A 57,671-nucleotide genomic window follows, 5' to 3' on the forward strand; every position below is an offset into this window, starting at 1 on the left:
CGCACCTTCGCCTCGTTCGTCGAAGCAAACACCTCGCGAATGTCATCAAACACACCGGTGTATGTCGCCGGGTTGGATCGCGGCGTGCGGCCGATCGGCGACTGGTCGATGTCAATCACTTTATCGAGGTGCTCGAGCCCACGAATGTCGCGGTGTTCCCCCGGTTTTGCTTTCGCTCGGTGCAGTTTTTGCGCTAGCGCCTTATAGAGCACCTCGTTTACGAGCGTGCTTTTTCCTGAACCCGATACCCCGGTGACGGCAATAAACGTGCCGAGTGGGATTTTTACAGTGACGTTTTTCAAGTTATGCTCGCGTGCGCCGACCACCTCCAGCCAGCGGCCGTCCGGCTGGCGCCGCTGGGCTGGAATCGGGATGAATTTTTTCCCGGATAAATATTGGCCAGTGAGCGAGTTCGGATCGTTCATCACTTCCTCTGGCGTGCCGGCAGCGACGACTTCACCGCCATGAATGCCCGCTCCGGGGCCGATGTCAATCAAATAATCAGCCGCGAGCATCGTATCTTCATCATGTTCCACGACAATGAGGGTGTTGCCAAGATCGCGCATGCTTTTTAACGTCGCGATTAGCCGATCGTTGTCGCGTTGGTGAAGCCCGATGGACGGCTCATCAAGCACATACAAAACGCCCGTCAACCGCGAGCCGATTTGTGTCGCCAATCGAATGCGCTGCGCTTCACCGCCCGAGAGCGTTCCGGCTGAGCGGCTGAGCGTTAAATAGTCGAGACCGACGTTTTTCAAGAAGCCGAGCCGTTCGCGAATTTCACGCAAAATGAGACGGGCGATTTGCGCTTCTTTTTCCGTCAGCTCAAGCCCTTCAAAAAAGGCAAGCGCCTCCGTCACCGACATGGCGGTCACTTCACCGATATGTTTACCACCGACCAGAACGGCCAAGCTCTCTTTTTTCAGCCGGTAGCCTTTACATGTCGGGCACGGCTGTTCGGTCATGTATTTTTCCATTTGTTCGCGAACATAATCGGAGCTCGTCTCCCGATAGCGACGTTCAATATTCGAAATGACGCCTTCAAACTGGATGTACTGTTCTCGCACCTTGCCAAAATCAGTTGTATAGCGGAAATAAATCGGCTCCTCGCCGCTGCCGTATAAAATTTTGTCAAGCTGCTCTTTCGGCAAATCTTTCACTGGCACATCCATCGGAATGCCGTAATGGCGGCACACCGCCTCGAGCAGCTGCGGGTAATATTGCGAGCTTTGCGGCTCCCATGGCGCAATAGCATGCTCTTTTAGCGTCAATTTGTCGTTCGGAATGACGAGATCGAGATCGACTTCGAGCTTTGCCCCGAGCCCGTCGCAGTCCGGACAAGCGCCGTACGGGCTGTTGAACGAAAAGAGGCGCGGCTCAAGCTCCCCAATGGAAAAGCCGCAATACGGGCAGGCGTGCTTTTCGCTAAACAACAGCTCCTCCTCGCCGATCACATCAACGACTACTTTGCCATCCGCCAGTTTTAATGCCGTCTCAAGCGAATCGGCGAGCCTTGCGGCAACACCGTCTTTGATCACGATCCGGTCGACGATGACATCAATCGAATGTTTTTTATTTTTTTCAAGCTCAATGTCTTCCGTCAACTCGCGCATCTCACCGTCAATGCGGACGCGTACATACCCTTGCTTGCGGATGTCATCAAGCACTTTCGCATGCGTCCCTTTTCTTCCCGAGACGATCGGGGCAAAAATTTGCATTTTCGTCCGTTCCGGGTAAGAGAGCAGGCGGTCGACCATTTGCTCGATCGTCTGTGAGGCAATTTCAATGCCGTGCGTCGGGCAGACCGGACGGCCGATGCGGGCAAACAGTAGCCGCAAATAATCGTAAATTTCCGTCACCGTACCGACCGTTGAGCGCGGGTTGCGGCTCGTCGTCTTTTGGTCGATCGAAATGGCCGGCGACAACCCTTCAATCGCATCGACATCCGGCTTGTCCATCTGCCCTAAAAATTGGCGGGCATACGCCGATAGCGACTCGACGTAGCGCCGCTGCCCTTCAGCATAAATCGTATCAAACGCCAACGACGACTTTCCCGACCCGGACAGCCCGGTCAACACAACAAGCTGTCCGCGCGGAATTTCAACGTCAATGTTTTTTAAATTATGGGCGCGAGCCCCTTTCACGATAATTTTATCGGTTCCGTTCACCGAGTCATCATCCTTCCGCTTTCAACTCGAAAATGACATCACGCAGCTGGGCGGCTCGCTCGAAGTCGAGCGCTTTTGCCGCTTCTTTCATCTCCGCTTCCAGCTGGCGGATGAGCTCTTCCCGTTCTTGTTTTGTCATGTTGGCAGCCGTCGGCTTGGCCTCGTACGTTTCCGTCTCCTCCGCCGCATAGGTCGCGCGGATGACGTCGCGAATATCCTTTTGGATCGTGCGCGGCACGATGCCGTGTTTCTTGTTGTATTCTTCCTGAATCGTCCGACGCCGCTTCGTCTCTTGAATGGCGATTTCCATTGATTTGGTGATCGTATCGGCGTACATGATCACGTGGCCGTTCGCGTTGCGCGCCGCCCGGCCGATCGTCTGAATGAGCGAGCGCTCCGAGCGCAAAAATCCTTCTTTGTCGGCGTCCAAAATGGCAACGAGCGACACTTCCGGAATATCGAGCCCTTCCCGAAGCAAGTTGATGCCGACTAGCACATCATATTTGCCAAGCCGCAAATCGCGAATAATTTCTATGCGCTCAAGCGTTTTAATTTCCGAATGCAAATAGGCGACTTTAAAGCCCGCTTCTTTCAAGTAATCCGTTAAATCTTCCGCCATTTTTTTCGTCAGCGTCGTCACCAATGTCCGTTCGTTCCGTTCAACGCGCTCGTGAATTTCGCTGATCAAATCATCAATTTGCCCGGCGATCGGGCGAACGTCAATCGTCGGATCAAGAAGACCCGTCGGGCGGATGATTTGTTCGACGACACCCGGGCTATGTTCGAGCTCATACGGTCCTGGCGTCGCCGAGACGTAAATAATTTGGTTAATTTTTTGTTCGAACTCGTCAAACGTGAGCGGACGGTTGTCTAGCGCCGACGGCAAGCGAAAGCCGTGATCAACCAGCACTTGCTTGCGCGCTCGGTCGCCGTTGTACATGCCGCGCAGCTGCGGCAACGTGACGTGTGACTCATCGATGATAATCAAAAAATCATCCGGAAAATAATCGAGCAGCGTGTACGGCGTTGAGCCCGGCGGCCGAAGCGCCAAATGGCGCGAGTAGTTTTCGATTCCAGAACAAAATCCCATTTCGCGCATCATCTCAAGGTCATAGCGCGTCCGCTGCTCCAGCCGCTGCGCTTCTAACAGCTTCCCTTGTTCGCGCAGCTCAGCAAGCCGCTCCTCGAGTTCTTTTTCAATGTTGGCAATCGCGAGCTTCATTTTCTCCTCACGCGTGACAAAGTGCGACGCCGGGAAAATAGCCACATGCTCGCGCTCACCGAGCACTTCGCCAGTCAAGGCGTCGACTTCACGAATGCGGTCGATTTCGTCGCCAAAAAACTCGACACGGATGCAATGTTCATCGCGCGATGCCGGGAAAATCTCAACGACATCCCCGCGGACGCGAAACGTGCCGCGCTGAAAGTCAATATCATTGCGGTCATACTGGATATCAACCAACCGCCGCAACAACGTGTTGCGTTCAATCTCCATGCCGACGCGCAGCGAAACCACAAGCTCGCGGTATTCTTCCGGCGACCCTAAGCCATAAATGCACGACACGCTGGCGACGATGATGACATCCCGCCGCTCAAACAAAGCCGATGTCGCCGAGTGCCGCAATTTATCGATTTCATCATTAATTTTCGCGTCTTTTTCAATATACGTATCCGTCTGCGGCACGTACGCTTCTGGTTGGTAATAGTCGTAATAGCTGACAAAATATTCGACAGCGTTGTTCGGGAAAAACTCTTTCAACTCGCTGTACAACTGCCCGGCGAGCGTTTTGTTATGGGCGATGACAAGCGTTGGCTTGTTCACTTTGGCAATGACGTTGGAAATCGTGAACGTTTTGCCTGTTCCCGTCGCCCCGAGCAGCGTTTGATGCTTCACTCCACGCTTTAAACCGTCAACCAACTTTTCAATCGCCTGCGGCTGATCGCCTTGTGGTTGATATGATGACACTAATTGAAAACGGTTGTCCACCGTTTCTCCTCCTTCTCCGATCCGTCTCTCCTCATTGTATCACATCCTCTTAAAGGATGCACAAAAAATGCGAACTGATATTCGTACCAAACGACGTAACGATTTCCATTGCCCGCTCCTCATTTGTCTGCTTATAGAATAGGAAAAAGCGGGCCTCTTTAAAGCCCGCCTGTCTGTCACTTTTTCAAATTGTTCAACATACGGCCGGCCAATAAGAAACCGGCGATCGTCGACGCAATATCGGCGACGATTTCATGCAGTTCATCCGTATACCCTTTGGCATACGAAGCGACAAGCAACGCGATCGTCAACAACACCGCGATGTATCGATTGTAAGTCACCCGTGTAAACAACAAGACAAGAAAGCACGGAATGATGAGTGCGGCGAGAAACCACATATGCTCAGTCTCCTTTACGAAACAGCTTCGGACGCCGACGCGCCCCGATTGTGGACAAATAACAAGCCAAGCTCATGATGTTCATCTTCATACAACGCCCCTTGGACAAAGCGGACTTCACCGTTATGCCCGATGACGTCAAGCTTACAAAACGCCCGATTACGCTGCAGCTCTTCATAAAACTCCGCCTCCGTCCGCACGTGGACACCGTTCGCTTTCATAATGATTTCCCCGATTTGTAGCCCCATTTTCTCCGCTTTCGAGCCAGGGAGCACGCCGACAATCACTACCCCTTGCGAATGACGGGCGAAGCGGGGCGGTCGGGCTCGGTCAGCGCGGTGCCCAGAAAAAGCGATCCACTCGCGGCCGATAATCGCCACAGCCCCCGCAACAAACGCCAACGGCAAGTACCATATACCAACAACGGCTAGCAGAGCGACAAGGAGCGCAAGCCGAAGCACACGCCGCCCTTCCTCATGAGCCGCTTCCGGCGGCATGACGTGTTGCCGGCGTTGCGAAAATCCAAGAAGAAACGGCACCAACCAAAACGAATAACCGTCCCCAGCCGGAAGAAGCGGCCACCATGAGACCGGTGACAACGCACCGCCAGATACCGGGAGCACGATCGGCACAAACCAAAAACGTTGCGTCCATTGCATGCCAATCGTCATCCCCCGCTTGCTTTTCACGAGCTGCGGCGACGCCGTCCCTTTTTGGGAACGGAGGATGAGCCACCCTTCAGCCGCCAACAACAACGTAAGAAACAAAGCCAAGGCCGCCCCCGCCGTTGGGCCATCAGGGAATAAGTCGCTCACCATCCCGCTTTGCCCGATCAAACCGAGCAGCACGATCGCACCGCCAACGGTGTACGCTGGCGATAAGAGGCGCGCTTCCATCGTGAAGCCAATGACAACGGTCAGCGCTGTCACCATCCACACCGCCTCGCGCGGCAACGCGACTCCAGCGCTGATCGCCACCACAGACAACACCGCACCGGCTGCCCATCCCCATGTCCAGAGCCCGCGCCATTCTTGCCATGGATGATGGACGCGCACATGAAAGTCACGGCGTTCCCGCTTTACCCGCCGCCAGCCGGCGACAATAGCTAAAAGGACGCCATAATAAAGGAGCGGCTGCCGCCATACGGCCGCGATCCCTTCAAGCAATTCCAGCCCCCATGTTGCCATCCGCTTCCCCCCTTGCTTCGTTCACCAGTCTTTATCTTCTATTCTACCAAATGGCCACGGCAAATCCCATGCCTGCGGCCATCTTTTTTGCCGCTCATGACGAATTTGTGCCGTTTTCCACTTTCTTTGCCGAATAGGCACTAGTTTTGTCGGCTAGGCAGGATTTTCAATAAAGATAGAAAAAGGATATAACAGAAGATGAAAAGGAGGAGTGGAACAATGGAGTTAAAAACGACCGATGTCGCCGCCCGTCTTGGCGTTTCGCCGAAAACCGTTCAACGTTGGGTACGGAAATATGACATTCCGCTGCGGAGAAACGAAGCCGGCCACTTCTTGTTTGACGAAAAAACAGTCGCCTTGCTCGAACGGGTCAAATTTGAACAAGGTGCGGCACTCGAAGCGCCTCCGGCTCCTGACCGTCCCTCGACACCGCCGCGGAACAGCTCCATTCATGCCTTATTCCAAGAGTATGTTGAACCGGAAATCGAACGCGTCACCTCACGCCTTAATCAACTCGAACAACAACTGGAGCAAAAAGCCGATGATGTTGTTTCGGTCCAACTGCTTCATCATCGAAAGGAAATGGAAGAAATCGCTGCCCGCCTCACTGCCCTCGAGCAGCTTGTCGCCCGTCTTGAACAGCAGCTGAACAATCGGCCGCCTTCCTCCCACGAAACACCGAAGGAACCAAAGCGGAAACGGCGCGGCCTCGGGCGGGTGATGGGATTGTTTGCTTAAGGCCCATGCGCTCTGTCCCATGCAGGGCGTTTTTTTTTGCACAAAAACGTTCATGAATGGATTTGACACTTCATCCCGAGACGAAACGCTCATGTTGATAGAAAAGAGCTCCCTTGCTCGGGAGCCCCATCGCTATTTATGGGAACAATACGTGTAACGCCGCTTTCAGCTGTACATCGTGCTTCGGATCGCGGATCGCTTCCATAATTTTTGTTTGCAGTACGTTAGCCGTCGTTTCATCGATACGACCGGTGGCCGGAAGCTTATTCGCTTTTTGGAATGCTTTCACCGCTGTTTCCGTTTCTTTGCTGAAATAGCCGTCCGTACGGCCCGGGTCAAAACCGAGTCCTTTTAACATTTTTTGTGCATTCGCAATTTGTTCATCATTCATATCATACGTGAACGGTTTTTCTACATGAAGCGGAGCGACGTGGAAAAACTCAGGCTGCTCAACGGCCACATCTGGCTTGATTCCTTTTCCATGGATCCAATGCCCATCCGGCGTCAGCCATTTGTAAAGCGTCAGCTTAATGTTGCTGCCATCGCCCATTGGAATCGCCTGCTGCACCGTTCCTTTACCGAACGTCGTCTCACCGACGAGCTTGTAACCGCCGGCTTCCTTCATCGCTCCCGCTAAAATTTCCGATGCCGACGCACTGCCTTTGTCAATGAGCACAACGATCGGGTATGGCTTTTTCTCTGTTATATCAGAATAAAATTTTTGCTTGTCGCCATTGCGCTCTTCAATTTGCACGTACGGTTTATGTTTCGGGACAAGGTCTTTTAAAATTTCCTCGATGCTTTGCAAATAGCCCCCCGGATTGCCGCGCACGTCGATAATGAGCCCGTCGATTTTCTCAGCCTCAAGCTTCGCTAGTTTCTTTTTAAAATCGGCGGCTGTATTTTCCGAAAACGATGTGATTTGCAAATAGCCGGCCTTTTTGCCATCATACGTTTTCACCGCCTCATACACCGTTTCGATCGGGATTTCGTCACGGACGACTTTGACTTTCATCGCATTTTTGGCGCCCGGGCGGAGAATCTCAAGCTCCACCGTCGTCCCTTTTTTGCCGCGGATTTTCAGCACTGCCTCATACAAATCGAGCCCCTCAAGGCTTTCCCCGTTGACGCGCAAAATTTGATCGTTCGGTTTCAGCCCCGCTTTTTCCGCCGGCGAGTTTTTAATCGGTGCAACGATCGTCACTTTCCCGTCAATCATGCTCACTTCAGCACCGATCCCCTCAAATGATGAATCAAGCGATTCGTTAAACTGTTCGGTCGTTTCCGCATCCATATAGACAGAATACGGATCGTCAAGCGTACCAATCATCCCTTGAATGGCGCCTTCCGCCAATTTTTCCTCATCTACTTTTTCCACGTACCGGCTTTTGATCAGCTCATATGCCTGGCGGATTTTTTTTATCTCTTCTTCGTCGTTTGCCCCCTTGGACGATTCATTCGGAATGACTGCTGACATCGGACTGTCCTCTGCTCCGCCGGCCAGCTGCAAGCCGACATACGTCCCACCGGCCCCGATGAGCATCGATAGGGCCATCAATACGGCCGTCGTTGTTTTTTTCACGTTGTTTCCTCCTCACCCTATACATAAAGGAAAAGCACCGCATCATGCCGTGCCATGCCCTTATCTCCATCATATGTCAGGCTTGTACTGAGTATGCTTCCCCATTGTCGCCATAGGGGAAGCGTCGTCTGCTATTAGTTTACACGCTCCCTTTTGATTTCTCAACTCATACGGGCTCAAAAAAAGAGACACCCCGCCTCATTGGCGAAAGATGTCTCTTCCTTTTGGTGTTAGTTTGGTAAGTCAATGAGCATGAACCGCGCCCCTTCGTTCGTCAACAGGCGAAGCGTCGGCGTCTCCGTTATGCGAGCCGCATCGCGCCGTTGCAAGTCCGCCTCACCGTTCAATGACAAGTCTCCCTCGATGACAAAGACAAAGATGTTTCGCTCCTCTGGCTGGGTAAATGTCAGTTCATGTCCGGCTTCCAAGTCAGAAAGGTAAATGGTCAAATCTTGATGAATGTGAGCAATTCCCGGAGAAGAAGGCTGTTTCGCCACGACAGGCAGCAGCGCGTTTCTCATCTTTTCGACTGGAAATTCAACCCGCTCGTACGAAGGCGTTAATCCATACTCTTCCGGCAAAAACCAAAGTTGCAGAAAGTTGACCTCTTCTGTCGCCGACGGATTTACTTCCGAATGAACGATGCCGGTACCCGCGGACATCCGCTGCACGCCGCCAAACGTCGTCACTGCCTTATGCCCGGTGCTGTCTTCATGTTGCAAATACCCTTTTAACACGATCGACACAATTTCCATCTCCCGGTGCGGGTGAGCACCAAAACCAGCCAGCGGTGCGATGACATCATCATTTAACACCCGCAGCGGCCCGAACTGAATGTTGTTCGGATCGTAATATTCACCAAACGAAAAACTATGGTACGTCTTCAACCAACCGTAATCAGCATGATAACGGGACGAAGCCCGGTCAATACGGATCATCCGTTTTCACTCCTTCATTCCTTTGAAGATGATACGAATCGTAAACTGTCAGCGATATTCACTAAACCTCATTAATTCATAAATCTCGAATTCGAGATTATTATATAAGAGCATACTTCTTTTGTCAACCGCCTGTTTGTGTCTGCTTCTCCTTGCTCCTATGCATTTTATTGCCTTTCTTCGAGCAACAAGTCAACCATTGGGCAGGTTAGAGGCGGTCTTCATGCGGGCAGCGGGCACGCCGGTCGTTTCCCGGATGACGATGGCGTCCCCTCTCCAGAAGCGATGGCCACAAAAAAATACGCAACTCGCCTTCCTCAACGAGGCAGGCAAGTTGCGTATACGAGGTGGTGTAAGCGTTAGAACGCGATATAACTACGCGGGTCGACCGCATTCGTTTTCCCAGGGTTCCAACTGCCGCGATGCAACTCAAAGTGAAGGTGTGGGCCGGTTGAATGTCCAGTGTTGCCCATATAGCCGATGATTTGTCCTTTGCTGACACGTTGTCCTTCTCCGACCAAGCGCGCCTCGAGATGGGCGTAAACGGTCGTATACACTTGACCGTTAATGACGTGGCTGACGAAAATGGCGTTGCCGTAGCTGCTAGAATAGTAGGAACGGAACACGACCCCATCAGCAGCCGCAACGACCGGAACGACCGGGGCACGCTTGCCGATGTCAACCGCCGGGTGAAAATCGGAGCCGCCAAACCGGTAGCCAAAACCGGATGTGATCGGTCCGTTGGCCGGGCGAGTAAACGCTCCGCTTGATACAGGCGGTGTGCTGCCGCCGGATGGCGTTTCTCCGCCGCTTTTCGATGTTGACGATGAAGACGAAGATGTCGACGGCGAAGATTTCGGCGCTGTATATGTACGTGCACGCTGTTTCGCTGCCTCTTCCTCGACCCGTTTCTGCCGCTCAAGTTCGGCGAGCTGCTGCTTCACAGCGGCTTCTTGTTTCGCGATCAGTTCTTTTTCCTCTTCAAGTTCCATTTTATGATGATGCTCTTCTTCCTCTTTCTCTTTCAAATCCGACATTAAGCGGTTTTTCTGTTCAAGCTGGGCATCAAGTTTGGCTTGCAGCTGTTTCAGCTCCTGCAAGTCCGCTTGCAGTTTGTTCCGCTTTTGCGTCAGCTCAGTTTCTTTTTTCTCTTTGAGCGCTTTATCCGCTTCCTGCTCGCGGAGGATTTGTTGGTCAGCTTCCATGATGGCTGTCACCGCGCTCATTCGGTCGATGAAGTCACTAAAGCTTTGAGCGCCAAGCAACACTTCCAAGTAGCTGACCGCTCCACCGCTTTCTTGGAGCGAACGGATGCGCGCTTTTAAGATTTCATTCCGTTTTTCAATCCGCTCCTGAATCTCGGCAATTTCTTGTTGCAGCTTGTCAATCGCCCGTTCGGTTTCATCAATGTCCGTGCTGACTTTGCGAATTTTGCCGCTCGTTTCCTCAATGGCGCTATTGAGTTTTTCAATGTCATTAGCGACTTGTTTTTGCTGCGATTGCAGGGCTTTAATGTTTTTTTGCGACTCGCTAATTTTCTCTTCAACGCCCGACCGTTTCGAGCGCAGCGCATTGATTTCGCTTCGTTTTTGCTCGATATCGCGGTTGCTAACAGCGTTCGCCGCCGGCGGGAGAACGCCCAATCCGAGTGTTGCCACGACAGCGAGCACCATCATCTTTTTCTTTTTCATGGCTTTTCCCCTCTCCCTATCAAATTGATTTTTATACTTTCAAAAACTTACGCACTGACATGACGCTTCCCCAGACACCGATCAAAGCGCCAATGCCCAACAACAAGGCGCTCAGTTGCCAAATGAATGGAGAAAACGGCAAAAGCTCGAACAGCTGCAGGGAAAACTGCTGTTTGTATAGACGGTGCACATTGTAATAAACGAGCGCCAGTACGACGATCGGAACGATCGAACCGAGCATCCCAAGCCATAGCCCTTCAAGGAAAAACGGCCAGCGGATGAACCCATTCGTCGCCCCGACGAGCCGCATAATTTCAATCTCACGGCGACGGGCAAAAATCGTAATTTTAATGGTATTAGAAATTAAAAACATCGCTGTAAACAACAGACCAAAAATCAGCACCAATCCGACGTTGCGCATGACCTTAAGCGCATCAAATAGCTTTTCAACCGTCCCTTGTCCATAATTGACTTTATGAACGGACTGGAACGTTTCAATTTGCTTTGCAATTTTAACGGTATCTTGCGGATTAGCAGCTTTCACAACATACACATCGCTTAATGGGTTGTCTTGCTCAAACAGCTGGAACGATGAGCCTTCCTCACCCATGCTTTCAATCAACCGCTTCAGCTCTTCATCTTTTGATGAGTAGTGAACTTCTTTCACACTTGGAAGGGCTTCGATTCGCTGGCGCAGCACATCCTTCTCTTTATTGTCAGCGGCCAAATCGATATGGACGCGAATTTCGACTTCATTTTCCACTTTTTTCGCAAAATAGTTAATGTTGAACATGACGGCAAAAAAGACACCGACCAGCAGTAGCGTCACCGTGACGGCGCTCGCGGATGCAAACGTCATCCAACCGTTGCGGCCAAGACTTTTCACGCTCTCCCGAACGTGGCGTTTGAACGTGTTAAGCGTCATAGCCGTATTCCCCCTTCGCCTCGTCACGGACGATTGTCCCATTTTCGATCGCAATAACGCGTCGACGGGTAGCATTGACGATCTCTTTATTATGAGTCGCCATTACAATCGTCGTGCCCCGTTCATTAATTTTCTCAAACAGTTCCATAATGCCCCACGATGTTTCAGGATCCAAATTTCCTGTCGGTTCATCAGCAATCACGATTTTCGGGGAATTGACGATCGAGCGGGCGATCGAGACACGTTGCTGTTCGCCGCCAGACAGTTCGTTTGGGTAAGAGCGGATTTTATGTTTGAGGCCGACTAGATCGAGTACTTCCATCACTTTTTTGCGAATCACTTTCGGCGATTCTTCAATCACTTCCAAAGCAAAGGCCACATTTTCATACACGGTGAGCGTCGGAAGCAGCTTAAAATCTTGGAACACAACACCGATGTTGCGGCGCAGCAACGGAACTTTACTGTCTTTGATGTTGGCAAGATTGACACCGTTGACCATAATGGTGCCGCTCGTCGGCTTTTCTTCACGGTACATCATTTTAATAAATGTCGATTTGCCTGCTCCGCTAGGCCCAACGACATAGACGAATTCTCCCTGCTTAATGCGAACGCTAACGCCGTTTAGCGCTACGACTCCGTTTGGGTATGTCTTATATACATCTTGCATTTCAATCATCATAATCACCTATTTTTCGACTCGCTTACTGTCATTTCTCGAGTTGTTTCGAACCAATTGTACAAAATTCCACAAGGCTTATTATAGCACGATTTCTTGCTGTCGAATTTTACATTTATATTTCAAATAGGAAACAATAGCAAAACTAGCATAAAAGACCTATATATGCAATATAAAGAGTGAATCTTCTCTTCACTCTGTACACTGTAAGTACTACCATCCTTCTCTCTAAGATCTTGTGAACGCCATCTACAACTGATCTATCGCGTGGAACATTCGTGAGAGGCGAAGAAAAATAAAAGACCGCCCAGTCCCTGAAAGGAAACTGGACGGCGCTTGTTTCGTTTTCGTGACTTATTTTTTCGCGGCGAGCCATTCCGCCACTTTGTCAGCGTCTTCGCCTTGGATGATTCCTCCTGGCATAGAGCCGCGGCCTTTGGCGATGACCTCTTTAATTTCGTCTGCCGAGTATTTGCTTCCTACTTTTTGTAAGTTCGGGCCGACCCCTCCCGAAAGGTCTTGGCCGTGACATGATGCACAGCTTTGTTGATAGACTTGCTCAGCAGCAGCAGTGGTATCCCCTCCACCGTTGTTGCCGCCGTTTTGCTCCCCAGCGTTATCATCGCCGCCGCCACATGCTGCAAGCGCCAATGAAGCGCCGAGGAACACGGTTGCTAATTTCCACTTCATGATGAACTCCCCCTAAAAACAAAAATTCGCTTCCTTCGTTATTATAACCGATTTCTTCAATTTTACGTACGTTGAAATCCTTCCCCAAGCACTTCAGAGGCGTTGGCAACGATGACAAACGCCGTCGGATCAATGGTTCGCACGATTTGTTTCAATTTTGTGAACTCCGATTGAGCGACGACACACATGAGCACTGGCCGTTCATGCTCCGTATACCCGCCATACGCCGGCAACCGCGTCACCCCGCGGTCGATTTCATGCAAAATGGCGCGCCGCACTTTTTCCTCTTCATTTGTAATGATGAGGGCGATTTTTGAATAGCCAAGCCCGACTTGGACGAGGTCGATCGTTTTGCTTGTCACATACAACGCGATCAAAGCATAAAGCGCCCGTTCAATATCGAACACGAACGCCGCCGTCAAGACGATCAAGCCGTCAATCAAAATGACGCACACCCCAAGCGACAGTCCGGTATATTTATGAATGATTTGCGCTGCCAAATCCGTACCGCCCGTCGAGGCACGGCCGCGAAACACAATACCGAGACCAAGCCCGACGCCAATGCCGCCAAACAATGCTCCAAGAAGCGGATTGACCGTCGCCGGCTCCATCCCTTTGGTGATGTAGACGACAAGCGGCAAAAACACCGTCCCGACAAACGTCTTGATGCCAAACTGCCGGCCTAAGAGCACGACGCCAGCGATAAACAGCGGGATGTTGAGCGCCCATTGAACATAGGCGGGCTGGATGCCAAACAGCGCATGCACAATCGTGCTAATGCCGCTCACCCCGCCGGAAGCAATCCGGTTCGGCAACAAAAACACGTTAAACGCGACGGCGACAATCGCCGCGCCAACAAGAACGTACACATACTCCAAGGCCGTCTCCACCGTTGGAGACATCGCTTTATCTCTTTTTCTCCGCATGCTTCCCCACCTTCCTCTGTGAGTATAGCATGCCCGTTTTTTTAAGTAAATGACAGTCAGTTAACGCGATAATGGTCTACTATGATAAAGAAAAAAAGAGCGATCAGATGATCGCTCTTTACTTCAATTTCGCGCGCAAATACGCGTCAATGAACACATCGATTTCCCCATCCATCACCGCTTGCACGTTGCCGACCTCCACATTCGTCCGATGGTCTTTGACAAGCGAATACGGATGGAAGACGTAGGAGCGGATTTGGCTGCCCCAGCCGATTTCTTTTTGCTCGCCGCGCAGCTCGGCGAGTTCAGCTTGCTGTTCCTCCATTTTCTTTTGATACAGCTTCGCTTTTAACATATTCATCGCTTTTTCGCGGTTTTTAATTTGCGACCGCTCCGATTGGCACGTAACGACAATGCCGGTCGGCAAGTGGGTGATGCGCACCGCGGAGTCGGTCGTGTTGACGTGCTGCCCGCCCGCACCGCTTGAGCGGTACGTGTCGATTTTCAGCTCTTCCGGACGGATCTCAATCTCAATGTTATCGTCCATCTCCGGCACGACTTCGCATGACACGAACGACGTATGGCGGCGGCCTGAGGCGTCAAACGGGGAGATGCGCACAAGCCGGTGTACCCCTTTTTCCGCCTTTAAGTAGCCGTATGCATTATGTCCCTTGATAAGCAAGGTGACGCTTTTCACCCCGGCTTCCTCGCCTGGGAGATAATCCAGTGTTTCGACTTTAAATCCTTTTTTCTCCGCCCAGCGCGTGTACATGCGCAACAGCATCGACGCCCAGTCTTGCGATTCCGTGCCGCCCGCACCCGGATGAAGCTCCAAAATCGCGTTATTTTGGTCGTACGGCTCGTTGAGCAACAGCTGCAGCTCAAACTGGCTGAAGTCTTTCGTCAATTTTTTCGCTTCTTCCACAAGTTCAGCCTGCAGCTCGTCATCCGGCTCCTCTTTCAACAACTCATACGTCACTTCCAAGTTGTCGAACCGTTCCGCGAGCGATTCAAACTCGCCGACTAATTCCTTGAGCGCATTCGCTTCGGAAATGATCGCCTGCGCCGCTTTCTGGTCATCCCAAAAGCCGGGCGCGGCCATTTGCTCCTCTAATTCTTGAATGCGCGTCTGCTTTGTTTCGAGGTCAAAGAGACCCCCTGATTTCCGCTAATCGCTTAGCCATTTTTTCTAACTCTTGCTTGATTTCCACTAAATCGATCATGTTGTCCTCACCTCATCATGAATATCGTATGCGCATCATTTGCGTTTGCCATTCAAAAGAGAGGCGATGCCTCTCTTATTATTTATAAACGGTTATACCGCTCTTCCGCAACAATGTTTATATTTTTTGCCGCTTCCGCACGGGCACGGATCGTTGCGCCCGACGCGCACCGCTTTGCGGATCGGTTTTTTCTTCGGTTCTTCACCGTCTTCTTTCGGGTGAACCGCCTCGCCTTTCGCCACTTCTTGGCGTTCGAGGTTATGATGGATTTCCGCCTTCATGATGTACGTCGCGACTTCCTCTTCGATCGCCGCAATCATGTTTTCAAACATCGCATAGCCTTCCATCTGGTATTCACGGAGCGGGTCAACCTGCCCGTAAGCGCGCAAATGGATGCCTTGGCGGAGCTGTTCCATCGCATCGATATGGTTCATCCATTTCATATCGACAGCGCGCAGCACAACGACCCGTTCAAATTCGCGCATTTGTTCTGGCGGAATTTGCGTTTCCTTCTCGTCATAGCGCGCTTTGACTTTCGCCCAGATGAGCTCGATCATCTCTTCCGGCTCTTTGCCGCGCAAGTCGCCTTCCGTCACGTCGCCTTCCGGAAGCAAGTAGGCGTTAAGGTAATCGACCACCCCTTTCAAGTTCCACTCTTCCGGCAAGTCTTCTTTCGGCGTGTAGGTGTTGACGACGCGCTCGATCACCGACCGGATCATTTTCTCGATAATGCCGCGCAAATTGTCGGCATCGAGCACTTCAAAGCGCTGGCGATAAATGACTTCCCGCTGTTCGCGCAACACGTCGTCATACTGAAGCAACTGTTTACGGGCATCAAAGTTGTTGCCTTCGACGCGTTTTTGCGCCGACTCGACCGCCCGTGTCACCATTTTGCTTTGAATCGGCTGCGAATCGTCCATGCCGAGCCGATCCATCATCGCCATGAGGCTCTCGGAGCCAAAGCGGCGCATCAACTCATCTTCAAGCGACAAGTAAAACTGTGACACTCCCGGGTCGCCTTGGCGCCCCGAACGGCCGCGCAGCTGGTTGTCGATCCGCCGGCTTTCATGCCGCTCCGTGCCGATGACGGCCAGCCCGCCAAGCTCCTTGACTCCTTCGCCGAGCTTAATGTCCGTCCCGCGCCCGGCCATGTTCGTCGCGATCGTCACCGCGCCTTTCTGACCCGCTTGGGCAATGATCTCGGCCTCTTTCGCATGGTTTTTCGCGTTTAAGACGTTATGCGGAATACCGCGTTTTTTCAACATCTCTGATAACAGTTCCGACGTCTCGATCGCCACTGTGCCGACAAGCACCGGCTGCCCTTTTGCATGGCGCTGGGCGATATCCTCGACGACAGCGCGGAATTTCCCCTCCATCGTCCGATAAATCAAATCCGGACGGTCTTCGCGAATGACCGGACGGTTCGTCGGAATGACAACGACGCGCATGTTGTAGATGTTGCGGAACTCCTCTTCTTCCGTTTTCGCCGTCCCGGTCATCCCCGCCAATTTTTCATACATGCGGAAATAGTTTTGGAACGTAATCGTCGCGAGTGTCATCGACTCGTTTTGAATCTCGAGGCCCTCTTTCGCCTCGATGGCCTGATGAAGCCCGTCGCTGTAGCGTCGGCCATGCATCAAACGCCCGGTGAACGGGTCGACGATGATGACTTTCCCGTCTTGCACGACGTAATCGACGTCACGCTGCATCGTCACATGCGCCCGCAGCGCCAGCTGAATATGATGGTTGAGCGTGACGTGTTTTAAATCGAACAAGTTGTCGATGCCAAACGCCCGCTCCGCTTTATTCATCCCTTCCTCAGTCAGCTGGACGCTTTTCGATTTTTCATCATACGTATAATCGACATCTTTGCGAAGCGTGCGCACGAACGCGTTCGCCTGCACATACAGCTTCGTCGATTTTTGCGCCGTCCCGGAAATGATGAGCGGTGTCCGCGCCTCATCGATCAAAATCGAGTCGACCTCGTCGACAACGGCAAAATAAAGCGGGCGCTGCACGATATGTTCTTTATACAGCACCATGTTGTCGCGCAAATAGTCAAAGCCGAACTCATTGTTCGTCCCGTACGTAATATCGGCATTGTACGCCGCCTGTTTCTCCTCGCGCGACATGCCGCTTAAGTTCAGGCCGACAGTCAACCCTAAAAACTCGTACAGCTGGCCCATTTCTTTCGCGTCGCGCGATGCCAAATATTCGTTGACGGTCACCACATGCACCCCGCGCCCGGTCAACGCGTTTAAGTAGACCGGCATCGTCGCCGTCAACGTTTTCCCTTCCCCGGTTTTCATCTCAGCGATGTCGCCTTCGTGCAGGACAACACCGCCCATAATTTGCACTTTATATGGGTACAAGCCGAGAACACGCTTCGCCCCTTCACGCACAACAGCGAACGCTTCCACAAGCAGATCATCCAGCGATTCACCTTGCTGGTAGCGGGCTTTAAACTCCTCGGTCTTTTGCCGCAACTGTTCATCCGACAACCGCGCCATCTCCGGCCCGAGCGCATCGACTTGGTCAGCGATTTTCTCAAGCCGTGCCAACTGGCGCTTGTTCGGGTCAAATACCTTTTTTAAGACTCCAAGCATAGGAAACGCTCCTTATTTTTTCAATGGACTTACTTATTAATCATATCACTTGAGAGGGTACAGTGACAACCATCGCGCAGGCGTAAAAGGATGCGGCTTGTCCACGGAGCGGTCATGCCTTGGTCGGCAGTTGTTCGATCGCTGTTGGTATAGTGCCTTTCATGGATTGTATGAAGCCGCATTTGTCCCCCCTCCCCTAGCTGTATCCCACTCGCTGAAACGACTCCTTCACTTCTGTTTATTCAGCTTCCCCACGGTCCAACCGTTCCTTCACTTCTCCCATTCCCCGCTCAAGGCGGGCCACTCCTTTCATCCACGCAGCCTGCGAACACCTCGACGCGAGCAGTCAACGAGGCCATGGCCCGTTCCTTTTTGCCAAACGGTCGTCAACCTGCGCAAAACGCTAACGAACGTCGTCTGGAAACGCGAAATCCATTTTTTCATCTGCCGAACGTTAACCAATATTTCCCTAAACATTCTCCCCGTATCATGAGAAACATCCCCTGCCCAACAAGCAGGGGATGCGTCTTGTCAACAACCGGTGTCAGTTTGCCTCAATCAATCCGTATCGTCCGTCTTTGCGGCGGTAGACGATGTTTGTCCGATTCGTTTCGGCGTTCGTAAAGATAAAGAAGTTGTGCCCTAACAAATTCATCTGCAAAATCGCTTCTTCGCTGTCCATCGGCTTTAAGCTGAAATGTTTCGTGCGCACGATTTCAAATTCCTCGTCGTTCTCCACCGCAGCAGCGCCGTTTGGCACAGGAGCCGCCAACTTCACTCCTTTCTCACGGTCGCGCAGCTTCCGATTGACTTTCGTTTTATGCTTGCGGATTTGCCGCTCCAATTTATCGGTTACTAAGTCAATGGCCGCATACATATCGTCGTGGCGCTCCTCCGCGCGCAACAATAGATGCGGAATCGGAATGGTCACCTCGATTTTTCCTTGTCCATCGTTGTAGACTTTCAAGTTAACGTTTACATGAACGTGATCGGTGTCATCAAAGTACCGCTCCAGTTTCCCGATTTTTTTCTCCACATACTCGCGCAAAGCTGGCGTTACTTCGATGTTTTCCCCACGAATGTTATACATCATTGCTGACCACTCCTTATTTTCAAACTATAGATCCCTACACTTTTTAATTACCCACTAAACCCCGACTTCAATCAAAAATATTTGCGAAGATTTTGTGAAAAGCATAGAAAAATATAGTCATAGAGATACATTTTCCCTTATGACGTTGGACATATGTAGTTTGTAAACAAATGGGAAAGGACCATATTTCCCAAAAGCAGCAACGTGCGGCTCTCGCGCGGCGTACGGCTGACCAACGACGACCTTCGTTCTCTTTGGCAAAGGGGTTCAATACATGTATATCGATGGTAAGCAAATATATGACATCCGTCCGCTGATTAGCCTGATTTTACGCCAGCAGTTGGTGCGTATACGACATGATGACCACCTTCGTCAGGCAAAAATGCTGCTTCGTCTCGTTTCTTCGCTCGGTGGAGAGTAACGAAAATTGGATAAGGAAAAAGGACAGTCTGTGCTGTCCTTTTCCATACTCCCAACCTGAACACCGGTACACCAAAAGAAACAGCCACGGCAAGTTACCCACCGTTGCCAAACAATCCACATCAGCCCTCTGCCAATCATTCGCTCCCTATCGCGTTGCGCCGCAAGTTCCACCGTTCGTTTGTGATTTCGACATCCAACAAACGACTGACATATGACAGGACTCCTCTCCTGTGTTCGAAGAGGCTGATGGTTGACTGCATCTTCACCCCAACTTCCAGCCCCATCCTCACCAATGGGATCGCACGCCTATCCTGCCTCACACTCCGTTTCTCATTGAACAACATACCGACGCAAGCCGCTCTCCACCGCGATCTTCCACGCCTGAAACGCCGGCGACAACCGTCCGCATATAATCCGCTTTTTCACCGCCGCATCGGCAAACTGCCCATCAAGCGCCGCTGCCGCTTCGAGCACATCCGCAAACCGTTCGATATGACCGACGAAATCACTCTCATCAGCGAACAGCTGGCATAAGTAAACGTTCGTCTCGCCGATTTTCCCAAGCGCCAACAAAATATCCGCCAGCACCATATCCGCATGCATCCGCCGCGGGTCGGAAAAACTCGCCTCCACATAATCAAGTCCTTCTTCGACCGTCTCGAGCAGCGCCGCGTATTGGCGTATGATATTCAGCGCCGTGCTTGTCAATTCCACCATCCTGAATCCCACCTATCGTCGCTTATCATAAAACATCCCGTCAAAGGAAAGCGGCTGCTCGTATGGGTGAACGTAGTGAGCATTCGCCTGCCGCTTCGCCCCTGCCATCCGCAAATCATCGCGAATCTCATCGCGCACTTGACGAAGCCGCGCCTCAATCTCCTGATTCCAAGCGACGATCTCGCGGCCAAGCCGCTGCTCTTCCTCACTGTATGGCGGCCGCAGCTTGTGAAGCAGCCTCTCGCGTCGCCGAAGCAGCTCATCGACCTGCGACAGCCACGTCTCGCGCTCCTCAGCTGGCCACGGCAGCGCCGTCGCTTCAAGCAGCTGTTTCGTCACCACCCAAACATCGTGCACTACGCCCATTACGCCTGTCCGCCTTCCGCGTATTGCCGTTGCCGATTCAACTGAATCACTTGCTTCCACGTATCGCGAAACTCCGTGACATACCCTTCCACTTCGTCCAAAATCGCCGCATCATGTTTCACATTCGCCTCGATCAGGCGGCGGTAGATGTAGTCATACATCGTCATCATCGATTTCGCAACCTCATACTCCATCTTCAATGTCTTCATCAGTTCCAAAATGATGTTTTGCGCTTTAATCAAGTTCTCATTGCGCGCCGTCACATCGCCCGTCTCGATCGCCTGGCGCGCGAGTTTGATAAACTTCAAGCAGCCGTTATACAACATGAGCGTCAACTCACCGGGCGATGCCGTCTGCACGGCATTCGTTTGATATTGTTGATACGGGTTGTTCATTGCCATCACCTTCACTCCTTCTCAGTCATCACAAAATAGGAGATTCCCTATAAAATTAAACAAGCAACGATTGTTAACGCGTTCTGTCCCGAAAAAACGGCCTTCACCATATATACTAGACAAGCAATATAGTGTTCTAGAAAAACGATTGTAGGCATTGCAATGGTCTTCATCACCGTAAGTCATGCACGTTATGAAAAAATCAAAAAACGCTGAAGCCAGCCCCTGCTCATCATTCACCACTCAACTGGGCGCGCCTGATCTAATCAAACGGCCGTCCAATGCACTATCACCCTTGCATGCCGCCGAAGAAGGCGTTCATTAAATACATGCTTTGCTGATTGGCGCGCTGAATCGCCTCTTCCATCGCCATAAACTGTCGGTAGTAGCGGTCTTCGATCAGTTTCAGACGGTCTTCAAACCGGTCCATTTGATTATTGATTTGAATCAACTCACGCCCGATCGCAAACTGCTGGTTCGTCCAAAGCGCCTTCCCGGCCTTTTGCTCAATCTTCCCGATCGTTTCTTTAATCGTATCACGCAAACGGCGGGCAATGCCTTTTTCCGCGTCCGTCGTGCCGTTTTGGTTAAACAGCTGATACACCGCTTCCGGGTTTTCTTTAATCTTCTCCCGCAGCTTCGTCTCGTCAATGATCAATTTCCCGCCATCGAGATAGTTCGACGACGTTGTAATGCCGAGCTGGGCCAGCTGCGAAAGCCCGCTCGGGATGTTCGCTCCTTCCACTTTCGTGTACACATCCATCCGCATTTGGCTAAGGGCGCTTGATAAAATCGAATCGCCGCGAAGCATCCCGCTTCGCGCTTTTTCTTCCCACAGCTCAATTTGCTTTTCCGTCATCGCTTCTTTTTGCTCGTCAGTGAGCGGCGGATAGCTCCGGTAGCGCTCCTCTTTCAGCTCGGCGTTGATTTTGGCGACCACTTCATTGTATTTATCGACAAATCCTTTAATCACGTTCACCATCGCATCGACATCGGTCTCCACCGAAACCGTCGCCGTCCCCGTCCCTTTGACCGTATACGTCACACCATTAATCGTGAACGTGTTTGACGAACGGCTAGTCTTTAAGCCGTTAATCGTCACTTGCGCATCCTGTCCTTCGGTTTTTCCAGTGAGCTCCTGCTCTGCCGCTGCTCCTGTAAACCCCAGTTTTTGCGCGAAAAAGTTGGCCGTCTCTTCGTCATCCAGCACCAAACTGGCCTGCGCTCCTGTCTCTTTCTTCATAATCGAAATCCGTCCGGTTTGTTCATCGTAAAACGCGCTGACGCCAAGATTGGCATTGCTGTTCAATTGGGCGATCAATCCGTCCAACGTTGTTCCTTGTTTCACCGTTATTTCCACTGTGTTCGTGCTGCCATCGCCGTTCGTCACTTTGATCGTCAACGTCGTATCAGCATCAACGGAAAAATCGTCCTTGCGCACACTCACATTGGATAACCAAACGGCTGACGTTGCCACCTGATCGACTTGAATCGTCGTCGCCACATTCGCCGCGCTGGCGCTTGCTGTCGCTGTCACGACCGCTTCATTCGAGCTCGAGATGGTTTTTTTGAGCATGCTGCTTTGGAGGGTGATGTTGCTGAACAAGTAGTCATCCAACCCTTGCAACAGCGTGTTCATCGCCCGGTAATCATCACGCTGCCACTCAAGCAGCTGCTTTTTTTGATACAGCTTATCCAGCGGCATCCGCTCCGCTCTCATCAAATCTTTGACGATTTGGTCAATATCCATTCCGCTCGCCAAACCGCTAATGCGCAAATTCCCTGCCACGTTTCTTCACCACCATTAAATTTTTCGATCCACCAGCAATCCGACAAACTCCATCATCGCCGCATACATATCCAACAGCTTTTTCGGTGGAATTTCACGAACCACTTCCTGTGTTTTTACATCCACCACTTGCACGTAATACTCATTCAGCTCCTTATGCAGCTCAAACCGAATCGATGTATGGCTCGGCTGCAACAACTCATTCAAGCCATTGACGACGTTCTCCAACTCATCGTTCGAAAACAGATGCGAAGGAGAAGTAACCTCTCCTTCTTGCGGCCGTGCTGCCGAAGCCTCAACGTTTGCTTTCACCTGTTCGCCTCGCCTCAATGCATACGAAAGGAAAGAAGAAGATACTCGTTCAATCGTCATACAGATCCGCTCCCTTGCTTTGAACGCTTTCTATCGTTTATATCGGATGAAACACAGGGAGTGTGAAGGGGGAACGACAATTTCATCTGAACGAAAGGTGGTTTAGGAAGAGTGAAAGAGTGGTGTATAAATGAAGATATCAAAAGCAAAGGAGATGAGAGTAGTGGGATTGGAACATTTGGAGCTATTTTTAAGGATATCTCTAATTACTTCGCTATCGTCTTCCGACCTAATAAATCTCTGCTACCTGACAGTTGACTTTTTATCATTTCCATATTTATAGATTCCTTATGGCCATTTTTCATGGCTATCCTCCTCACTTAAAGAGTGCTATCTGAAGTACATCATGATCTGAGTACTAGATCTCGTTACATTCCTCTTATCATGTACTAAAATCATCAAGGAATTTCTGTAGAAGGGATGCATTACCTCATCTCATGAATTCTTCCACATTACGATCACGAGAAAAGGTGTCCCACATTTTTGGGGACACCTTTTTCAAAAATTGACTTAGTAAAATTAACGAAGCAATTGCAATACTGCTTGTGGTTGTTGGTTGGCTTGCCATGCCTCAACGTCTTTCGACCGTTGTGTAGACTACCTCTTCACCCTCAGCATAACCTGTTAGGGGCTGGGCGCTTTGGTTCGGCATCGGCCTCCCCTACGGGCTTCATCACCATAGCATACGCCGTAGGTGGTATGCCCTAGTCGTTGAACCTTCTCCACCCTTTCGGGACAGGAGCTCGGCTGCTGATTGCCCAATCCTTTGGCTTTTTCCGCCGTCACGTCTGCCGTTTCCAACTCCGTTGTGGCGCCAAAGGCTCTCAGGGCTTCCCAGCAATTCACCCAGTCATCCTCTTAGCTGTTTCCAGCTAAGACGCCCGCCAAACCAACCTACCGAAGCAGCTGCAACACCGCTTGCGGCAGTTGGTTTGATTGAGCCAACATCGCTTGTGATGCTTGCATCAGAATGTTGTTTTTCGTGAATTCCATCATTTCTTTGGCCATATCAACGTCACGGATGCGGGATTCTGCTGCTGTTAAGTTTTCTGCCGAAGTGCCTAAGTTGTTAATCGTATGTTCGAGACGGTTTTGATAAGCACCAAGTTTTGAACGTTCTGCAGAAACTTGTTTAATAGCATTATCAATAGAGGTAATGGCTTCTTCTGCTCCAGACGTAGAAGTGATATCTACATCACTCACCCCAAGAGCTTGCGAAGACATATTATTAATGCCTACATTCATCGTCTGGCCCTCATTAGCTCCTATATGCATCAACAATGAATTATCTACAATTGTAATTGTGGTATTACCGTTAGCAATGTTGTAGTTGAAAGAAAGTTTTAACCCTGCAATTTCGACTTCAGATCTGTTAAAATCTGTTACTGTGACAGTAGCAATAGTATCCGAATCTTTCATTAAGGTAAAAGTATGGTCGCCTTCGACGTCAAAAGATACCGTACCGTTTCCCGTAACTTTTGTTGTGTCAAAAGTTATTCCCGCTAATGTAATCGAAGAAGTACCTGAACCTACACCAACATTATTCTGTTTAGCCACTACCTCACCAGTAGCTGCATCAACCAAAGTAAATACCTTCTTACCACTATTTTGAGCATCATCAGCTATTTTAAGTTGATAGCTACCATATTTAACTTTTGCTTCCTCACCTGCTTGGATACTTATATCACTGTCCCCCATTCCAGTACCGGCATCAACAATGTTAGTGACCTCCTGGTTGTCTGTGTCAGTAACTTGTAAGGTATACGCTCCACTAGCTAATCTCGCATTTACGACTTCCACATTACCAATATTGGCTTCATTAGTTTCTCCTACAGTCGCTGTGATCGCTACATTTCCATTTAAAAGTTTCTTCGTATTAAACTCAGTAGTTTCAGAAATTCTATCAATTTCGTCTTTCAACTGATTGATCTCTTTTTGAATTTCAGCACGGTCATCTGCAGTATTAGTATCGTTCGCAGCTTGCACTGCCAGCTCCCGCATCCGTTGCAAAATCGAGTGGGTCTCATTCAATGCTCCCTCTGCCGTTTGGATCAGTGAGATTGCGTCTTGCGCATTTTTAGAAGCCATTTCCAGACCACGAATTTGCCCTCTCATTTTTTCGGAGATTGCCAAGCCTGCCGCGTCATCGCCCGCGCGGTTAATGCGCAGACCAGAAGACAGTTTTTCCATGTTTTTCGTTGCAGCGCCTTGACCGATCGTCAGTTGGCGATACGTGTTCAACGCCGCGATGTTGTGGTTGATTCGCATCGTTTCTTCCTCCTTGAACTGTTTTTTTCCACGTCCTTGTGGAACGCGCTGGCACAGGGCGAAAGTCGGCCGCCTTTCGCCATATGCCACGCTCATTATTTATATCGGCTCATTTTTTGAAAGTTTAATAGAGAAAGAGAAAAAATTTTTTGGCGGGACGAAAAAAGCGCCGTTTGGGCGCTTGGGGGTTATGGTCGTTTCCATTGCTTCAGCTTGGCGGTCAGTGCGGCGAGCGACGCTTCGGACGCTTCGGAGGCGGCGCTGTTTTCCGCTTGAATGGCGAGGTATACTTCTTTGCGATGGATGTCGATGTGCTTGGGCGCGTTGATGCCGAGCTTCACTTGGTCGCCTTGGATGGCGAGGACGGTAATTTCGATGTCATCACCAATTTGAATCGCTTCTTTCAGTTTGCGTGTTAGGACAAGCATCGGGCCGCCTCCTTATTTCGCCACTTTTTCTGGGAAGAGGCGATGTTTCGTTCGGTACGTGGTGTTCGTTAAAATGATTTGCTTGCCGAGTCGTTTGCAGACGTGGATGACCACAGGCGCCTGCAAGTTGGCGGTCGTATGGTCAAACGGATCGGCAACGGTGAGGATGACATACACCGCGACGTCGCGTTCGCTTTCGATCTCAAGCTGTTCGACCGTTGTCTCGTCGAGTTCAAACTCGTACGACGGAAAGCATGAAAACGGCTCGATCAACACAAATCCAAGCGCAGGCGTATCGACCGACTGCAAGATGACAAACGGTGTGTCGGCAAGTGGGAGAAGGACGAACCGCTTCTCATCCGCAAATCCTGGCAAGCCATGTGGGAAATGGATAATGTCTTCTTCCTTCACCACCACGGTTCCGTGGTATTTGGTGTCGATATTCATGAATGGTTCCTCCTGCTTTGTCAAATGACGACGTCAATGCGAAGCGACGGGTGTTGGGCAAGATCGATTTGGACAGCTCCTCGTTGGTAGTGGATGATCGGCTCATGTCGTTTCACGTCGATACGCGGCGGTTGGATGCGCCAATCGATGTCAAGTCGCCCAGGTTCGTAGCCAATCTTGACGCTGAACGGCGGCGGAACGAAGGCGATATTGAACTCAAGTGGCGGGTCTTCACTGTTTACGACGGCTTGGTCGACGATCGGGTTACCGCCATTTTCAATGCGCATCAGCTCATCACCTTGGCTGGCGGTGCGGGCGATATAGTTGAGCACGGCTTGCCGACCATCTTCGGCGCCATCCCGAATGAACTCAAACACATGCTTATTGTTCATCGCCGCCCATGCCCGTGACTGGTCGATCGTCAAGCGCGCAGGAACAGAAGCGATGTTCATCTCTGCAGGCGGCTGTGCAATCGTCAGCTCGGCGGGCGGTTGGGTGATGTCAAGCCGCGCGGGTGTCGTCGAAATCGCCAACCTCGCATACGTCGCTTCCATCCTCAGTTGTGGGACACGCATGTCTTTCCTCCTTTCGAAGGTTGGATGGACACCACCGCGCGAAAAGAAACAGTGACCGCTAGGCTTTGGCGTGAAAAACTAGACGACCCATCAACGAAACGCTAGCTTAGCGCAAAAAGTCAACCAGCGTCGGCTGAATGATGCGCGCGCCGACCGCCAACGCGGCGCGGTGGACGCTTTCTTGTGTTTTCAAGTCAATGATGACTTTCTCAAGATCAACGTCTTCGTTGTCCGACAATATTTTTTCCGCGATTACTTGTTGTCCATCGACGCGGTCTTCCATCAGCTCGATCCGGTTCATGCGCGCGCCAAGTTCAGCGCGGACGCCAAGCAAATGGGTCAAATGGTTGTCGAGCTTGTCCAAATAGCCCGTCAATTCATCCCCTGTCGTACTCGGATTTTCTAAAGAAGCAGCCAGCTTCTGCAAGTCGGAAAACAATCCGTTGCCCGCCCCAAACGCCGTGCTGGGCGGAATGTTGACGGGAATGTAAACGCCTTTGGCCAACTCGATGTTCAACTGTTGGTCATTCGTTGACACGGTGATCGTCCCGTCCGCGTTCACCTTGACGGGCGGTTCGGTCGTGTGAGCGCCGTTGAAGATATATTTGTCGCCGACTTTCGTATTGGCGAGCGTCACCAAATGTTCCGTCAGCTGGCGCACTTCTTTAGCGATCGACTGGCGCTGTGTCTCTTCGTACGTATCGTTGCTCGCCTGAACGACGAGCTCACGGATGCGTTGCAACGCCTGAGTCGCCTTATCGAGAGCGGCATCGGAGTTTTCAACCCAGTTGTACGCTTCCGAGAAATTGCGTTTAAACTGCTCGACTTCGGCTAAGTTCGAGCGATAGGCGATCCCTTTCATCGCTACGACTGGATCATCGGACGGGCGGGTGATTTTTTTGCCCGTCGACAATTGTGTTTGATATTGATCCAATTTTTCATAGCTTCGAGTGATTTGTTTCAGCATATTATTCGCTAACATGCTTTGTGTAATGCGCATCCTCTTCACCTACCTTCCGACCACACCCATACCGTTGATAATTTTATCAAGCATCTCGTCAATCGCGGTAATTTGACGCGCCGCGGCGTTATAGGCGTGCTGGAATTTGATCATGTTCATCATCTCTTCATCAAGCGACACTGCGCTTACCGATTGTCGCCTTTCTTCCACCGACTGGCGCAACGTTTCGCTATTACTTTTCATCCGATTCGCCTGCTCGCCAGCGACGCCAAGCTGCCCAATCCAGCCTTGGTAGTTCGTTTCAATCGTGCCTGAGATAAGCGGCAATCCGAGCGAGGCAAGATCCACCGAGATCCCATCTTGCAGCGAAACGGTTGTATTGGATAAAAGCAAGCTGCGGACGTTGGCGAGATTGATGGCGTTGTTTCCGTTTCCTGACTCCTTGTCTCTCGTCGCCGCGGCGATGTTGTCCAAATCATCGATATCCGAGGCAAGCTCAATTGTTTTCGCCGCACCGTTCACTTGGTCAAGTCCGGAAAAAAACGCAAGCCCCTTGTTTCCGTTCAATCCATAGCCTTGTTCGTGGACAGCGTTAAACAACGTGCCAAACGTATAAGCGAGTTTGTCCAAATTGGCGAGCATCTCCGGATACAGTCCTTTCACGTTCCCGTTGGCTCCGTTTTCGTAGTATCCATATCCTTCGATCAGTCCGCGCAACTTACCGCTTGGAAGATTGGAAAACGAAATAGATTCTCCTCCAACATAGAGTGTTCCAATGCCTTCACTAGGCGGCATTTCCTTTACACCATCACCATCCACGTCACTGCCATCCGGGAAGGAAATAGACGAAGCTGTACGTCCTTGGACGAGATACACTTTTTCATTGCCGTTGAGGATATATACATCATACATCCCTTCCGCCGCTGGCAAGGCGTTGCCACCAACGGGGTGTTTCTCGACTTGAATATCGATGAACTTCGAGAGCTCGTCAACCAACCGATCGCGCTCGTCATATAAGTCGTTCGGCAAATAGCCGTTCGGCTCGATTTCGGCAATTTGTGCGTTTAATTTGCTGATTTGGTCCAGAATAGAATTGATCTTCGTCACCGTCACCCCGATTTGCGTGCCGATGTCCGTACGGATTTGCGTCAGTGAATTCGATAAATAATGGAACGTCTCGACGACGGCAAGACCGCGCTGGCGGACGACAGAGCGCGCCCCTTCGTTTTCCGGGTGGGTGCTCAAGTCTTGGAGGGCTTGCCAAAACTGGTCCATCGTTTTGGCGAGGCCGCTGTCGGACGGTTCGTTCATAATGTCTTCCATTTTCGCCACCGCGTCGGCGCGTGCTTCCCAGTAGCCGAGCTTACTGTTTTCGCCGCGGTATTGGATGTCCAAAAAGTATTCACGCACCCGTTCGACCGACGCCGCCTCCACCCCTGTCCCCATTTGCCCCGGGATGTTCGGGCGATTGAGCCCAGGCGTTGGGAACGGCGTTGTCGCCTCGAGTTGAACACGCTGGCGTGTGTATCCTTCCGTATTGGCATTGGCAATATTATGTCCTGTCGTATACAACGCCGCTTGCTGGGCCATCATGGCGCGCCGAGCGGCTTCTAGTCCGTGGAATGTCGAGAGCATCGTTCTCCCCCTCACGCTTTCGATTCAAACAGCGGGCGGTCTGGCGATGGCGCGTACTCTTGTGTGCGGCTGTAAGTGGACGGCGTTGGGGCGAATGTCTCGATCATGGCCGTAACGAACTGGAGCGACTGCTCAATGAGCTGGCGGTTTAACTCATTGGCCTCGGCCAACGAGTTGACCGCCGCCATCAACCGCTCCCCGCATTCGCGCAACTGTTGGCGCTCTTTCCCGTTCGCCATCGCTTGGCATGCGTCGATCGTCACCGATTCGTCACCAAGCCTCTCCTTCAGCCAGCGCCGCCGCCGTTCTTCGAGTTGACGAATGGCAAAAAGATGCTTTTGTTCGTCAGCAAGAAGTGCCGATAGTGCCTCGATGTCGTTTTTCTTCAACACTTCCGTTTTCCGCCGCGCTAGCACTAACAAGCTTTCATGCAACTCGACATGCGCCCGCAATAGATGAATGAGTTCGGCAAATGTCATCACAAACCGCTTCCTTTATCGGTGATTTCGGTAATAGTCGATCATCCGTTTCGCGACCGCCTTCGGGTCGACCGTATACGTACCGTTTTCAATTTGTTGACGTAGCTCCTCCAGTTTCGCCTGCCGCGCCTGTTCCCAGCTTGCCGCTTCTTGCAGTTCCTTCGCTTCTTTCGAAATTTCCACTTGGTCTCCAGACGCCTTCCTTGCCGCTAACCGCTCGGTTTTGGTCAGTTGGCGTTGATACGGATTGACGTTCATCGGACCAATATGGTGGATTTTCATCGCGTTCACCTCGCTTGACCGGCGCTGTTCATATCGTGCTATCGTTTATATCGGAACGTTGGTGAAAATGTTTAGTTCTTTTTATTTTTATCTTCTTGTTCTTGAATGTAATAAGTGATGTAGCGCGAACGGGCATTCTGGTCTTTTCTCGCCTCCATTTGGCGTAAATCTTTCTGCAGCTTGCCTAAACAGTTGGCGCACAGCCGTCCCTCACGAATCATCGTCCCGCAGGATTCGCAAGGATAGGTCAGATTCGGGAAGCGAACGAGCTGCAGCCGTCCTTCGCGAATCCATTTCGTAATGAGCTTTTCTGCCACTCCTGTCGCCTCGACGATTTGCGCCATCGTTGCTGTTCGGTTTTCCCGTTTGCGCAAAAACGTGTAGACACGTTCGAACTGTCGCTCTTCCTCTTGATAACATGATTCACAAACGTCACGAGTCGACATTCTAACAAACAACCGCCCGCACTTGGTGCAGTTCGCTAATTCCGCCACCGTTTTCCCCCTCCCGATTGCCCAATCAAACGGTTACGTATAAATATTAATAATGAGCCCTTGAATCTCGCCGACAAGCCGTAGAATGTCCAACCCTTTTTGTTCTTTTTTCAACACTTCGTTCGTTAATTCAATCAGCTTTTGGTCAACCTCTTTAACAAGTTTATAGATGCGTGCCCGTCCGCCACGGCTGAATCCGCGCTGTTCTTCCAGCTGGAGGCCGTTTTTCACGGCGTCATCCAAAAAGGATCGAACGAGCTGCTTATATTTGCGCAAATCTTCAACGGTCCGCGATTCAGCAAGCTTTTTCCCTTGTTCTTCGATTTGTCGGACTTGCTCGTTGATCCGCTCCCATAGGCCATCACGGCGCGTCTTCGCCATCACCTCAGTAAATGACACCGATTCCATCGCCGTGTTGTCCTTGCGGCTGACGTTCGCGATACTGGCGCGCGTTACTTTTTGCACTTCCATTGCCTTTCACCTCTTGTTATGACCATTATCGCACAATCATAGCAAAAGGGCGAGGCGTTATTGCCCCGCCCACTGCGGACTCAATTAGCTTTTTAGCAGCTGCAAAATCCCTTGCGGCAGCTGGTTCGATTGCGCGAGCATCGCCTGCGCCGCTTGCGTCAAAATGTTGTTTTTCGTAAACTCCGCCATCTCCATCGCCATATCCGTATCACGGATGCGGGATTCGGCAGAAGTTAAGTTTTCCGTTGCGGCTGTTAAGTTGTTGATTGTGTGCTCGAGGCGGTTTTGATAGGCACCCATTTTAGAACGTGATTGGGAAACAGAGACAATGGCTTTATCCAACCTGCCAATTGCCTTTTGAGCGTCCTCAACTTCTTTGATACTTAAATCGCTGATGTCGACCTTATTTTCTCCAAGAGAATCTGTTAACTGCTTCTTCCAAGACATCGTCAACGTTTGTCCATTATTGGGGCCAATCTGAATCTGAATCTTAATATTATTTTGGTCAGAGTCAAGAATTTTCATAGTATTGAATTGCGTATCCTTACCTATTTGGTCAATTGCCGCCTTCAACTGTTGAAACTCACTGTCAAGAGCCTCGCGGTCCGTGTCTTGGTTTGTACCATTCGCCGCTTGCACGGCCAGTTCGCGCATCCGCTGCAAGATACTATGGACTTCGTTTAACGCCCCTTCCGCCGTTTGGATCAATGAGATGGCATCCAACGCGTTGCGTTCTGCCATTTGCAAGCCCCGAATTTGCGAGCGCATTTTTTCCGAAATGGCGAGTCCCGCCGCATCATCGGCCGCACGGTTGATACGCAAGCCCGACGAGAGGCGCTCTAAGTTTTTCGAAATGCTCGACTGGTTGGCCGCTAAGTTGCGATAGGCGTTCAGCGCTTGAATGTTATGGTTAATTCGCATGGACATTCACTCCTTTAGTCCTCATCTCTCATAGGCGATGAATTGTTCGTAGGCTGCAGCTTTTTGCTTGTGCGCGGATTGCACCGGTGAAACACCACTTTTTAGCGCTTCGTTCCACGCCGTAGCAATCGTCGTCGCCAGTTGCAGCACTTCTCGGACAGCTGTGACATCTTTTTTCATATTGGCCTCAATGAGGCGCTCTGCCATATAGTTATAGATCGCGTCCAACTGATGGGCGATGATGCCAGCATCATAGCGCAGCCCAGCACCGAGCCGACGAAGAATGTCGTTTCCTTTTTGCAGTTGTTTGTTCGCTTTCCAATAGTCTTTTTGCTTGATGGCCTCGATGGCCTCTTCCAAACATTCCATCAATCCTTCATATAGCAACGCTGTCAGTTGCTGCGAGTTTTTCTGATAAATCCATTCTTCGGTTAAAAAGTCCAACGCCATGCTCCCTCCATTGACTCCCTACCATTTATATCGGTCGTCTACCCGCAAGTGTTTAATGGTTTTTCTCAATTTCTTCAATCAAAATCAATATTTCGGCAATGACCGCGTACAGCTGCGGAGGGATGCGATCCCCGAGATCAAGCTGCACTAAATGTTGCACGAGCAGTGGGTCTTCTTGAATATGGACGTGATGTTGCTTAGCGAGCTCAATAATCTTTTGCGCCACGTGTCCGCTTCCTTGAGCGACGACGGTCGGCGCCTGGCCGCTCGCTTCGTTATAGCGAATGACCGCCGCCGTCGGGCCGTTCATGTGTCTTCGCTTTTTTTGGTTAAAATACGCTGACATCATATCGTCACATCATACCCTCTTTCAGCAAATCGTCTATACGTGCGAGTCGATGAAGCTGGCGAAGATTGTTCGTCTTTCCGCTGAACCTCATTCGCCAGTTTCGTCACGTTCACCGCTGTAACTCGGTAGCCGATCTCTTCCAATTTCTCTTTCGCCCTGTCGATGAATGGCTTCGCTTTTTCGGCAAAATCTTCACGATCGTTGCGAAGCGTAATCGATAAATTCCGTTCATTCGCATGAAGCAAAATGCCGAGATCCCCTAGCTTTCTCGTTTCTAGCAGAAAATACAACTGGCAGTTTTCCCAATCGATTTGTTCGCCATGTTGGCGGCCATTGACATAGACGTTGACGTTCTGCACCTCGTTTTGCCATAACAGCGGCAACGTGAAGAAAAAGCTTTGCCACCCCGCCGTGCCATCCCACTTGTTTAACAGCTGCTGTCCGGTCAAATTCGTTAACGCTTGCTCCGCTTGCCGCGCAACGGATTCATTTCCACTTTGCGCCAGCCGCAAAAGCACTCCCTTCATATTTTGCGATGCCGATTCTTCTTGGTTTCCCTTAAATACGAGCCATTCAGCGGCTTCATACTCATGCGTCAAGCCTAGACGACGAATCGTATCAAACACGTGCCGCGCCGATGGACCATCCGCTGGCGGTTGCATGACTTGGTTCATTTGTTCCACAAACACTTTGGATGAATCGGCTGTTGTTTCACCTTGCATCCTCACAAAATGTTTCACCTTCGCCTCGGACGGTTTGAACACAAGATTCGCTAACATGTTCTTCACTTCATTCACGATGTTCCGTGCTCCAACTGGATCACCTCGGCGAAGCCGTTTTTTCGCCTCAGCGAGCGCGGAGCTGGCTTTCATCAACTGTTTTTCCGTCGCCATATCGGTAAACAGCATGATGTCGCTTTTTAAAATGGCGTTATCCAATTGTTTGATCGCCATTTCCAACATCGATGTAGCTTGTAAGCGGGTGGCGGGGCTTTTGTTTTCCGTCAACTGCGCTACCGTCTCTAACTGGCGCATTACATCGCGCTTCACGTTTTTGAAATCAAGCGCGGCTTGCGCCATTTTTTTCGTGACCGTTTGCACGAGAAACTGTTTCGATTCAAGCGACAAGGACGCTTGCCATGCCCCGTCAAATAGTCTGTCGACATCCAACGAGCGCTCAGTTGACGTGGATGGGATCGACGTTTCAATCTCATTTAACGTTTTCAATACTGTCTGCCGCGCGGCGAGCTCCCGTCCTTTTTCCATCAGCTTTCGCGCACTGGCAAGCGAATCAGCCCATGCTTGTTCCCAGTGAGGATGGGCACGGAACGCTTCGACGATATCCCCTTTAACGGCGTCCAACACTTTCTCCAAGTGGGGCTCTTGTTGCAGCGATTTGATCGCTCGACGAATGGCTTCACGCAGTTGTTCGATCGGTCGACCGTCGTTCGTCGCACCATCTGTCACTTCGTTTTGGCTGTTCACCAAAGAGACAGCATGCCGCACTCCGTCTCCGGTGTGGACAGATGATGTCGGCTGAACAACGGACGATCGCCCCTTATCTGTAGCTGCTATCGACTCGATTGGGGTCAGTTGGCGGACAAAGACATCACTCACGGATCGAACAGTTGCTTTCAAAGCACGAACAGCTTGTTCCGCCTTCACCAATGCCTCATTCAACCGCATCCGCGCTTCACTTTCCCGCCCTTGTCGCTGCAGTTGAACAACTTCATGCAACGCACGATCCACTTGTTCCGCCACGTTCCGATCTGCATTCGGTGCGTGAACAACTTGTTGGCGGACATATTCCACTGCCTTGGACAAGTTCGGCTCACGGGTGATTTGTTCACGCACTTGTCGGAGAAGGTCGGCTGCTCCGTTGATTGATGCCTTTTCCGTCCGGCTTCCTTGACGCTCTAATCCAACGGTCAGGTTTTGCGTCGTCTCTTTCGCCGCTCCTTGTTCTTCTCGTTTGGTTAACGTAAAGGAAGGATCGAGGTTGTTAGCAATCTCGGCTAATTGTTCTCCTAATGGTTTTCCATGCAGTGCCTCATGAATAGCGACAAGGTGAGTACCCGTCAGTTCCAGTTTTTTATTGATGACAGTGCGAACGGTTTCTAACTTCTGCTCTACGGTGCCTAGAGCTTCGGTGAAAAACGTTTGTAAGGTGGAAACGGTCTCTTTCGTGAGCGATTGTCCTTGTTTTTGCAGCCAAGCTCCGACTTGCCTCAGTTCCGTAGTTAATGGTTCAGAGGCAGAAGAACGAGTCACTTGTTCATTCGCCTCTGGTTGCGGGTGGGAAACGATTCGCGCCACAGGCACCCCATCTTGTTCAGCGACGATCTTGATCGTCACACGCCCTTCGCGCGGCCACTTCCCTTCTGCCCGAACCCGCACATCCGTTCCTTTGAGATGGACGATCGCTTCGCTGCCTTTTTTCTCCTTGATCACCGCATCATACGTTTCACCTTTTTGCAGCACAACTGGTTGGTCAGATGCTATCATCGCTTGTTTCATAAAAATGTTACGAATTTCCATCCCCGTTCACTCTCCGCTCGATCGGTTGCTACTGTTTATATCGGCATCCAACAAGCGAATGTTTAGCCTGCTCACGCCCTCACTAGCGTCAGTGATCCCACTTCAGCCGCCCCAGCTTCACGTAAAACGCGGGCCGCGTGGCGAACGGTGATGCCGGTTGTGTAAATATCATCGATGAGGACGATTCGTTTCCCTGTGAGCGGTGGGCAGTCGGTGAGGAAAAATGGATTGTCCGTCTCCAGTCGCTCGCGGCGCGATTTTTTCGATTGTTTTTCGGAATGTTTGCGGGCAAGCCAAGGAAAGGACGGAAATGGAAGCTGGCGGGCGAGCGCTTCTGCTTGGTTGAAACCTCGTTCGTACAGACGCTCGGGGCTTAGCGGAATCGGCACGATGTGCCACTCGCGCCCGAACGATTGACGAAACGCGTGGACAAACGGGCGGCGAAACGCATCGACAATGGCGTAATCGCCGCGAAATTTCCATAAGGTAACGACTTCTTTCATCCAGTCGTTGTATACGTACACAGAGCGATTTTTGACAAGCACCCCACCCCACTGCTCATCTTCTTGCCAGCGGAGACAGTCAGCACATGGAGAAGGCGACGCCTCGTCGAGCGGACGACCGCACATCTCGCAAAGACGGCCGTCAATGAGCGCAAACGAACCGCGGCAACGCGGGCAAAGGACATCAACGTCTTCGAGAAAAAGAAGTTGGCGCCAGCTGGCGATCGGGTTGTACGAGGAATGACAAAGAAGACAATTCATCGATGCAACAGCCCCCTTTTCTGCGCTGTCTCGTTCATGCGGACAATATGGCGGTGCGCCCGTACCATCTCGGTTGTTTTCCCATGGTGGAAAAAGCGGACGTCCCCATCGGGAAATGCGGCGCTTCTCCCGACGCGGCCCGCGATTTGGACGAGGGCACTTTCCGTAAAAATTCGGTCTTCCGCACCAAGGACGGCGACATCGATGTTAGGCACGGTCACACCTCGTTCAAGGATCGTCGTTGTGACCAACAGCGGTACGCTCCCATCGCGAAACGCCTGCACATATTCAGCGCGGGCGGGGGCTTCAGCGTGAACACCGACGATGCGAGCGTCCACCCGCTGCAACAGGCGAGTGACCGCTTCCAATTCATCGATGTGTGGGACGAACAAAAACGCTTGCTTTCTTTGTTCCAAACGACGAAGAACCCAAGCGAGGACGTTTTCGGGCAAACGGCCGCGCTCGAGCCGTTTGCGCCAGTTTCCGCACCATTCGAACGATGGGACAGGAAGTGGATGGCCGTGGTAGCGGGCGGGGATGACGGCGGCTTGCCGCTTGCCACACTGAACGTCAAGTTGCCAAGCTCGGGATGGGGTGGCGGTTAAATAAATGAGGCTCGATTGTTCTTTCCGTGCCTGACTGACAGCATATTCCAGCATCGGTTCAACCGAATACGGAAATGCATCGACTTCATCGATGATCATGACATCAAACACACGATACGCACGCAACAGTTGGTGGGTAGTGGAAAGAACGAGCGGGGCGATCTGCCCGCGCTCCTCGCTTCCTCCGTACCAAACGGCGAGCGGAACGCGAGGAAACGCTTGGCGAAAGCGGGGAGCGAGCTCGCGGACGACATCAATTCTTGGCGTGGCGAGGCAGACACGCCAACCTTCCTCCAATGCGGCGGCGATGGCAGGAAACAAAATCTCCGTTTTTCCCGCCCCGCATACAGCCCAAACAAGCAGCTCCCTCCTGTTGAGAACTGCCTGTTTGACCTCCATAGCTGCCTCCTCCTGAGCGGCGGATAGCGTTCCGTTCCAAGCGAGCGGCACTGCATATCGTTCTGACGGAAGCGACATCGTCACATGTACCAAGCGGGTGCAAGAACTGATGCGACCCATCATCAAACATTTGCGACAATAACAACAATTCGTCCCGCAGCGAGCGCACGGAAATGAAGCGAACCATGACCGTTCATCATTTCCGCAGCGCACACAGCGCCAACCACGGGGTGTTTTGATCAAACCTGACTGTTCATGAAGCGAACCAACACGCAAGGCTGTCTCAATATCGGCATGGGAAAATGGGAGTTGTTCTCGCGGAATCCGCTGACCGTATAGCGATGCTATAAGCGGTGAAGAAACAGACAATCATGATCCCCCCTTTTTCATTCGACATATGGGTAGTATTCTTGCGACAATTAGCTTTTTTCGACAAAATTCCCGGGGAAATATTGACAATGTTTTTAAGGAATGAAAACGGCTCGACAAATTGTGTCATCCAAAGTGAAGAAACATGCGGATCACGATGGAGAGCTTGCTACACACTCCTAGAAAGTCAGTGGCTTTATAAGTCACGGTGTCTGTATGGGGGTTGTTTGAAATGAAAAAGCATAACACACGGCTTTCTTCGAATTTGTGTTCCGCTAATTTGAAACAAACAGGCGGTTTTCGTCAGTATTCTAGAGGAACAGTGATTGATTAGAATCAAGAAATTTCTCGAATGGAAAACGGCCACAAACTTTAACCTTTGCTTCCGTCCAAAACGCTGCTCGATGGGAACATGAAGGTTTTTCACTAGCCCTCGAAAGAGGATTTCATCCAATATGCAGCATAAAAAACATTTTCCAATAAGAACACCTTGATCGCTGGAACGTTCAGCCATCGTCGATGATAGACAGAGCGATTTTCGTCGCTTTTCTAAAATGGGGAAACTTCGATCATTAGAAGAAAAGAGAAGCTGGGGTGGTGGGTTTTCAATTTGAGAAGCACTGCTATAACCATTCATCCCTCTCTAAAGTCCGTAAAAACAGCAATGCTTCACTAAAGCACAAGGCGGTGCGAGGTGGAACCATCACTGAACAGCACCGCCTTGCGGTTTGTTTTGACTAACGCCGGCTTGCAGCCGAATTCCGCTAGCCTGCGACCATTACGGTTGGTACCACGTCAGCCCGAGTGCCCCTTCGCCAACATGGGTGGCGATGACGGGACCGAAATAGCTGATGAAAAACTCGACGTGCGGATAACGAGCGGACAGTTCATCGCGCCAGCGACCCGCTTCATCCGGCTGATTGGCGTGGATGACGGCGGCTTTCAGCGGTATGCCTTTTTCCGCGTCTTCGGCGAACAGTTCTTCGATGCGTTTCACCGCTTTTTTGCGTGTGCGGATTTTTTCAAACGGTACGATCACTTTGTTTTCAAAGCGAAGGAGTGGCTTGATTTGCAACAGGCCGCCGATGAATGCCTGCGCTCCAGTCAGCCGCCCACCCCGCTGTAAGTGAGCTAAGTCATCGACCATAAAATAGGCGCGCAACGTTTGCTTGATTTCGTCTAAGCGGGCGATGATCTCCTCTGGGGTGCGACCTGCTTGCGCCATTTCCGCTGCTTCCATGGCATAAAACCCTTGCGCCATGCAGCTGATTTCCGAATCGTACGCCAAAACGCGTAAGCCGTCGACCATCGTCCCCGCCGTAACCGCCCCTTGATACGTGCCGCTAATGCCGCTTGATAAGTGAATGCTGATGACAGCATCATATCCTTCCTCGCGAAGGGCAGTGAACAAGTCGACAAACTCGCCGACTGCTGGTTGGGACGTCGTCGGCAAGGTCGGGTGTTGCTTCACTTTCGCGAAAAATTCATCTGTAGTCATGTCAATTTCTTCGCGATACGTTTCCTCCCCAAAGATGACGCTGAGCGGAATTAAGCGAATGCCGAGCCTCTCGCGCACCTCTTTTGGAAGATAAGCCGTACTATCCGTGACAATTGCCGTTTTCACTGACGCCATCCTTCCTGATTCAATGTTTGCCTCCATTATACCAAAACGGTGGGCCGCCCACCACTAACAAGCGAAATGTATAACATCACGACAGAATGGGCATCATAAAGCTGACGTCCGCGAATCACTCAAAGCGTGGTGATTGAAGCAAAAACAAAGCGCCAAAAGGCGCTTCTCTAATAGATAAACGTTTCAGCTCTCCAAAACCATTGGAAGAAACCACAATTTTCACGGCGTTCTAGAAGGTTAGCGACAAACAGCGATATTTTCCGAATTAGGCGCTCTCGTGTCAAGAGAAACTTATAAAATTTCTCCAATGGAGAATTCTCATGATGAATCGGCATTGTCCGCTACATCGTCACCCTTCTAGATGCTTGTCGAGCCCGTGAGCGGATGAAAGATGAACCATCGCCGCAGCGGATGCTAGCCACTATTGACGTCAAAGCAGTTTCACCTGTCATCCAGTAAGGGGGAAGACCTACGATCAGCGCACTTCGACCCAACCGTTTTTGATCGCCACTACGACCGCTTGTGTTCGGTCATTGACGTTCAATTTTTGTAAGATGCTGCTGACATGGTTTTTTACCGTTTTCTCGCTAATGTAGAGCGTTTCACCAATCGCGCGGTTGCTTTTACCGTCCGCCAACAGCTGAAGTACTTCACATTCACGCCGTGTCAATAAATGAAGCGGACGGCGCACTTCTTGTTGGACCATTACATTGCTATTTGTTTCCGTTGTCAGACGGCGGTATTCACGGATCAAATTGTGCGTCACTTTCGGATGCAAGTATGAGCCGCCTTCAGCGACAATTCTCACTGCTTCAATGAGCGTGTCGGCATCCATTTCTTTAAGCAAATACCCGGTTGCCCCCGTTTGCAAGGCGCGCATGACATAGTTTTCATCATCATGGATCGATAAGACGACAACTTTCGTATCAGGATACGTCTCAATCAGCTGTTTTGTCGCCTCAACCCCGTTCGTGTCTGGCATGTTAATATCCATCAACACCAAATCTGGGCGATGCTCTTCAACGATCGAAAGAGCTTCGCGTCCATCGCTCCCTTCGGCCACGACTTCAAAATCACCATCAAACTCTAAAATACGTTTGATACCTTCACGGAACAGTTGGTGGTCATCAATAATGGCAATGCGTGTTGTCATGATTTCCTCTCCTCCTTGTTTGCTGTTTCTAGGACTGAACGGTCAATCGGGACACGGATGAACACAATGGTACCGCCGCCGATTGTTGAGCGGATCGTCAACGTGCCTCCAAGCAGCTCGACCCGCTCCCGCATCCCGATCAAACCGAATGCATTTTCTTTTTTGACAGATGGGTCGAACCCTTTGCCATTGTCTTTCACACTGACAAGCAACTCACGGCATGTCACTTCCATTTTGACATCAATTTGACTCGCTTCAGCGTGTTTTAGGGCGTTTTGCACTGACTCTTGGACAAGCCGAAACACCGCCACCTCCATCCGAGACGGCAATCGAGTCTCCTCACCCATATGTACAAAGGAAATATGGACTCCCTTATTATATTCTTCGGTCGTTTGTAGGTATTTTTTAAGTGTTGGAACTAATCCTAAATCATCAAGCGCCATCGGCCGTAAGTCATAAATAATGCGTCGCACCTCGGATAAGGCGGAGCGTACCATTTTGCGAAAATCGCGAATTTCGGCAATCGCTGCTTCAGTCCCTCGGTCTTTCATCACTTTTTCAACGAGATCCGACCGAAGGAGCACATGGGCAAGGAGCTGCGCTGGACCGTCATGAATTTCCCGCGACAACCGACGCCGTTCTTCTTCTTGTGCTTCAATGATTTTGAGACCGAATTCTTGTTTTTGTTTCGCCCCTTCAATGATCTCGCTTACTTGGCGGAAATCGCTGTTTAAATAGTTGAGCACAACCGTAATTTGACCGACCAAATGATCGGAGCGCTCGATGATTTGTATCAGGCTGGCCAGCCGCCGCTCAAGCTCATCGCGGCGCAGGCGCAGCTGCTTCTCCTGCTCGCGCACCATCGCCAGCTTCATGTGCAGCTCATGTGCAACTTCATACGCCTCGCGAATATCTTGTTCCGAGTGGGACGAAAAGTGTTGGCTCACTTCCGACAAGCGGCGGCGCGCCTGACGCGCTTTGACTTCAAGCTGATCGACCTCTTCGATCACTCTTACAGTCAACCACTTCACTTCCTCCAACTCGCGCAACAAACAGTCTTGCTCTTGGCGTGACTGCTCGCCGATACGAAAAATTTCGTCTTTGCTATGTTGAACGGTGTCGATCATTTTTTCGACAATTTTATCTAAATACTTCTCATCCCAACGTTTTTCCCCTGCCATCTGCCAACCTCCAGCAGCGCTGCCAAGCAGTATGCATGAGCGCCAACAAAATTTATTTGAAGGAAAAAAGTTGTCGATTTATAATAGTAAAAGCATACCCTATCTATCATTTTTTATCTTTAGTTTACCATAGTTAAGGCAAACTGCTAGCCGTTTATGCAAAAAAAAATAAACATAAACAAAAATAAATTGTTTTCACGTTTTTTATAGTCGAGGTGTGTTGTTTTGTTACAAAAATATTACACCGTCAAAGGATATGGTGAGCAGGAAATCGTGATCGAAAAATCGCGGTTTATTTGCTACATCAACCGCGCTGAGACGGAAGAGGAAGCTGTCGCTTTCATTCAACAAATCAAAAAGAAACATTGGGATGCGACGCACAACTGCTCAGCCTATTTGATCGGCGAGCATGATCAAATCCAAAAGGCAAATGATGACGGCGAACCGAGCGGCACCGCGGGCGTGCCGATGCTTGAAGTGCTGAAAAAAAAGGGGTTGAAAGACACCGTTGCGGTCGTCACCCGCTACTTCGGCGGCATTAAACTCGGTGCGGGCGGATTGGTGCGCGCTTATGGACGTGCTGTCACCGAAGGGCTGAATGCTGCAGGCATCGTCGAGCGCCGTCTCATGCGCATCATGCACGTGACAATTGACTACACATGGATTGGAAAAGTCGAAAATGAATTACGCTCTTCCGTATATACTATAAAAGACATCCATTATGCCGACCGGGTCACATTTGACGTTCTCGTCCCTGAGGACGGTCAGCTTCCATTCGCTGAATGGATGACCGAATTGACAAACGGAAGAGCAGAGATTCGAGTTGGGGAAATGGAGTACGTTGAAATGGATCTTCCTTCTGACAAGTAAGAACGAAAACGAGTGAAAAGGAGCTTTTCCATGATGACCGACAAACGAAAACTTCATCGAAAGAAAATGAAGAGAAAAAAGCGGAGACGGCGCCTCATGTTCGGGTGTTTATTGCTGTTTCTAGTATTGGCCGCCAGCGGCCTCGGCTATGCTTCCTTTTTAATGCATAAAATGAAAACAGCCATGAATGAAGCATACGAGGAGATTGGCGCAAAGAAAAATACAGGCGACCATCTTGACCCGAAAAAGGATAGCTTCACCGTTTTGTTTATTGGCATTGATGATAGCAAAACGCGCAACTTCAAGAGCGATACGCGTTCTGACGCTTTAATTTTAGCCGCTTTTAATGCTGACACGCAATTAGTGAAAATGGTGAGCATTCCGCGCGATTCGTACGTATATATTCCTTGTGAAGATAAGTACGATAAAATTACTCACGCTCATGCTTACGGAGGGACAAAATGCACAATTGAATCCATCGAGCGTTTATTTGACATCCCGATTGATTATTACGTCAAGATGAACTTTTACGCCTTTATCGATGTTGTCGATGCGCTAGGCGGCATTGAAGTGGAAGTACCATATAACATTCGGGAAAAAGATGCCGAAGACAATCGGAACGCCATTGTCCTCAAAAAAGGATACCAACATTTAAACGGCGAGGAAGCGTTAGCATTGGCGAGAACCCGCAAAAAAGATAACGATATTGAACGAGGCAAGCGGCAGCAGCAAATTTTGCAGGCCATCTTGAAAAAAGCGAGCCATGCCGGTTCCATTTCGAAATATGATGATGTTATTGAAGCGATCGGAAGCAATATGAAAACAAACTTTACCTTCGATGACATCAAAGCATTAATTTACTATGTATCAACCGGCAACCCACTCCAAACCGAATCACTTGTCTTACAGGGAACCGATGACAATGAAGGGGTTTACTACTATCGACTGGACGAGGAATCAGTACAACAAATATCCGATGCCCTTCGCTCCCAGTTGCATGCATCAGCCGGAACACAACTAGAGAAAGAGAGGAATTAAAAAACACAGAAGGTGTCCCGAAAGTAGCGGGACACCTATTCCATTACCGTCCACCCTTTAGAGGGAACCATCGAACAACATCAGCTTCTCCCCACTTAACGGCTCTCGAATGCGACGAAGGGTAAGATTCATCCCCCTTCAATTTAGCAAATATACCCATATAGTTGGATTTACCATTAAATCACCATTTTTTTGAGAAGCGGTGAAAACACCGAAGACCTTCTCCATCCATCATGGTTAAGTTGAATGCCCCCTCATCTGCACTCACGCCGAGAAATGGGGGATCTTCTCGGTTCAAGATAATAAACAAAGCAGCGGCATTCATTAAGATTCTCTATGTTAGGAAAGGACTATAGCTAAGTCGATTTTCGGCTTCCCCGTGTGCATAAAAATAGCTGTCCCGCCTCTCGGGACAGCTTGTTTATTTCATCTTTCCGTTCACATAACGAATACCTTGGACAATTCGTAAAATCGGTCGATAATTATGACCAACTAAGCCAATTTTTTCTGCCATTACCTCCAGCGCCAGCACCACGACTGTCAAAATAATGAGTGATACCCAAGCGGCAGCTTTGGATAAAATGACAGCGATCAACCCAAATAAGGCACTCACGCCGTAGATAATGAGCACGGTTTGGCGGTGACTGTATCCGAGTCGAAGCAGGCAATGGTGCAAATGCGATTTGTCCGGCGCGGATAGCGGCTGCCGCTTTACCAAGCGACGAATGATCGCGAAAAACGTGTCAGAAATCGGCACTCCTAAAATGATTACCGGGATAATGAAGGAAATGGCCGTTACGTTTTTAAACCCTAACAACGACAGCACGGAGATCATATACCCTAAGAAGAGTGCCCCCGTATCACCCATAAAAATTTTGGCTGGGTGGAAATTATAAACTAAAAACCCTAAGATGCTGCCAATTAGAATGATGCTCATACCAGCGACAAACAAATCACCTTTTAAAAATGCCATCCAAGAAATTGTAATCAATGCGATGGCAGAGACACCAGCTGCTAAGCCATCCAAGCCGTCGATTAAGTTGATGGCGTTCGTAATGCCGACGATCCAAAGGATCGTGAGCGGAATGCTGAACACACCAAAATGCAACTGCGAACCAAACGGCAAGTTAATGTACTCGACTTGAATTCCACCAAACACGACCACGACAAACGCGGCTAACAGCTGGCCGGCCAGCTTGACTTTCGGGGAGAGTTCGATTAAATCGTCAAGCATACCGGTAATAATAATGATAGCACTCCCTAACAAAATGTGCATTTCCACAGCGTTGTCTGGATCCAAAACCAGCACACCGACCATAAAGGCAATATATATGGCTAATCCGCCCAAACGCGGCATAATTTTTTGATGCACTTTCCGTTGATTTGGCCGATCAGTGGCGCCGACAATAAACGCCAATTTTTTGACCAGCGGTGTAATGGTCACGGAGGCTAAGAAGCAAAGCAATAAGGTCAAAAAGTAACCCATAAAAAATCCTCCTTAATCTTTATCATAACCATTCATTTCATTTTCTTGTCCATCGATTTTTTCATTGTTTGCCAATATGTTGGGCTACCGACAACAAATCATTTGCATAAAAACGGCGAACAAAGAAAATACTATAAAAAATAGAGTCGTACCATTGAGGATTATATCATAGACAACAAAACTATTAAATATTTAATTTTCAATAGTTGAACGACTTTGCCTTTATAATCATTCGCAAAAACGTATGAAAAGCGGGGCGTTAATTTACATTTTTTAGTATGAAATGAATGGATATAGAGGATAATTCATGCATTTTGTATAATATTTTTACATTTTAGCTTGTCTGCTACGCCGGTTATGGTACAATAAATAATGAGGACCGTCCTCCGTTTTGCATGAGTATAACCGAAGGAGCGATGGGCGGGTTGAGGCCGGGGAAGGTATCTGCTTGCTGATGCGGGTATCTTCCTTTTTCCAATAAAAAGAACGTTCTGTTGCCTGACAGAACGTTCTTTTTGTTACATCTATATAGCTGATGAGTGGCAAATCACGATTGGATGACGCTGAGTTTCCAACGGCTGAAATCCGGCTCTGCTTTTTGAACAAGCGATGGAGGAAAAATGAATGTCCACGGTTTGCTCGTGTTTGCTTTGATCTCTAGGCGATCCAATTTAAAGCCTCCCCGAGCAACGATGTCTCCTGTTGCATCTTCCACTTGAAGCGGCAGCTGCTCAAGATAAATCGTTTTGTCACTGCCGTTACGAATCAGTACGGTCACACGCAACTCCCCATCGTTCATCGCAGCTTGGAGGCCAAAAACGTTCACTTCGCCACTTTTGGGCGCTCCTAACTCTTCGACAATGCGCCGCAGCTTCTCCTTTTCTTCTTCTGGCAGCGTTTCTTCCCAACTCTTCTCCAACTCAAGCCGATGTTTCGGCTTCAGTTCAAACGCTAACTTCCAACCTTCACTCGGGATCTCATCCGTCCGCAACGTCTCATAGCCGAATATAAAGCGCCACGGACGGCTCGTTTTGGGTGGAAGGTTCCCGAGTTCCTCCAAATCAAACTCTTTTCGAGCCAAAATGCCCCCGTCTTCCCGAAGCAATAATAAAGGAACACGGCCGATTTGAATCGATTTCGGCAAGCTATGGCGCACAAACGCCGATACGACTACTCCATCCACGTCTTTTGACAAACTGATGCCCGACAACGAAATTTGATTGGGCTTTAATGGTGGCAGTTCATTGTTTAAAAAACGAAGCACGTATTGCTCTTCGAGCGGCACGTTCCAAGATGGATGAAGTGACAACTCAGGGTGTACGTCTTCCGTGTTCGTTACTTCCCCTGCTTCTCCCATGATTTCCTGAGCCGCTACGGCTGTATCGCCGCCGCTTTTTTTCTTTTTCTTAAAAAATGGAAACAAAAAACATTCCCCCTTATGATTGGCCTTCTTCCTGTTCTAACGATTGAAGCAATCGCGCCGTATGAACACTGATCTCTTTTTCGATCACTTCATACATTGCTTTAAACATCTCAAATCCTTCTTTTTGATATAAACGAATAGGGTCTTCTTGTTGATAATGGCGCAACCCAATTCCCTCTTTTAACAGTGCCATCTGATCTAAATGGCGCATCCAATAATCATCAATGACGGTCAACATGACACTTTTCAATAACGTTTGCAGCTGGGTGTGTGCTTTTTTCTTCTCGAGCAGCGCTACGTATGACTCGACCGCTTCTGCCACTTTTCGTTTTACATCCTCCAAATCGGCCGGTGGTTGATCAAATGTGATCGGCGTTCGGTATACGATCCGGTTCAACTCTTCCGTCATACGTCTGACATCCCATTCCTCAGGGATTTGTTCCGACAATGCGTATGCATCCACAATACGGTCACAGGCCGAGCGGATCATTGGAACGACAAGCGCCACGCGATCATTTTCCTCAAGCACCCGATCACGGATTTGATAAATGACGTTGCGCTGTTCGTTCATGACATCATCGAGCTTTAAGTTATACTCTCTAACGGAAAAGTTCATCCCTTCCACGATTCGCTGCACTTTATCGACGAACTCATGGATGTCATTGTTTAAAATGCATCCTGTTTCATCGGTTTTCAGCTTCGCCTTTAACTTTTCCGTTTCCTCTGCCGCAAAGCGCCGGAACATGTCATCCTCAAGAGAAATGAAAAACTGGCTTGACCCAGGGTCCCCTTGGCGACCGGCCCGCCCTTTCAACTGATTGTCAATCCGTCGGCTTTCATGGCGCTCCGTGCCAAGGACATGGAGCCCGCCAAGCTCATTGACTCCTTCACCAAGCAAAATATCGGTCCCGCGGCCAGCAATGTTCGTCGCAATCGTCACCCTCCCCCGTTGCCCGGCTCTGGCGATCACTTCCGCTTCTTGTTCGACCGTCTTCGCATTAAGTAATTCGTATGGGACTTGTTCCTGATCTAAATACTTTGCCACTTCTTCCGACTGCAAAATCGACGTTGTCCCGATTAACACCGGTTGCCCGCTCTCATGGCGGCGCTTCACTTCTTTTGCGACAGCAACGTATTTATCGTGGCGCGTCATGTACACCCGGTCAGGCAAATCGACACGGATTTTTGGTCTGTTGGTCGGGATCGGAATGACATCGATCCCATAAATGCGTTGGAATTCTTTTTCTTCTGTTTTCGCTGTTCCTGTCATTCCGGATAAAATCGGGTACATACGGAAATAATTTTGAATGGTAATGGAAGCGTATGTTTTGTTCTCTTCCGTAATTTCAAGTCCCTCTTTTGCCTCAATCGCTTGATGAAGACCGTCGCTTAATGAGCGACCTTCCATTACACGCCCGGTAAATGCGTCAACGAGCAACACTTTTCCGTCGCGGATAATGTAATCCACATCACGTTGAAATAAAACGTGCGCCCGCAACGCTTGAATGACGTAGTGATATAAAACTTGGTGCTCCGCATCGTACAAGTTGTCAATGCCAAACGCCTTTTCTACTTTCTCAATGCCTTCATCTGTCAAGTTAACCGTTTTTGTCTCCCCGTCATATATGTAGTCGACCTCCCGCTCAAACCGCTTGACTAATCTCGCCGCGATATAATGAAGCTCAGTACTTGAACGAGTTTTGCCAGCAATAATGAGCGGTGTTTTTGCCTCATCAATTAACACGCTGTCAATTTCGTCGATGATCGCATAATGGTATGGCCGTTGCACTTTGTCCGAGGCATCGTACACCATATGATCGCGCAAATAGTCAAAACCAAACTCCGTGCCGATGCCGTATGTAATGTCGGCTTGATACGCTTGCTTTTTTTCCTGCGGTGACATTAGCGGCAAGTTGAGCCCGACTGTCAGGCCGAGAAATTCATGAATCTGGCCGATTAAATTCCGGTCGCGCTTAGCCAAATAGTCGTTAGCCGTAATAACGTGTACCCCTTTTCCTTCTAGCGCCCGCAAATAGCTTGGGAGGGAAGCAACAAGCGTTTTCCCTTCACCTGTTGCCATTTCCGCAATGTTTCCTTCGGCCAAAACGAGGCCACCGATCAACTGGACGTCAAAATGGCGCATTCCAAGCACCCGTTTCGCTACCTCACGAACAACCGCGAACGCTTCCACTTGAATATCATTCACTGACTTACCGGAAGCAAGTTGTTCTTTGAACTCATCTGTCTTTCTACGCAATTCGGCATCGGTCAGTTTTTCCATTTGTGGTTCCATACGGTTAATTTGTTCAACCACTCGCATATATTTTTTTAACTGCCGTTCATTTGTATACCCAATCGCTCTTTTCAAGAGTGAAAGCATCCGTATTTCGCTCCTCTATAACGAATTCTTATCTATTATACCAAATTTATAATCTATACGAAATGAACTACCAATATGTTAGTTTTTGGTTATCCATCCAACTTTATGGGCTCTTTGTGAAACCATAAAGAAAAAAGTAGATGTCAAGTTGCACCCACAACACCACTGTTATCCTATAAATGAATAAATTACTTGTAGACATAGTTTGTCGAAAGATATACAATGACATCGATAGGGTTTAGGTTGATAAGCCAGTCTCTCTTAAAGAGGGCTGGCGCTTTTTTTTGCTAAAAAGCCGGGTGCAAAACCCGGCTTTTCATTCGTCTCCTCTGCCTTTCTAAATCTATCCCCCTCAGAGTATAATCCGTCGTTGGCCAAAACCACTCCCATTGTAATCAAAAAATCGGGGAAATCGATAGATACGCTCAGTATAATTACGAGCCATTTCTTTCATCCAGTTTTTTATATACCACGGTAAAAAGCATAGTTTCCCTATGCTTTGATCATACTACCGTATCTCTAGGACACATGACACCCTCCTATGAACATGATATAATAATTAGTTAGTTGAACGGGGTTATCTATATTCAGGAAAAGGAGGTAAAATATTGAAAATATTAGTGATCATCCCGGCGTATAACGAGGAAGCCACCATCCAAAATACGGTGCTCAACTTGCAGCGCATATGTCCGTACGATTATATCGTCATTAACGATGGTTCGACGGATCGAACGGGCGATATTCTCGACCAGTCCGGGTTTCATCACCTTGATTTGCCTGTTAATTTAGGCATCGGTGGAGCAATGCAAACTGGGTATCGCTATGCGCTCGAACACGGTTATGACTACGCCATTCAGCTTGATGCCGACGGCCAACACGATCCGAACGATTTAGAAACGCTTGTTAGGGAAATGATCACATCTGGCTATGACATGGTCATTGGTTCACGCTTTGTCGAAAAAACAAATTATAAAGGAAGCCGATGTCGCCGCCTTGGTATTCTTTACTTCTGTTACTTGCTTTACCTCGCGTGCGGCGTGAAAATTACCGATCCGACATCAGGCTATCGCATTGTCAATCGCCGTGTCATTCGTGAGTTTGCCCGCGAGTATCCGATTGATTATCCCGAAGTGGAAGTCATCGCCCGCCTTGCCAAAAAAGGATATAAAATTAAAGAAGTGAAAGTGGAAATGAATGCGCGCCAAGGGGGACGGTCATCGATTACCCCATTTAAATCGCTGTACTATATGACGAAAGTCACTTTCACCTCATTAATTCGTGCGATCTTTTCGTAAAAGAGGTGAAAGATCATGAGTAGCGTTCAATGGATTACAGTAGCATTGGCTTTTTTATTCTTAATTCAAGTCATTTCCTATTCGGTTCGCAACCAATTGCGGGACAGGCAGGCATTTCTTTGGTTTTCTTTATCCATCATCGGGCTGTTGGCCGCTTTTGGCCTAGAGCCGCTCAACCGTTTCGCAGCAGTGCTTGGCATTTCCTACATGCCGGCGCTCGTTTTTGCCATCGCCTTTTTAGTCGTTTTGAACGTCTTGATGTACCAATCGATTGTCCTTTCCCAACATGAGGAAAAAATCAAGACGCTCATTCAAGAAATCGCCTTAATTAAACATGAACAGAAAATGAGCGAACGTGAGGAAGAGAAGGATGAACGTCAGTAATTGGCTATGGATCGGACTCAACACTGTTCTTCTTGTCACCGGTCAGTTTTTATGGAAATACGGCATGACACGGCAGAAGTTCGAGCTAGACGTTATATCCGTCATTAAGCTGTTACTCTCGCCGTGGATTTTGCTTGGATTGGTCGTATACGGGGCGGCAACCATCCTCTGGCTGTTCATTTTGTCGCGTGTCCCGCTTAGTGTCGCCTATCCGCTGCAAAGCTTCGCCTACGTACTGGCGGTATTTGGCGCCTATGCGTTCTTTCACGAGCCGCTTTCTGTCCCGAAAATCATTGGCGTGATCCTTATTATGCTTGGGGTCTCATTTATCGGTTTTTCCGCCAATGGCTCGTAACGCTCAAATGAAGGAGTGACAACCATGTCATTTCGCTTTCAACCGAAAATCGCCATTTGGCTCGTGGTACTTCTTGCTTTCGCTTTGCGCCTTCTCGCTTTATGGACGTACGGGCTGCATTTGACGCTCAACAGCGACGATATGGGATACGTCCGCAGCGCGAAACAGCTGCTTGAGACGGGCATGCTCACCTATCATCGTCCCGATGAGCCGACCGTCCACATTATGCCAGGCATGCCGCTGTTGCTGGCGGCGTTGTTTTCCGTATTCGGTTCAGGAGATGTCGGCCTTTATGCCGCGAAACTCGTCATGATCGCCTTTGGCACCGGAAACGTCTATTTGATTTATTTGCTCGGGAACGACCTCGGCCGTCCGTGGGCGGGCGTGATCGCTGCCCTCGGCACAGCACTGTTTATCCCTTTGATCGAAACCGACAATTTAACACTAACCGAGGCACCGTTTTTGTTCGGTTTCCTGTTGTTCATCCGTTTCGCCATTCGCCTTGGCCGCCATCGGCACATGGCCGATTTTTATAAGCTGATGGCCGCCTATTTGTTTTGCCTGTTTTTCCGGCCGACGATCGCCCTCGTTCCGTTCGCGTTGCTTGGGTATTTTTTACTGATTCGCTACCCGTTTCGGCTGGCAATCAAGCAAGTAGCCATAGCGGTCGTGCTCGTCGTTCTCGCGTTGAGTCCATGGTGGGTGCGAAACTACATGCATTACGGGGAGTTCATCCCGCTGACCGGCAGCTCCGGTGACCCGCTCTTGCTTGGCACGTATCAAGGGTACGGCTACCGTTATGGCCCATCGTATAAAGAGATCGTCAACACGATCGAAACACAACATCCTAACATAAACCATTATGAAAAAGAAAAACTAAAAAAAGCGATCGCCATCGAGCGAATGAAAACATGGTATCGCACCAACCCGAAACAATGGTGGGAGAGCTATACGATCAAAAAAACAAAAACACAATGGGAACAGTCATTCTATTGGATCGAAATTTTCGGCGTTTCGAAGCAAAAAATGACCTCCTGGCATCAGCGCATCGTCTGCTTGGCGTTCGCCTCCGCTTTGCTCGCCATGTTTACCTTGAAACGGCAGCGGCGCGAGCTGTTGTTTTTCCTTTTGCTCATCGCTTACTTTACGGCATTAAACAATGTCTTTTTCGCCTACCCGAGATACAATCTCCCATTAATGCCGATTTTGTTTTTATTGATTGGGCTGTTTCTCTCCTCAATCGCATGGCGTCCAAGCCGCAAAAAAGCCGCTTCTCCGTGAAAACGGAAGAAGCGGCTTTTGATTACGGCCGCAATAACTGTTCAAACTGACGAAGCGAAATCCGTGGATACACCCATTGCCGTTTTAACTCAAACGCTGGATCTCCAGGATAAACGGTCCCTTTTTTCGTCGTAAACGCCATGGTAAACCCAGCTTGTTTTACCATACCAATGACCCGTTGATTATAGGCACCAAACGGATAAGCGATGGCCGTCGCCCCAATTTTTTCTTTACTCGCCAATAAATCAGCCATCACGTCTTCATATGGCTTAAACAGCAAATACGGGCCATATTCCTGATCCGACAAGTGAAAATGGTTCGTATGGCTTTCAAACGTCATAATATCACGCATTTGGGCGATTTCTTGTTTGCTTAAAAACTGTAAGCCTGTCGGGTCGAACGGCTGTGGAGCCGGGCGCATTCTTCCTGTAATCATAAACACGGTTGCCCGAAAGCCGTACCGCTTGAGCAATGGGTACGCGTATATGTATGTTGACTTCAATCCGTCATCAAACGTAATGAGCACCGACTTCGGCGGCAGCAATTGCTCATTTCGTACATAGGCAAGCAACATATCCGGGGTAATCGCCGTATAGCCGTTCTCTTTTAAGTATGTCATTTCTTTGAAAAACTGGCTGAACGGAACTGTTGTTGTTGAACGAAACAGTGGCTCATCGAAATCATCTAATATATGATGGTACAACAACACCGGCACACCGTGATCACTTTCAGTTACATGCTTGTAAATGTATCCGTCTCTTCCGCCGAATTCAATCAAATAAAATAGGGCGGTCTCGGCTTTGATCGGATAACGGACTCCAGACTGAATGGAACCGATCGCCTGCTTATTTCCTTTTTGAAAAATATACACTTGTACCTCTTTCTTCGTAATCACACTTTTGGGCAGCCGATCCGGTTCGCGGGTGAAAGCATACGGGCGCCCAAGCTTCGCTTCGTCCTTTTTGACCATCCCTTTGACAAACCCGTATCGGATGAAAAAATAATGTTTATTTTCATCAACGACTTCAAATACCCTGCCGCTATAAATCGTTCCGACTTTTTGCATATCATTCGCCACATAGGCGTATACTGGCGCCGATGCTCCTTTTGATTGAATAAATAACGGGACCTTAGTCTCTGCTTGCCCACTTTTTTCCCATCCAAAAAACAGAAGAAGGAAAAAAGCGAGCCAAAAGATCCGATACTTCAATGATACACCCCTCCATTTCATTGTTATTTCTACCCAGATATGACTATGACCCTATTATTTTACTACTAAACTTTTCTCTAAAAAACCAATCTATCAAAAAATGTCCAATCGTGACATATGGACTCCTTTTATACTAAAATATGATTATGCCTACACCGATTGATGGAGGAATGAACGAATGATTTACCGAAGCCATCCGTGGAAGGAATTGCTTCACCCAAACACTACTTTTGGGCAGCTAAAAGAAGCGGAACGAGTGAAACGCGTCATCCCGATCCTTTTGCTTTTTCTGTTCTTCTCTGCTGTTCTTTCGTTTGTCCGTGCTTATATCGGCGTCGGAACGGAAGAGTTGGCCAAGTATCTCCCCCGCTACACCGATGAACAACGAACGCTGTTGCACTTGCTGTTTGCCGGGGGGCACATCGTAGGCGGAATGGTCGCTCCGTTGCTCTTTTTTTTCATCAGCTCGTTCGCATTTTATGCCTTGTTTGAGGAAACCAATTTGGCGAAACTGATCGCCGTCCAGCTCTCCGTCTGGTTCATTTTTCTCATAGGAGAGGCTGTATCACTTCTATTGGAATGGGCTTTTGGTCTCGATACACTGGTTTCACCGTTTTCGCTCGGCGTCTGGGGACCTTATCTAACGGACGACCGATTCGTATGGGCGCTGTTGCGCTCTGTTTCGCTCTTTTCCGTTTGGGCCGTATATATACAAGTCGTTGCCTTGCGCACCTTCACAAATCAATCGATCGGCCGCATCGTTGCGACGGTCATCGCCGTTGATCTCGTATTCGCCTTTTTCGCGGCCGTATGTACGGAATTCCCATTTGAATGGTTCCAATCATGAAAGGAGAGGTCACCATGAAACGAGCGTTAACCGCCATCTTGGCTATAGGCCTCATCGGCACCCAATTTTACGCAGCATTCGCTGATGACAGCCGTGTGCCCAAATCGGCTTACGCGAAAGAATGGACGAAACCAAAACAACAAAACGTGAAAGAAACAATCAAAACAACAGGTTTTACCGCCCCGGCAGAGCGGACATTCATCTATTACGACCCGCAGCGCGGCGCCATCGATGAAATTCTCGTGAAAAAAGGGCAACCCGTCCAGCCCGGCACCCCGCTGTTGCGCTATCGCACAGACGCCATCGATCGTGAGCTTGCTCAGCTCACGTCGAAGCAACAACAACTAAGCATGCGGCTTAGCCAACTGTCTGAAGAAATCCAAGGCTACCAGTCCAGAGTCGCTGCCACGCCAGAAAACAACTTCGAAAAACAGCAATGGGAAGAAAAAGCAAAAGAAGTGGAGCGTGAAAAAACAGAATTAGAGTGGCAGCAACAACAATATGAACAAGAACGGATGGAACTGCTCAAACAAAAAGAGGAACAAACAGTCGAAAGCACAGTGGACGGCATCGTCGAATCCATCGCTCCCAATCCATCAACCTCCCGTCCGCTGATCACAATCGCGTCTCATACGATCGTCATTCAAGGGAAAATCACCGAGTCGCTCGTTGGGAAGCTCGCCATCGACCAAGCCGTCACGATCCACCTCCCGAACGAATCGAAAGGACTAGGCGGCATCGTGAGCGACATCGGCTCATTTCCAATCAACGAGCCAAGCTTCCGACAACGAAGCGAATATCCGTTCACCGTACATCTGGTCGAACAAGCCCAACATGCCAACAAGCCGCAACCAACGATTCCATTCGGCTACCACGTCGACATCACGATCGTGACAAAAGAAAAAAATGGGGCGATCACCGTTCCTGCTAAAGCCGTATGGCACGAAAACAATCGGGCGTATATCTACGTCATCCGCAACGGCCAGCTCGAAAAACGGCGCGTCACCTTAGGAATGAAACAAGGCAACCGCCAAGAGATCGAACAAGGCTTGACAGAAGAAGAATACATCATGGTCCACCCGAGCCGCGACCTAAAACAAGGAATGAACGTATGGATACCTCTCGAAATCAACAAGCCATCAAAAGAAACGATCCAACAAGTACGGAAACGAGACATGGCGAAATATTTCTTAGAAGGGTTTTTCGGGGCGTTTTAAGTGTACAAGGGCAAACCAACCCCGCGAGCGAAGTGGAGCGCTCTCGGGGTTGGTCAATTCCATATTTATACACTTTTTTGAAAAGAAGAAAATTTTAACTGGTGGATAATCAGGTAAACTGATCTTTATTAATTCTTCTCAATGTAGATTTGGTACTTTCACGGATTATAAGTTTTTCATTCATAAAAAGACAATGCCAACAAAGGACAAAGAACACCGTTCGGGATCACTTTTTCTACTTCAACCATTTCTTTTTTTGAACATTTTCAAATTCAGCATAACGAGTAAAACCCATCAGAACTGCTGTCTCACATCATCGCTGACTGTCATGATCAAAAAAGTATTTTGTGACATCGAATCTAGAGCTTGGATAATGGAATCGGGTATTTGTGGAAAATCGTTTGACGGCCGCGTTGGTGGGCCACTTGGTTCATCACCCCCTTATCTTGGCCTTTACGGGGAAAAGCTATCATCTACGGAGCACTCTCTCTACCATCCCCCGCTCCCCTCCTGCCTTGCAATCATAAATCTCAGGCTGATACACTTATGTATTTTTCTCGTGTTTCTCTGTATTTTTCGATGACAAAAAACATGGATAAAAGCAAAGAATCCCCTCCCTATCATGGCATTGATTTGTAGAGAGACCTGATTTCAAAAGCATGGTAGTGCACTATTATGGTAATGCCCCCAGTTTGGCATAAAAATTGACCTGTCATGTTTAATGAAAGACCAAGTAATTCAATGTCCGAATTGCGGAAAGGAATGGGGGCGGAAGAAATAAAAAGAAGGAAGAAGCAGTTTGTGGCGTGGCATAGTCATAGCAGTGTATAAGAGAAAAAAATCCTGCGGAAAATCCTCTCTGCAGAACTTTGGACATTTTCCGAGTAGTAGTGGCAGGCACGGAACCAACTGGCGTCTGGTTGGGAAATAGTAGGTAAAAACAAATAGACAAAAAGACCTTATTCTTCACTAGTTCGTTTTTGAAAACCAAATAAAACAGAAACGAGAAGAGGTGTTGATTCAAGTCTCAAATGACTAGAATATCATCCACATCCATTTCAGGGAAAAGCCATTGTCGCTTTACCTTTTTTCTTTTTAATTGAAGAAAGGAAAAAGAAAAGCCCCGCAGAAATTTCTCTCCGCAGAGCTTTTCGGCATTTTCTGGCGGTGACAAGCACCGTCCTTAAGCATATTAATTAGTCAACAATTGTTACTTTGAATGCTACAGGAGCAGGTAAGATATCTGATACAGCTGTAGTATCTACATCAGAAACTACTACTGTAAACGAACCAGATGTTTTTCCTGGTTTTAAAGTCACTGTACCAGCTGAAATAGTTACGTTAGATTCATTTGTTGTTATAAATGCAATATTTGATATTGTGTCTGTATTCACTAAAGTTCCAGGAGCAGCCGCTGTATCCCAATCAATTGCTTTAGATGCTTGGTCTAGTATAGATAACTTCGGCTCAATTGTATATTTACCAGCAACTGCATCATAGTGTCCATAGAATAGCTCTGTAAGTGTTAATGGTTGATCTGCAGAACCATTAATTTTATCGTTATCAATAACGATATCTGCAGTATTGATAACCGCTTTTGTAGCTACAGGATCAGTATTTTTATAAGCGATTGTTTTAGTACCAATCTTTGTATTATTTACTTTAACATCTACATTTAATGTTCCAGAGCCAGCAAAAGCTTTGTATGCATTTGCATTTACAACAGCTACTGACTGACCAACGACATTAATATAATTTTTCACTTCAGGGTTTTTGTCATAACCTTGAATCTCTAAAGTAACGCCAGATGTTACAGCCTGAATTTTGTTTCCTTGAGCATCAACTTCGTAAACTGCAAAGTTTACTGCATCATCATTTGTTTCAGGAGCAACATCTTTGTCCAAATCAATTTCTGTAGCATCTGTTTCAATTACATAACCAGCGAATGCGCCAGCATCTTTACCTGTTACAGTTAAAGTTTTTGTAAATACTACGTTACCTTTAGTATCTTTAAACTCTACTGTAATTGTTGCAGTTCCTTTTCCAACTTCAGTGATTGTTATTGGAAGAGAAGAAGATGCTGAAGCAACATCATTTACTGTAACTGTAGCAACATTTGTATTGCTAGATTTGGCAGTTAATGTACCAACTTTAGTTCCTCCAACAAACACAGCGTTAGATGTAACTGTTGCTTGGATTTTTTCACCATATTGGTCAACGATGTTGACATTTACAGAATCAGTCTCGCCAGAATTTAATGCAGTATTGAAGTAAACATTGGATTTACTTAAATTTGCATTTGTAATTGTAGAATCTGCTTTAACTGTAAAGCTAACAGTAGTTACAAAGCCACCAATTGTTAACTTAACTTGCGCAGTACCAGTAGAATAAGCATTAACAACTAACTCGTCACCAACAACAGACACAGTAGCAACAGTTGGAGTTAAGTTTTCAATTTTTGTTACATCGCTAGCAGATAATACTTTCTCAGAACCATTATTATCTTTTACTAGAAGCTCCAAGTTAGGAGTTTCTGATTTTTTCATTTCAGAAGTTAGTTTCCCATCTTTTACTGCTTGTTTATAAGCAGATAC

The 57,671-nt window shown here is 49.2% G+C and carries 53 protein-coding genes and 1 pseudogene (2 of these 54 cut by a window edge); 11 read left to right on the forward strand and 43 right to left on the reverse strand.

Annotation, left to right across the window (positions count from 1 at the left end):
• The 4 genes from uvrA to DSM465_RS0110895 all read right to left on the reverse strand — a co-directional run.
• A protein-coding gene (gene uvrA, locus DSM465_RS0110880; RefSeq protein ID WP_008880319.1) for an excinuclease ABC subunit UvrA crosses the window boundary here: on the reverse strand, nucleotides 1-2,168 show its 5' portion. Its footprint begins 700 nt before the window's first position; the window shows 2,168 of its 2,868 coding nt (coding positions 1-2,168); the start codon lies at nucleotides 2,166-2,168; the stop codon falls past the left edge of the window.
• A gap of 7 nt (nucleotides 2,169-2,175) precedes the next feature.
• Entirely contained in the window at nucleotides 2,176-4,155 is a 1,980-nt protein-coding gene (gene uvrB, locus DSM465_RS0110885; RefSeq protein WP_011888183.1) for an excinuclease ABC subunit UvrB, read from the reverse strand.
• 176 nt (nucleotides 4,156-4,331) lie between these two features.
• Nucleotides 4,332-4,553, reverse strand: a complete 222-nt coding sequence (locus DSM465_RS0110890; protein WP_008880321.1) for a CsbA family protein — start codon at nucleotides 4,551-4,553, stop codon at nucleotides 4,332-4,334.
• A 14-nt stretch (nucleotides 4,554-4,567) separates the two neighbouring features.
• On the reverse strand, nucleotides 4,568-5,740 hold the full coding sequence (locus DSM465_RS0110895) for a PDZ domain-containing protein (protein ID WP_011888184.1): 1,173 nt from the start codon (nucleotides 5,738-5,740) through the stop codon (nucleotides 4,568-4,570).
• 219 nt (nucleotides 5,741-5,959) lie between these two features.
• Here DSM465_RS0110895 and DSM465_RS0110900 point away from each other — a divergent pair, with 219 nt between their 5' ends.
• A complete protein-coding gene (locus DSM465_RS0110900) occupies nucleotides 5,960-6,478 on the forward strand; it encodes a MerR family transcriptional regulator (protein ID WP_008880323.1) in 519 nt (172 codons plus the stop codon).
• Nucleotides 6,479-6,614: 136 nt separating this feature from the next.
• Here DSM465_RS0110900 and DSM465_RS0110905 read toward each other — a convergent pair whose 3' ends face one another.
• The 10 genes from DSM465_RS0110905 to hpf all read right to left on the reverse strand — a co-directional run bounded on the left by DSM465_RS0110905 (nucleotide 6,615) and on the right by hpf (nucleotide 18,828).
• Nucleotides 6,615-8,060 (reverse strand): S41 family peptidase, encoded by a 1,446-nt coding sequence (locus DSM465_RS0110905; protein ID WP_008880324.1) that lies wholly within the window; start codon nucleotides 8,058-8,060, stop codon nucleotides 6,615-6,617.
• 230 nt (nucleotides 8,061-8,290) lie between these two features.
• Nucleotides 8,291-8,998: a pirin family protein gene (locus DSM465_RS0110910; protein WP_029761347.1), complete on the reverse strand. Its 708-nt coding sequence runs from the start codon at nucleotides 8,996-8,998 to the stop codon at nucleotides 8,291-8,293.
• A 359-nt stretch (nucleotides 8,999-9,357) separates the two neighbouring features.
• Nucleotides 9,358-10,689, reverse strand: coding sequence for a murein hydrolase activator EnvC family protein (locus DSM465_RS20175; RefSeq protein WP_029761348.1), 1,332 nt, complete (start codon nucleotides 10,687-10,689; stop codon nucleotides 9,358-9,360).
• Nucleotides 10,690-10,720: 31 nt separating this feature from the next.
• Nucleotides 10,721-11,614, reverse strand: coding sequence for a permease-like cell division protein FtsX (gene ftsX, locus DSM465_RS0110920; RefSeq protein ID WP_029761349.1), 894 nt, complete (start codon nucleotides 11,612-11,614; stop codon nucleotides 10,721-10,723).
• On the reverse strand, nucleotides 11,604-12,290 hold the full coding sequence (ftsE, locus tag DSM465_RS0110925; protein ID WP_029761350.1) for a cell division ATP-binding protein FtsE: 687 nt from the start codon (nucleotides 12,288-12,290) through the stop codon (nucleotides 11,604-11,606). Before ftsE ends, ftsX begins: the two co-directional genes overlap by 11 nt.
• A gap of 354 nt (nucleotides 12,291-12,644) precedes the next feature.
• Nucleotides 12,645-12,980, reverse strand: coding sequence for a cytochrome c551 (gene cccB / locus DSM465_RS0110930; protein ID WP_011888191.1), 336 nt, complete (start codon nucleotides 12,978-12,980; stop codon nucleotides 12,645-12,647).
• A 62-nt stretch (nucleotides 12,981-13,042) separates the two neighbouring features.
• Complete coding sequence (locus DSM465_RS0110935) at nucleotides 13,043-13,906, reverse strand: YitT family protein (RefSeq protein ID WP_029761351.1); 864 nt, start codon at nucleotides 13,904-13,906, stop codon at nucleotides 13,043-13,045.
• Between the two features lie 118 nt (nucleotides 13,907-14,024).
• Nucleotides 14,025-15,129 (reverse strand): peptide chain release factor 2 gene (gene prfB, locus DSM465_RS0110940; protein WP_144038740.1). Its coding sequence is split into 2 segments (ribosomal slippage): nucleotides 14,025-15,053 and nucleotides 15,055-15,129, totalling 1,104 coding nucleotides; the frame shifts between segments, so codons are not numbered across the junction.
• Nucleotides 15,130-15,221: 92 nt separating this feature from the next.
• Nucleotides 15,222-17,735, reverse strand: a complete 2,514-nt coding sequence (secA, locus tag DSM465_RS0110945; protein ID WP_011888194.1) for a preprotein translocase subunit SecA — start codon at nucleotides 17,733-17,735, stop codon at nucleotides 15,222-15,224.
• 544 nt (nucleotides 17,736-18,279) lie between these two features.
• Entirely contained in the window at nucleotides 18,280-18,828 is a 549-nt protein-coding gene (hpf, locus tag DSM465_RS0110950) for a ribosome hibernation-promoting factor, HPF/YfiA family (protein WP_011888195.1), read from the reverse strand.
• A 274-nt stretch (nucleotides 18,829-19,102) separates the two neighbouring features.
• Between hpf and DSM465_RS19440 the strand changes: the two genes are divergently transcribed.
• Nucleotides 19,103-19,249 (forward strand): hypothetical protein, encoded by a 147-nt coding sequence (locus DSM465_RS19440; RefSeq protein WP_008880335.1) that lies wholly within the window; start codon nucleotides 19,103-19,105, stop codon nucleotides 19,247-19,249.
• 332 nt (nucleotides 19,250-19,581) lie between these two features.
• Here DSM465_RS19440 and DSM465_RS0110965 read toward each other — a convergent pair whose 3' ends face one another.
• The 24 genes from DSM465_RS0110965 to DSM465_RS0111095 form a co-directional block, all read right to left on the reverse strand.
• Complete coding sequence (locus tag DSM465_RS0110965) at nucleotides 19,582-19,968, reverse strand: hypothetical protein (RefSeq protein WP_011888197.1); 387 nt, start codon at nucleotides 19,966-19,968, stop codon at nucleotides 19,582-19,584.
• Nucleotides 19,969-19,980: 12 nt separating this feature from the next.
• Nucleotides 19,981-20,334 carry a flagellar protein FliT gene (locus tag DSM465_RS0110970; protein ID WP_011888198.1) on the reverse strand — a complete coding sequence of 118 codons (354 nt, stop codon included), beginning with the start codon at nucleotides 20,332-20,334 and terminating at the stop codon, nucleotides 19,981-19,983.
• Nucleotides 20,334-20,735, reverse strand: coding sequence for a flagellar export chaperone FliS (fliS, locus tag DSM465_RS0110975; RefSeq protein ID WP_011888199.1), 402 nt, complete (start codon nucleotides 20,733-20,735; stop codon nucleotides 20,334-20,336). Before fliS (DSM465_RS0110975) ends, DSM465_RS0110970 begins: the two co-directional genes overlap by 1 nt.
• Before the next feature lie 283 nt (nucleotides 20,736-21,018).
• Nucleotides 21,019-22,518: a flagellar hook-associated protein 2 gene (locus DSM465_RS0110980; protein WP_029761353.1), complete on the reverse strand. Its 1,500-nt coding sequence runs from the start codon at nucleotides 22,516-22,518 to the stop codon at nucleotides 21,019-21,021.
• Between the two features lie 15 nt (nucleotides 22,519-22,533).
• Nucleotides 22,534-22,890: a flagellar protein FlaG gene (flaG, locus tag DSM465_RS0110985; protein WP_029761354.1), complete on the reverse strand. Its 357-nt coding sequence runs from the start codon at nucleotides 22,888-22,890 to the stop codon at nucleotides 22,534-22,536.
• Between the two features lie 894 nt (nucleotides 22,891-23,784).
• Nucleotides 23,785-25,158: a flagellin N-terminal helical domain-containing protein gene (locus DSM465_RS0111000; protein WP_029761356.1), complete on the reverse strand. Its 1,374-nt coding sequence runs from the start codon at nucleotides 25,156-25,158 to the stop codon at nucleotides 23,785-23,787.
• A gap of 188 nt (nucleotides 25,159-25,346) precedes the next feature.
• The gene (gene csrA, locus DSM465_RS0111005; protein WP_029761357.1) at nucleotides 25,347-25,586 is read right to left on the reverse strand and encodes a carbon storage regulator CsrA; all 240 of its coding nucleotides are present in this window, start codon (nucleotides 25,584-25,586) and stop codon (nucleotides 25,347-25,349) included.
• A 12-nt stretch (nucleotides 25,587-25,598) separates the two neighbouring features.
• Complete coding sequence (gene fliW, locus DSM465_RS0111010) at nucleotides 25,599-26,033, reverse strand: flagellar assembly protein FliW (protein ID WP_029761358.1); 435 nt, start codon at nucleotides 26,031-26,033, stop codon at nucleotides 25,599-25,601.
• Nucleotides 26,034-26,053: 20 nt separating this feature from the next.
• Entirely contained in the window at nucleotides 26,054-26,608 is a 555-nt protein-coding gene (locus tag DSM465_RS0111015) for a DUF6470 family protein (protein WP_029761359.1), read from the reverse strand.
• A gap of 106 nt (nucleotides 26,609-26,714) precedes the next feature.
• The gene (gene flgL / locus DSM465_RS0111020; protein ID WP_029761360.1) at nucleotides 26,715-27,608 is read right to left on the reverse strand and encodes a flagellar hook-associated protein FlgL; all 894 of its coding nucleotides are present in this window, start codon (nucleotides 27,606-27,608) and stop codon (nucleotides 26,715-26,717) included.
• Between the two features lie 9 nt (nucleotides 27,609-27,617).
• Nucleotides 27,618-29,204 carry a flagellar hook-associated protein FlgK gene (gene flgK, locus DSM465_RS0111025; RefSeq protein WP_029761361.1) on the reverse strand — a complete coding sequence of 529 codons (1,587 nt, stop codon included), beginning with the start codon at nucleotides 29,202-29,204 and terminating at the stop codon, nucleotides 27,618-27,620.
• A gap of 11 nt (nucleotides 29,205-29,215) precedes the next feature.
• Nucleotides 29,216-29,683 carry a flagellar protein FlgN gene (locus DSM465_RS0111030; protein WP_029761362.1) on the reverse strand — a complete coding sequence of 156 codons (468 nt, stop codon included), beginning with the start codon at nucleotides 29,681-29,683 and terminating at the stop codon, nucleotides 29,216-29,218.
• A 15-nt stretch (nucleotides 29,684-29,698) separates the two neighbouring features.
• The gene (flgM, locus tag DSM465_RS0111035; protein ID WP_029761363.1) at nucleotides 29,699-29,965 is read right to left on the reverse strand and encodes a flagellar biosynthesis anti-sigma factor FlgM; all 267 of its coding nucleotides are present in this window, start codon (nucleotides 29,963-29,965) and stop codon (nucleotides 29,699-29,701) included.
• 71 nt (nucleotides 29,966-30,036) lie between these two features.
• Nucleotides 30,037-30,459, reverse strand: coding sequence for a TIGR03826 family flagellar region protein (locus tag DSM465_RS0111040; RefSeq protein WP_008880350.1), 423 nt, complete (start codon nucleotides 30,457-30,459; stop codon nucleotides 30,037-30,039).
• A 33-nt stretch (nucleotides 30,460-30,492) separates the two neighbouring features.
• Nucleotides 30,493-30,930 carry a YaaR family protein gene (locus tag DSM465_RS0111045; RefSeq protein WP_008880351.1) on the reverse strand — a complete coding sequence of 146 codons (438 nt, stop codon included), beginning with the start codon at nucleotides 30,928-30,930 and terminating at the stop codon, nucleotides 30,493-30,495.
• An 84-nt stretch (nucleotides 30,931-31,014) separates the two neighbouring features.
• On the reverse strand, nucleotides 31,015-31,851 hold the full coding sequence (locus tag DSM465_RS0111050; protein WP_029761364.1) for a flagellin N-terminal helical domain-containing protein: 837 nt from the start codon (nucleotides 31,849-31,851) through the stop codon (nucleotides 31,015-31,017).
• Between the two features lie 21 nt (nucleotides 31,852-31,872).
• Nucleotides 31,873-32,295 carry a flagellar export chaperone FliS gene (fliS, locus tag DSM465_RS0111055; protein ID WP_029761365.1) on the reverse strand — a complete coding sequence of 141 codons (423 nt, stop codon included), beginning with the start codon at nucleotides 32,293-32,295 and terminating at the stop codon, nucleotides 31,873-31,875.
• Between the two features lie 58 nt (nucleotides 32,296-32,353).
• On the reverse strand, nucleotides 32,354-32,650 hold the full coding sequence (locus tag DSM465_RS0111060; protein ID WP_029761366.1) for an EscU/YscU/HrcU family type III secretion system export apparatus switch protein: 297 nt from the start codon (nucleotides 32,648-32,650) through the stop codon (nucleotides 32,354-32,356).
• Entirely contained in the window at nucleotides 32,647-35,187 is a 2,541-nt protein-coding gene (locus DSM465_RS18590; protein ID WP_051358530.1) for a hypothetical protein, read from the reverse strand. The genes DSM465_RS0111060 and DSM465_RS18590 overlap by 4 nt, the downstream gene beginning before the upstream one ends.
• A 71-nt stretch (nucleotides 35,188-35,258) precedes the next feature.
• Nucleotides 35,259-35,951: a ComF family protein gene (locus DSM465_RS0111075; RefSeq protein WP_029761367.1), complete on the reverse strand. Its 693-nt coding sequence runs from the start codon at nucleotides 35,949-35,951 to the stop codon at nucleotides 35,259-35,261.
• The gene (locus DSM465_RS0111080; RefSeq protein WP_011888216.1) at nucleotides 35,948-37,324 is read right to left on the reverse strand and encodes a DEAD/DEAH box helicase; all 1,377 of its coding nucleotides are present in this window, start codon (nucleotides 37,322-37,324) and stop codon (nucleotides 35,948-35,950) included. Before DSM465_RS0111080 ends, DSM465_RS0111075 begins: the two co-directional genes overlap by 4 nt.
• A gap of 778 nt (nucleotides 37,325-38,102) precedes the next feature.
• On the reverse strand, nucleotides 38,103-38,948 hold the full coding sequence (locus DSM465_RS0111085) for a DegV family protein (RefSeq protein ID WP_011888218.1): 846 nt from the start codon (nucleotides 38,946-38,948) through the stop codon (nucleotides 38,103-38,105).
• A gap of 484 nt (nucleotides 38,949-39,432) precedes the next feature.
• Nucleotides 39,433-40,110, reverse strand: coding sequence for a response regulator (locus DSM465_RS0111090; protein WP_008880359.1), 678 nt, complete (start codon nucleotides 40,108-40,110; stop codon nucleotides 39,433-39,435).
• Nucleotides 40,107-41,291: a sensor histidine kinase gene (locus tag DSM465_RS0111095; protein ID WP_011888219.1), complete on the reverse strand. Its 1,185-nt coding sequence runs from the start codon at nucleotides 41,289-41,291 to the stop codon at nucleotides 40,107-40,109. Before DSM465_RS0111095 ends, DSM465_RS0111090 begins: the two co-directional genes overlap by 4 nt.
• 225 nt (nucleotides 41,292-41,516) lie before the next feature.
• Here DSM465_RS0111095 and DSM465_RS0111100 point away from each other — a divergent pair, with 225 nt between their 5' ends.
• Both DSM465_RS0111100 and DSM465_RS0111105 read left to right on the forward strand, forming a co-directional pair.
• The gene (locus DSM465_RS0111100) at nucleotides 41,517-42,161 is read left to right on the forward strand and encodes a YigZ family protein (protein ID WP_011888220.1); all 645 of its coding nucleotides are present in this window, start codon (nucleotides 41,517-41,519) and stop codon (nucleotides 42,159-42,161) included.
• A 33-nt stretch (nucleotides 42,162-42,194) separates the two neighbouring features.
• On the forward strand, nucleotides 42,195-43,199 hold the full coding sequence (locus DSM465_RS0111105) for an LCP family protein (RefSeq protein WP_029761368.1): 1,005 nt from the start codon (nucleotides 42,195-42,197) through the stop codon (nucleotides 43,197-43,199).
• 421 nt (nucleotides 43,200-43,620) lie between these two features.
• Here the strand turns inward: DSM465_RS0111105 and DSM465_RS0111110 are convergent, their stop codons facing one another.
• From DSM465_RS0111110 to secA2, 3 genes are all read right to left on the reverse strand, one after another.
• Entirely contained in the window at nucleotides 43,621-44,685 is a 1,065-nt protein-coding gene (locus DSM465_RS0111110) for a glycosyltransferase family 4 protein (RefSeq protein ID WP_011888222.1), read from the reverse strand.
• 547 nt (nucleotides 44,686-45,232) lie between these two features.
• Nucleotides 45,233-46,108 carry an accessory Sec system S-layer assembly protein gene (locus DSM465_RS0111115; protein ID WP_011888223.1) on the reverse strand — a complete coding sequence of 292 codons (876 nt, stop codon included), beginning with the start codon at nucleotides 46,106-46,108 and terminating at the stop codon, nucleotides 45,233-45,235.
• Nucleotides 46,109-46,121: 13 nt separating this feature from the next.
• Nucleotides 46,122-48,488 (reverse strand): accessory Sec system translocase SecA2, encoded by a 2,367-nt coding sequence (secA2, locus tag DSM465_RS0111120; protein WP_011888224.1) that lies wholly within the window; start codon nucleotides 48,486-48,488, stop codon nucleotides 46,122-46,124.
• Nucleotides 48,489-49,096: 608 nt separating this feature from the next.
• Here secA2 and DSM465_RS0111125 point away from each other — a divergent pair.
• Genes DSM465_RS0111125 through DSM465_RS0111140 form a run of 4 tightly spaced genes read left to right on the forward strand, consistent with a single transcriptional unit; the run spans nucleotide 49,097 to nucleotide 51,803 of the window.
• Nucleotides 49,097-49,783 carry a glycosyltransferase family 2 protein gene (locus tag DSM465_RS0111125; protein WP_011888225.1) on the forward strand — a complete coding sequence of 229 codons (687 nt, stop codon included), beginning with the start codon at nucleotides 49,097-49,099 and terminating at the stop codon, nucleotides 49,781-49,783.
• A gap of 15 nt (nucleotides 49,784-49,798) precedes the next feature.
• Complete coding sequence (locus tag DSM465_RS0111130) at nucleotides 49,799-50,167, forward strand: DUF2304 domain-containing protein (RefSeq protein ID WP_029761369.1); 369 nt, start codon at nucleotides 49,799-49,801, stop codon at nucleotides 50,165-50,167.
• Nucleotides 50,154-50,522, forward strand: a complete 369-nt coding sequence (locus DSM465_RS0111135; RefSeq protein ID WP_011888227.1) for an EamA family transporter — start codon at nucleotides 50,154-50,156, stop codon at nucleotides 50,520-50,522. Before DSM465_RS0111130 ends, DSM465_RS0111135 begins: the two co-directional genes overlap by 14 nt.
• 24 nt (nucleotides 50,523-50,546) lie before the next feature.
• A complete protein-coding gene (locus DSM465_RS0111140; RefSeq protein WP_011888228.1) occupies nucleotides 50,547-51,803 on the forward strand; it encodes an ArnT family glycosyltransferase in 1,257 nt (418 codons plus the stop codon).
• A 22-nt stretch (nucleotides 51,804-51,825) separates the two neighbouring features.
• Here DSM465_RS0111140 and DSM465_RS0111145 read toward each other — a convergent pair whose 3' ends face one another.
• Nucleotides 51,826-53,013 carry a polysaccharide deacetylase family protein gene (locus tag DSM465_RS0111145; protein ID WP_223812915.1) on the reverse strand — a complete coding sequence of 396 codons (1,188 nt, stop codon included), beginning with the start codon at nucleotides 53,011-53,013 and terminating at the stop codon, nucleotides 51,826-51,828.
• Nucleotides 53,014-53,191: 178 nt separating this feature from the next.
• Here DSM465_RS0111145 and DSM465_RS0111150 point away from each other — a divergent pair, with 178 nt between their 5' ends.
• The 3 genes and pseudogenes from DSM465_RS0111150 to DSM465_RS19915 all read left to right on the forward strand — a co-directional run.
• A complete protein-coding gene (locus DSM465_RS0111150; RefSeq protein ID WP_029761370.1) occupies nucleotides 53,192-53,860 on the forward strand; it encodes a hypothetical protein in 669 nt (222 codons plus the stop codon).
• 14 nt (nucleotides 53,861-53,874) lie between these two features.
• Nucleotides 53,875-55,077, forward strand: coding sequence for an efflux RND transporter periplasmic adaptor subunit (locus DSM465_RS0111155; protein WP_029761371.1), 1,203 nt, complete (start codon nucleotides 53,875-53,877; stop codon nucleotides 55,075-55,077).
• 294 nt (nucleotides 55,078-55,371) lie between these two features.
• A pseudogene (locus DSM465_RS19915) lies at nucleotides 55,372-55,604 on the forward strand (ATP-binding protein); the annotation flags it as partial.
• Nucleotides 55,605-56,273: 669 nt separating this feature from the next.
• Here DSM465_RS19915 and DSM465_RS0111165 read toward each other — a convergent pair.
• Nucleotides 56,274-57,671, reverse strand: partial view of an S-layer homology domain-containing protein gene (locus tag DSM465_RS0111165; protein ID WP_029761372.1) — the 3' portion only. Its footprint extends 1,209 nt past the window's final position; the window shows 1,398 of its 2,607 coding nt (coding positions 1,210-2,607); the start codon falls outside the window, past its right edge; it ends in the stop codon at nucleotides 56,274-56,276.

The organism is Geobacillus thermodenitrificans subsp. thermodenitrificans DSM 465 (assembly GCF_000496575.1).
Taxonomy (GTDB): domain Bacteria; phylum Bacillota; class Bacilli; order Bacillales; family Anoxybacillaceae; genus Geobacillus; species Geobacillus thermodenitrificans.

Coding starts and splice junctions, on each gene's coding strand:
- DSM465_RS0111000 (WP_029761356.1), bottom strand. CDS start 25,158: ATGCGAATCAACCACAACATCGCGGCGTTGAACACGTATCGCCAACTG.
- DSM465_RS0111130 (WP_029761369.1), top strand. CDS start 49,799: ATGAGTAGCGTTCAATGGATTACAGTAGCATTGGCTTTTTTATTCTTA.
- DSM465_RS18590 (WP_051358530.1), bottom strand. CDS start 35,187: ATGGAAATTCGTAACATTTTTATGAAACAAGCGATGATAGCATCTGAC.
- fliW (WP_029761358.1), bottom strand. CDS start 26,033: ATGAATATCGACACCAAATACCACGGAACCGTGGTGGTGAAGGAAGAA.
- flgL (WP_029761360.1), bottom strand. CDS start 27,608: ATGCGCATTACACAAAGCATGTTAGCGAATAATATGCTGAAACAAATC.
- cccB (WP_011888191.1), bottom strand. CDS start 12,980: ATGAAGTGGAAATTAGCAACCGTGTTCCTCGGCGCTTCATTGGCGCTT.
- DSM465_RS19440 (WP_008880335.1), top strand. CDS start 19,103: ATGTATATCGATGGTAAGCAAATATATGACATCCGTCCGCTGATTAGC.
- DSM465_RS0110935 (WP_029761351.1), bottom strand. CDS start 13,906: ATGCGGAGAAAAAGAGATAAAGCGATGTCTCCAACGGTGGAGACGGCC.
- DSM465_RS0111135 (WP_011888227.1), top strand. CDS start 50,154: ATGAACGTCAGTAATTGGCTATGGATCGGACTCAACACTGTTCTTCTT.
- DSM465_RS0111015 (WP_029761359.1), bottom strand. CDS start 26,608: ATGCGTGTCCCACAACTGAGGATGGAAGCGACGTATGCGAGGTTGGCG.
- flgM (WP_029761363.1), bottom strand. CDS start 29,965: ATGAAAATCCACCATATTGGTCCGATGAACGTCAATCCGTATCAACGC.
- hpf (WP_011888195.1), bottom strand. CDS start 18,828: ATGATGTATAACATTCGTGGGGAAAACATCGAAGTAACGCCAGCTTTG.
- DSM465_RS0111150 (WP_029761370.1), top strand. CDS start 53,192: ATGATTTACCGAAGCCATCCGTGGAAGGAATTGCTTCACCCAAACACT.
- DSM465_RS0111095 (WP_011888219.1), bottom strand. CDS start 41,291: ATGGCAGGGGAAAAACGTTGGGATGAGAAGTATTTAGATAAAATTGTC.
- secA2 (WP_011888224.1), bottom strand. CDS start 48,488: ATGCTTTCACTCTTGAAAAGAGCGATTGGGTATACAAATGAACGGCAG.
- DSM465_RS0111090 (WP_008880359.1), bottom strand. CDS start 40,110: ATGACAACACGCATTGCCATTATTGATGACCACCAACTGTTCCGTGAA.
- DSM465_RS0111140 (WP_011888228.1), top strand. CDS start 50,547: ATGTCATTTCGCTTTCAACCGAAAATCGCCATTTGGCTCGTGGTACTT.
- DSM465_RS0110895 (WP_011888184.1), bottom strand. CDS start 5,740: ATGGCAACATGGGGGCTGGAATTGCTTGAAGGGATCGCGGCCGTATGG.
- DSM465_RS0111105 (WP_029761368.1), top strand. CDS start 42,195: ATGACCGACAAACGAAAACTTCATCGAAAGAAAATGAAGAGAAAAAAG.
- DSM465_RS0111075 (WP_029761367.1), bottom strand. CDS start 35,951: ATGAATTGTCTTCTTTGTCATTCCTCGTACAACCCGATCGCCAGCTGG.
- secA (WP_011888194.1), bottom strand. CDS start 17,735: ATGCTTGGAGTCTTAAAAAAGGTATTTGACCCGAACAAGCGCCAGTTG.
- DSM465_RS0111060 (WP_029761366.1), bottom strand. CDS start 32,650: ATGATGTCAGCGTATTTTAACCAAAAAAAGCGAAGACACATGAACGGC.
- DSM465_RS0110900 (WP_008880323.1), top strand. CDS start 5,960: ATGGAGTTAAAAACGACCGATGTCGCCGCCCGTCTTGGCGTTTCGCCG.
- DSM465_RS0111110 (WP_011888222.1), bottom strand. CDS start 44,685: ATGGGTTACTTTTTGACCTTATTGCTTTGCTTCTTAGCCTCCGTGACC.
- DSM465_RS0110970 (WP_011888198.1), bottom strand. CDS start 20,334: ATGGGCGTAGTGCACGATGTTTGGGTGGTGACGAAACAGCTGCTTGAA.
- ftsX (WP_029761349.1), bottom strand. CDS start 11,614: ATGACGCTTAACACGTTCAAACGCCACGTTCGGGAGAGCGTGAAAAGT.
- DSM465_RS0111050 (WP_029761364.1), bottom strand. CDS start 31,851: ATGCGAATTAACCATAACATTCAAGCGCTGAACGCCTATCGCAACTTA.
- DSM465_RS0110890 (WP_008880321.1), bottom strand. CDS start 4,553: ATGTGGTTTCTCGCCGCACTCATCATTCCGTGCTTTCTTGTCTTGTTG.
- fliS (WP_011888199.1), bottom strand. CDS start 20,735: ATGGCAATGAACAACCCGTATCAACAATATCAAACGAATGCCGTGCAG.
- DSM465_RS0111030 (WP_029761362.1), bottom strand. CDS start 29,683: ATGACATTTGCCGAACTCATTCATCTATTGCGGGCGCATGTCGAGTTG.
- DSM465_RS0110910 (WP_029761347.1), bottom strand. CDS start 8,998: ATGATCCGTATTGACCGGGCTTCGTCCCGTTATCATGCTGATTACGGT.
- ftsE (WP_029761350.1), bottom strand. CDS start 12,290: ATGATTGAAATGCAAGATGTATATAAGACATACCCAAACGGAGTCGTA.
- DSM465_RS0111155 (WP_029761371.1), top strand. CDS start 53,875: ATGAAACGAGCGTTAACCGCCATCTTGGCTATAGGCCTCATCGGCACC.
- DSM465_RS0110965 (WP_011888197.1), bottom strand. CDS start 19,968: ATGGTGGAATTGACAAGCACGGCGCTGAATATCATACGCCAATACGCG.
- flgK (WP_029761361.1), bottom strand. CDS start 29,204: ATGCTCTCGACATTCCACGGACTAGAAGCCGCTCGGCGCGCCATGATG.
- csrA (WP_029761357.1), bottom strand. CDS start 25,586: ATGCTTGTCCTAACACGCAAACTGAAAGAAGCGATTCAAATTGGTGAT.
- flaG (WP_029761354.1), bottom strand. CDS start 22,890: ATGACGATTGAACGAGTATCTTCTTCTTTCCTTTCGTATGCATTGAGG.
- DSM465_RS0111045 (WP_008880351.1), bottom strand. CDS start 30,930: ATGGAAGTGCAAAAAGTAACGCGCGCCAGTATCGCGAACGTCAGCCGC.
- DSM465_RS20175 (WP_029761348.1), bottom strand. CDS start 10,689: ATGAAAAAGAAAAAGATGATGGTGCTCGCTGTCGTGGCAACACTCGGA.